The sequence below is a fragment of the Streptomyces sp. NPDC050085 genome, assembly GCF_044460595.1.
Lineage (GTDB): Bacteria > Actinomycetota > Actinomycetes > Streptomycetales > Streptomycetaceae > Streptomyces.
Window position 1 is genome coordinate 403,701 of sequence record NZ_JBITJZ010000001.1, and the last position, 57,671, is coordinate 461,371.

Annotated in this window: 46 protein-coding genes (2 of these 46 cut by a window edge); 17 read left to right on the top strand and 29 right to left on the bottom strand. The window is 71.5% G+C overall.

The window, feature by feature from the left end; all coding sequences use genetic code 11:
* Both ACIBUY_RS01650 and ACIBUY_RS01655 read left to right on the top strand, forming a co-directional pair.
* Positions 1–195 carry the end of a serine hydrolase domain-containing protein gene (locus ACIBUY_RS01650; protein WP_399151382.1) on the top strand. It extends 951 nt beyond the left edge of the window, so the window shows 195 of its 1,146 coding nt (coding positions 952–1,146); the start codon falls outside the window, past its left edge; its stop codon occupies positions 193–195.
* 186 nt (positions 196–381) lie between these two features.
* Complete coding sequence (locus tag ACIBUY_RS01655; RefSeq protein WP_399151383.1) at positions 382–2,985, top strand: TIM-barrel domain-containing protein; 2,604 nt, start codon at positions 382–384, stop codon at positions 2,983–2,985.
* 46 nt (positions 2,986–3,031) lie between these two features.
* Here the strand turns inward: ACIBUY_RS01655 and ACIBUY_RS01660 are convergent, their stop codons facing one another.
* The 8 genes from ACIBUY_RS01660 to ACIBUY_RS01695 all read right to left on the bottom strand — a co-directional run bounded on the left by ACIBUY_RS01660 (position 3,032) and on the right by ACIBUY_RS01695 (position 10,481).
* Positions 3,032–3,772 carry a glucose 1-dehydrogenase gene (locus ACIBUY_RS01660; RefSeq protein ID WP_365574015.1) on the bottom strand — a complete coding sequence of 247 codons (741 nt, stop codon included), beginning with the start codon at positions 3,770–3,772 and terminating at the stop codon, positions 3,032–3,034.
* Positions 3,773–3,887: 115 nt separating this feature from the next.
* On the bottom strand, positions 3,888–4,961 hold the full coding sequence (locus ACIBUY_RS01665) for a nitronate monooxygenase (RefSeq protein WP_365574018.1): 1,074 nt from the start codon (positions 4,959–4,961) through the stop codon (positions 3,888–3,890).
* Positions 4,958–5,731: a CoA-transferase subunit beta gene (locus tag ACIBUY_RS01670; protein ID WP_399151384.1), complete on the bottom strand. Its 774-nt coding sequence runs from the start codon at positions 5,729–5,731 to the stop codon at positions 4,958–4,960. Before ACIBUY_RS01670 ends, ACIBUY_RS01665 begins: the two co-directional genes overlap by 4 nt.
* A complete protein-coding gene (locus ACIBUY_RS01675) occupies positions 5,728–6,591 on the bottom strand; it encodes a CoA-transferase (protein WP_365574023.1) in 864 nt (287 codons plus the stop codon). The genes ACIBUY_RS01670 and ACIBUY_RS01675 overlap by 4 nt, the downstream gene beginning before the upstream one ends.
* Positions 6,588–7,352 (bottom strand): enoyl-CoA hydratase family protein, encoded by a 765-nt coding sequence (locus tag ACIBUY_RS01680; protein WP_399151385.1) that lies wholly within the window; start codon positions 7,350–7,352, stop codon positions 6,588–6,590. The genes ACIBUY_RS01675 and ACIBUY_RS01680 overlap by 4 nt, the downstream gene beginning before the upstream one ends.
* A 141-nt stretch (positions 7,353–7,493) precedes the next feature.
* The gene (locus ACIBUY_RS01685) at positions 7,494–9,161 is read right to left on the bottom strand and encodes a cytochrome bc complex cytochrome b subunit (protein ID WP_399151386.1); all 1,668 of its coding nucleotides are present in this window, start codon (positions 9,159–9,161) and stop codon (positions 7,494–7,496) included.
* Between the two features lie 64 nt (positions 9,162–9,225).
* The gene (locus ACIBUY_RS01690; protein ID WP_399151387.1) at positions 9,226–9,759 is read right to left on the bottom strand and encodes a DUF6886 family protein; all 534 of its coding nucleotides are present in this window, start codon (positions 9,757–9,759) and stop codon (positions 9,226–9,228) included.
* Entirely contained in the window at positions 9,756–10,481 is a 726-nt protein-coding gene (locus ACIBUY_RS01695) for a FadR/GntR family transcriptional regulator (protein ID WP_399151388.1), read from the bottom strand. The genes ACIBUY_RS01690 and ACIBUY_RS01695 overlap by 4 nt, the downstream gene beginning before the upstream one ends.
* 148 nt (positions 10,482–10,629) lie before the next feature.
* On the opposite strand from ACIBUY_RS01695, the gene ACIBUY_RS01700 reads away from it, so the two are divergent.
* From ACIBUY_RS01700 to ACIBUY_RS01715, 4 genes are all read left to right on the top strand, one after another.
* The gene (locus ACIBUY_RS01700) at positions 10,630–11,916 is read left to right on the top strand and encodes a CynX/NimT family MFS transporter (RefSeq protein WP_399151389.1); all 1,287 of its coding nucleotides are present in this window, start codon (positions 10,630–10,632) and stop codon (positions 11,914–11,916) included.
* A 1,510-nt stretch (positions 11,917–13,426) separates the two neighbouring features.
* Positions 13,427–14,434, top strand: a complete 1,008-nt coding sequence (locus tag ACIBUY_RS01705) for a type VII secretion protein (protein WP_399151390.1) — start codon at positions 13,427–13,429, stop codon at positions 14,432–14,434.
* 197 nt (positions 14,435–14,631) lie between these two features.
* The gene (locus ACIBUY_RS01710) at positions 14,632–16,098 is read left to right on the top strand and encodes an MFS transporter (protein ID WP_399151391.1); all 1,467 of its coding nucleotides are present in this window, start codon (positions 14,632–14,634) and stop codon (positions 16,096–16,098) included.
* A 110-nt stretch (positions 16,099–16,208) separates the two neighbouring features.
* The gene (locus ACIBUY_RS01715) at positions 16,209–17,030 is read left to right on the top strand and encodes an alpha/beta fold hydrolase (RefSeq protein WP_399151392.1); all 822 of its coding nucleotides are present in this window, start codon (positions 16,209–16,211) and stop codon (positions 17,028–17,030) included.
* Positions 17,031–17,044: 14 nt separating this feature from the next.
* On the opposite strand, the gene ACIBUY_RS01720 is transcribed toward ACIBUY_RS01715, so the two are convergent.
* Positions 17,045–17,767 (bottom strand): Mut7-C RNAse domain-containing protein, encoded by a 723-nt coding sequence (locus ACIBUY_RS01720; RefSeq protein WP_365574050.1) that lies wholly within the window; start codon positions 17,765–17,767, stop codon positions 17,045–17,047.
* A gap of 82 nt (positions 17,768–17,849) precedes the next feature.
* On the opposite strand from ACIBUY_RS01720, the gene prcB reads away from it, so the two are divergent.
* Positions 17,850–18,677, top strand: a complete 828-nt coding sequence (gene prcB / locus ACIBUY_RS01725; RefSeq protein ID WP_365574053.1) for a proteasome subunit beta — start codon at positions 17,850–17,852, stop codon at positions 18,675–18,677.
* Between the two features lie 200 nt (positions 18,678–18,877).
* Here the strand turns inward: prcB and ACIBUY_RS01730 are convergent, their stop codons facing one another.
* Both ACIBUY_RS01730 and ACIBUY_RS01735 read right to left on the bottom strand, forming a co-directional pair.
* Complete coding sequence (locus ACIBUY_RS01730; protein ID WP_399151393.1) at positions 18,878–20,932, bottom strand: pectinesterase family protein; 2,055 nt, start codon at positions 20,930–20,932, stop codon at positions 18,878–18,880.
* A 104-nt stretch (positions 20,933–21,036) separates the two neighbouring features.
* A complete protein-coding gene (locus ACIBUY_RS01735) occupies positions 21,037–21,570 on the bottom strand; it encodes a hypothetical protein (protein ID WP_399151394.1) in 534 nt (177 codons plus the stop codon).
* A 198-nt stretch (positions 21,571–21,768) separates the two neighbouring features.
* Between ACIBUY_RS01735 and ACIBUY_RS01740 the strand changes: the two genes are divergently transcribed.
* The 3 genes from ACIBUY_RS01740 to ACIBUY_RS01750 all read left to right on the top strand — a co-directional run bounded on the left by ACIBUY_RS01740 (position 21,769) and on the right by ACIBUY_RS01750 (position 24,996).
* A complete protein-coding gene (locus ACIBUY_RS01740) occupies positions 21,769–22,188 on the top strand; it encodes a hypothetical protein (RefSeq protein ID WP_365574062.1) in 420 nt (139 codons plus the stop codon).
* Positions 22,185–23,996 carry a caspase domain-containing protein gene (locus tag ACIBUY_RS01745; RefSeq protein WP_399151395.1) on the top strand — a complete coding sequence of 604 codons (1,812 nt, stop codon included), beginning with the start codon at positions 22,185–22,187 and terminating at the stop codon, positions 23,994–23,996. Before ACIBUY_RS01740 ends, ACIBUY_RS01745 begins: the two co-directional genes overlap by 4 nt.
* 226 nt (positions 23,997–24,222) lie before the next feature.
* Complete coding sequence (locus ACIBUY_RS01750; RefSeq protein WP_365574068.1) at positions 24,223–24,996, top strand: hypothetical protein; 774 nt, start codon at positions 24,223–24,225, stop codon at positions 24,994–24,996.
* Here the strand turns inward: ACIBUY_RS01750 and ACIBUY_RS01755 are convergent, their stop codons facing one another.
* The 7 genes from ACIBUY_RS01755 to ACIBUY_RS01785 all read right to left on the bottom strand — a co-directional run bounded on the left by ACIBUY_RS01755 (position 24,997) and on the right by ACIBUY_RS01785 (position 33,897).
* On the bottom strand, positions 24,997–26,070 hold the full coding sequence (locus tag ACIBUY_RS01755; RefSeq protein ID WP_365574071.1) for an endo-1,4-beta-xylanase: 1,074 nt from the start codon (positions 26,068–26,070) through the stop codon (positions 24,997–24,999).
* Between the two features lie 62 nt (positions 26,071–26,132).
* Positions 26,133–28,370, bottom strand: a complete 2,238-nt coding sequence (locus ACIBUY_RS01760) for a glycoside hydrolase family 3 N-terminal domain-containing protein (RefSeq protein ID WP_399151396.1) — start codon at positions 28,368–28,370, stop codon at positions 26,133–26,135.
* A gap of 55 nt (positions 28,371–28,425) precedes the next feature.
* Positions 28,426–29,262: a carbohydrate ABC transporter permease gene (locus tag ACIBUY_RS01765; RefSeq protein WP_365574077.1), complete on the bottom strand. Its 837-nt coding sequence runs from the start codon at positions 29,260–29,262 to the stop codon at positions 28,426–28,428.
* Entirely contained in the window at positions 29,259–30,251 is a 993-nt protein-coding gene (locus ACIBUY_RS01770) for a sugar ABC transporter permease (RefSeq protein ID WP_365574080.1), read from the bottom strand. Before ACIBUY_RS01770 ends, ACIBUY_RS01765 begins: the two co-directional genes overlap by 4 nt.
* Positions 30,252–30,262: 11 nt before the next feature.
* Positions 30,263–31,558, bottom strand: a complete 1,296-nt coding sequence (locus ACIBUY_RS01775; RefSeq protein ID WP_365574190.1) for an extracellular solute-binding protein — start codon at positions 31,556–31,558, stop codon at positions 30,263–30,265.
* A gap of 135 nt (positions 31,559–31,693) precedes the next feature.
* Entirely contained in the window at positions 31,694–32,752 is a 1,059-nt protein-coding gene (locus ACIBUY_RS01780; protein ID WP_365574086.1) for a LacI family DNA-binding transcriptional regulator, read from the bottom strand.
* Positions 32,753–32,898: 146 nt separating this feature from the next.
* Positions 32,899–33,897 carry an acetylxylan esterase gene (locus ACIBUY_RS01785; protein WP_365574193.1) on the bottom strand — a complete coding sequence of 333 codons (999 nt, stop codon included), beginning with the start codon at positions 33,895–33,897 and terminating at the stop codon, positions 32,899–32,901.
* A 183-nt stretch (positions 33,898–34,080) separates the two neighbouring features.
* Between ACIBUY_RS01785 and ACIBUY_RS01790 the strand changes: the two genes are divergently transcribed.
* The 6 genes from ACIBUY_RS01790 to ACIBUY_RS01815 are packed head-to-tail and all read left to right on the top strand — an operon-like array spanning position 34,081 to position 40,199.
* Positions 34,081–35,067, top strand: coding sequence for an ABC transporter permease (locus ACIBUY_RS01790; RefSeq protein WP_399151397.1), 987 nt, complete (start codon positions 34,081–34,083; stop codon positions 35,065–35,067).
* On the top strand, positions 35,064–35,972 hold the full coding sequence (locus ACIBUY_RS01795) for a carbohydrate ABC transporter permease (RefSeq protein ID WP_399151398.1): 909 nt from the start codon (positions 35,064–35,066) through the stop codon (positions 35,970–35,972). Before ACIBUY_RS01790 ends, ACIBUY_RS01795 begins: the two co-directional genes overlap by 4 nt.
* 47 nt (positions 35,973–36,019) lie before the next feature.
* On the top strand, positions 36,020–37,675 hold the full coding sequence (locus tag ACIBUY_RS01800) for an extracellular solute-binding protein (RefSeq protein WP_399151399.1): 1,656 nt from the start codon (positions 36,020–36,022) through the stop codon (positions 37,673–37,675).
* Positions 37,676–37,689: 14 nt separating this feature from the next.
* Positions 37,690–39,183, top strand: a complete 1,494-nt coding sequence (locus tag ACIBUY_RS01805; protein WP_399152146.1) for a xylan 1,4-beta-xylosidase — start codon at positions 37,690–37,692, stop codon at positions 39,181–39,183.
* Positions 39,180–39,887, top strand: a complete 708-nt coding sequence (locus ACIBUY_RS01810) for a hypothetical protein (RefSeq protein WP_399151400.1) — start codon at positions 39,180–39,182, stop codon at positions 39,885–39,887. Before ACIBUY_RS01805 ends, ACIBUY_RS01810 begins: the two co-directional genes overlap by 4 nt.
* 57 nt (positions 39,888–39,944) lie before the next feature.
* Positions 39,945–40,199, top strand: coding sequence for a beta-galactosidase trimerization domain-containing protein (locus tag ACIBUY_RS01815; RefSeq protein WP_399151401.1), 255 nt, complete (start codon positions 39,945–39,947; stop codon positions 40,197–40,199).
* On the opposite strand, the gene ACIBUY_RS01820 is transcribed toward ACIBUY_RS01815, so the two are convergent.
* From ACIBUY_RS01820 to ACIBUY_RS01840, 5 genes are all read right to left on the bottom strand, one after another.
* Entirely contained in the window at positions 40,193–42,169 is a 1,977-nt protein-coding gene (locus ACIBUY_RS01820; RefSeq protein ID WP_399151402.1) for an alpha-glucuronidase, read from the bottom strand. The two genes, ACIBUY_RS01815 and ACIBUY_RS01820, sit on opposite strands and share 7 nt — an antisense overlap.
* Complete coding sequence (locus ACIBUY_RS01825) at positions 42,166–45,294, bottom strand: sugar-binding domain-containing protein (RefSeq protein ID WP_399151403.1); 3,129 nt, start codon at positions 45,292–45,294, stop codon at positions 42,166–42,168. Before ACIBUY_RS01825 ends, ACIBUY_RS01820 begins: the two co-directional genes overlap by 4 nt.
* Positions 45,295–45,399: 105 nt before the next feature.
* On the bottom strand, positions 45,400–46,386 hold the full coding sequence (locus ACIBUY_RS01830; RefSeq protein ID WP_399151404.1) for an SGNH/GDSL hydrolase family protein: 987 nt from the start codon (positions 46,384–46,386) through the stop codon (positions 45,400–45,402).
* The gene (locus ACIBUY_RS01835; protein ID WP_365574113.1) at positions 46,383–47,192 is read right to left on the bottom strand and encodes an SDR family oxidoreductase; all 810 of its coding nucleotides are present in this window, start codon (positions 47,190–47,192) and stop codon (positions 46,383–46,385) included. The genes ACIBUY_RS01830 and ACIBUY_RS01835 overlap by 4 nt, the downstream gene beginning before the upstream one ends.
* Positions 47,189–48,304: an LLM class flavin-dependent oxidoreductase gene (locus tag ACIBUY_RS01840; protein WP_399151405.1), complete on the bottom strand. Its 1,116-nt coding sequence runs from the start codon at positions 48,302–48,304 to the stop codon at positions 47,189–47,191. The genes ACIBUY_RS01835 and ACIBUY_RS01840 overlap by 4 nt, the downstream gene beginning before the upstream one ends.
* 181 nt (positions 48,305–48,485) lie before the next feature.
* Between ACIBUY_RS01840 and ACIBUY_RS01845 the strand changes: the two genes are divergently transcribed.
* Positions 48,486–49,541 (top strand): biotin/lipoate A/B protein ligase family protein, encoded by a 1,056-nt coding sequence (locus ACIBUY_RS01845; protein ID WP_365574119.1) that lies wholly within the window; start codon positions 48,486–48,488, stop codon positions 49,539–49,541.
* A 190-nt stretch (positions 49,542–49,731) separates the two neighbouring features.
* Here the strand turns inward: ACIBUY_RS01845 and ACIBUY_RS01850 are convergent, their stop codons facing one another.
* The 6 genes from ACIBUY_RS01850 to ACIBUY_RS01875 form a co-directional block, all read right to left on the bottom strand.
* Positions 49,732–50,433 (bottom strand): uridine kinase, encoded by a 702-nt coding sequence (locus tag ACIBUY_RS01850; RefSeq protein ID WP_399151406.1) that lies wholly within the window; start codon positions 50,431–50,433, stop codon positions 49,732–49,734.
* Between the two features lie 23 nt (positions 50,434–50,456).
* Positions 50,457–51,473 (bottom strand): WxL protein peptidoglycan domain-containing protein, encoded by a 1,017-nt coding sequence (locus tag ACIBUY_RS01855; RefSeq protein ID WP_399151407.1) that lies wholly within the window; start codon positions 51,471–51,473, stop codon positions 50,457–50,459.
* Positions 51,474–51,664: 191 nt separating this feature from the next.
* On the bottom strand, positions 51,665–53,020 hold the full coding sequence (locus ACIBUY_RS01860; RefSeq protein ID WP_399151408.1) for a beta-xylosidase: 1,356 nt from the start codon (positions 53,018–53,020) through the stop codon (positions 51,665–51,667).
* A gap of 246 nt (positions 53,021–53,266) precedes the next feature.
* Positions 53,267–53,743: a hypothetical protein gene (locus ACIBUY_RS01865; protein ID WP_399151409.1), complete on the bottom strand. Its 477-nt coding sequence runs from the start codon at positions 53,741–53,743 to the stop codon at positions 53,267–53,269.
* Positions 53,744–53,986: 243 nt separating this feature from the next.
* Positions 53,987–55,057: a hypothetical protein gene (locus tag ACIBUY_RS01870; protein WP_399151410.1), complete on the bottom strand. Its 1,071-nt coding sequence runs from the start codon at positions 55,055–55,057 to the stop codon at positions 53,987–53,989.
* Positions 55,054–57,671 carry the 3' portion of a DEAD/DEAH box helicase gene (locus ACIBUY_RS01875; RefSeq protein WP_399151411.1) on the bottom strand. The gene runs 187 nt beyond the window's last position, so only the last 2,618 of its 2,805 coding nucleotides appear in the window; its start codon lies off the right edge, out of view; the stop codon is at positions 55,054–55,056. Before ACIBUY_RS01875 ends, ACIBUY_RS01870 begins: the two co-directional genes overlap by 4 nt.

Consider the following 57,671-nt stretch of genomic DNA (forward strand, 5'->3'; position numbering starts at 1 on the left):
GGCTCGGTCGACGTGGAGCGGCGCGACCCGTGGAACGTGCCGGGCCGCTACGGCTGGGTGGGCGGCACGGGCACCGCCGGACATCTGACGCCGTCGACCGGGACGGTGACGGTGCTGCTGACCCAGTACGCCCTCTCCGGTCCTTCGCCGCTGCCGTCGATCATGCGGGAGTTCTGGGCGTACGCGGCCCGGTGACCCTGCGTCTCCCAATGTCTCCGAAGCCGAACAACCGTTGACATGAACCTGCGCGAGGCGGGATCTTCATGCGTGAACATGCACGCTGCATCCACGTTTCAAGCAGAAGTAAACAAGAGACGGTCGTTCTGAGCGGAGACGCACCACATGCGACAACTGCACCAACGACAGCTGCACCGAAGAGCGTTGACCACGGCCACGGCCGCCCTGGCGCTCGCCGCCGCCCTGCTCGGGGTCCCCGCCCAGAGCGCGGGCGCGGCGACGCCCGGCAGCGGCACGCTCGACGCCACGAACAAGAGCGTGACGTGGCAGAGCCCCACGTACGCCGCGGGCACGGTCGACGACCCGAAGAAGTGTCCGTCCGCGGCCGACGACCCGGACGGGAAGACCTGCGACCGCTTCGACCTCGAGGTGTCGGTGCCGGACGGGTACTGGGCCGACAACCCCGAGGGCGGAGTGCCGATCTCGATCGAGTGGGCGAAGCAGCCCTCCGACGACTTCGACATGTACATCTACGACGACGCGGGCAAGCAGGTGGCGTCCAGCGCGGGCACGGCCGACCCCGAGGCGACCGTCATCCCGAAGGCGAACGGCACGTACCACGTGGTCGTCGTGCCGTACGACGTGCACGACAACTCCTTTGTGGGCAAGGCCTATCTGCCCGAGACGACGGACGCGGGGAGCCTCACCTCGTTCAAGGGCGGGCACGGCAGCTACACGATCGGCGCGGGTGACCTCGCGGCGAAGGCGGACTTCCTGAAGGGCGGCGGACTGCGGCTGCAGGCCGATCCGTCGGGCACCTTCAGCGACCCGGCGGGCTCGCAGATCGTCCGGGAGCAGCCGAAGGCCGACACCCGTACGTCGTCCTTCGACGCGGGCGCGTACTACGGCATCCGCTCCTCGTCGGCCGTCCTGCGCGTCTACAAGAGTCCGCTGCGCTTCGGCCTCTACAAGGCCGACAACAAGACGCGCGTGTGGCAGGAGGACAAGCCGCTGCGCTGGTCCACGGGCGGGATGCGGCAGAGCCTCGAGCGCGGCGCCGACGAGCAGTTCTTCGGCGGCGGCGAGCAGAACGGCTCGTTCTCCCACCGGGACAAGACCGTCTACGTCGCCAACAACACGAACTGGAACGAGGGCGGCTACAACAACTCCCAGCCGTTCTACCTCTCTTCGGCCGGCTACGGCGTCTACCGCAACACGTTCGCCCCCGGCGTCTACGACTTCGGCGCCTCCGTCCACACGGGCCAGCAGGAGCGGCGCCTGGACGCGTACTACTTCCTCGGTGACGCCAAGCAGGTCATCGGCGACTACACCGCGCTGGTCGGCAAGCCCTTCATGCCGCCGGTCTACGGTCTCGAACCGGGCGACGCCGACTGCTACTTGCACAACGCGAACCAGGGCGAGCGCCACACCCTGGACTCGCTGAAGGTCGCCGACGGGTACACGCAGAACCAGATGCCGCTCGGCTGGATGCTCGTCAACGACGGCTACGGCTGCGGGTACGAGAACCTCGCCGAGACCGCCAAGGGCCTTCAGGACCACAACGCCCAGCTGGGTCTGTGGACCCAGGACGGCATCGACAAGCTCGCCGACCAGGTCAAGGCGGGCCAGCGCGTCGCGAAGCTGGACGTCGCCTGGGTCGGCAACGGCTACGGCATGGCCCTGGACGCCTGCGACAAGGCGAAGGCGGGCATCGAGGACAACAGCGACGCTCGCGGCTTCGTCTGGATGCCGGTGTCGTGGGCGGGCGCGCAGCGCTGCTCGGTCCTGTGGTCCGGCGACCAGAAGCTGTCGTGGGACTACGTGCGCTGGCAGATCCCGACGTACGCGGGCGCCACGATGTCCGGCATCGCGTACAACACGGGTGACGTGGGCTCGATCTACACGCACGACGCGAAGATGTACGCGCGCGATCTGCAGGCCAAGACGTTCCTGCCCGCCATCATGACAATGGACGGCTGGGCCAAGGACATGACGACCGGCAAGAAGATCAACCAGCAGCCGTGGGTGGACGGCGAGCCGTACACGTCGATCAACCGCAAGTACCTCCAGCTGCGCGAGCGCCTGATGCCGTACCTGTACACCCTCGCCAAGCAGGCGGCGGACACCGGTGTCGGCGGGGTGCGGCCGCTGTGGCTCGAGTACCCGGACGACGCCAACACCCTTGGCGCCAACGCCACGTACGAGTACCTGGCGGGCGACGACTTCCTCGTGGCGCCGGTGTACGAGGACTCCGACACGCGCAACGGCATCTACCTGCCGAAGGGCACGTGGACGGACTACTGGACCGGCAAGCAGTACAAGGGTCCGATGACGCTCGACGGCTACCACGCCCCGATCGACACGCTGCCGCTGTTCGTGAAGTCGGGTGCGATCGTCCCGATGTGGCCGCAGGGCACCACGTCCTGGAAGAACCGCGACCAGGGCCGGCTGGGCTGGGACGTGTACGCCGCCGAGCGCGGGCGCAGCGCGTACACGCTCTACGAGGACGACGGGGTGACCCGCGACTTCAAGAAGGGCGCGTCGGCGACGCAGCGCGTGACCGTGGACACCGGCCGGCACGGATCGGTGATCAAGGTCGGTGCCAGTGAGGGGAGTTACGCGGGGAAGGCGAGCGAGCGAGCGTACACCTTCACGGTGCACGGCGGCACGGCGCCCGACCGCGTGACGGTCAACGGCCGCTCCCTGCCCGCGACTTCTTGGTCGTACGACGAGAAGACGCAGGTGACGACGGTGCGGACGGCGGACCTGCCGACGGATCGCTCCTTCACCGTGCGGCTGCTGGGCTGATCCCGAGGGGTGAGCCGGTGCGGGCCACCGCGCCGGCTCCCCCTTCTCAGCGGCTCACGTACCCGCCGTCGACGACGAGTTCGGTGCCCGTCGCATAGCTCGACTCGGGCGACAGCAGGTAGAGCACCGCACTCGTGATCTCCTCGGGGCGTGCGGCGCGCGGCAGCGGCTGGTGGCGCACCGCCTCCATCGACCCGATGGCCGCTGCCGTCATGGGTGTCTCAACGACCCCCGGATGTACGGAGTTCACGCGGATGCCGTGGGGCGCGAACTCCTGGGCCGCCGCCTTCGTCATGCCGCGCACCGCCCACTTCGCCGCGACGTAGCCGAGGATGCCGGGGAAGGCGACGATCCCGGCGATCGACGAGATGTTGACGATCGCCCCGCCGCCGGCCCGCTCGAGGGACGGCAGGGCAGCCTTCATGCCGAGGAACACACCGACCTGGTCGACGTCGATCACCCGGCGGTAGTCGGCCTCGTCGAGCGTCTCGATCGGCTCCGTGTGCACGATGCCCGCGTTGTTGACGAGTCCGGTCAGCGGCCCGAACGCCTCCTCGGCACGGGCCACCGCCGTCCGCCACTGCTGCTCGCTCGTCACGTCGAGGGGGACGAACAGGCAGCGCTTGTCGCCGAGTTCGGCGGCGAGCGCCTCGCCCTCCGCGTGCAGTACGTCCCCGATCACGACCCGCGCGCCCTCGGCGACGAGCCCGCGGACGTGGGCCTCACCCATGCCGCGCGCGCCGCCGCTGACCAGGACGACCGCGCCGTCGAACCTGTCGCTCACCATGACGCCTCACGCCTCCCGCCTCCCGCCGACACGGGCTCTCGATTCCGGCCCGGCGCTCGTCGAGCCTCCAGGGGCACGATGGCGCAGGCGTCCTGCGGGCGGAAGGCCTGCGGTGCTAAAGGCCGCGCAGCCGCGCCAGCGTCTCCCCCGCCTCCGCCATGATCCGGTCGACCAGCTCCTGGCACGACGGCAGGTCGTCGATCAGGCCCGCCACCTGGCCGGAGGCCATCACGCCGCCGCTCGGATTCCCGTCCACCATCGCGGACTTGAGCATCATCGGCGTGTTGGCGGCGAGCAGCACCTGGCTCCAGGTGAGGTCCTTGCCGTGCTTCATCGCGAGGCCGTCGCGGACCATCTGGCCCCAGCCGAGGCCCGACACCTTGCGGAACGCCGCCGCGTGCCGCACCGCGCGCAGCAGCGCCGCGGGACGTCCGGCACGCTCCAGGCCCGCGACGAGTTCGCTGCGCAGCATCCGGTGCGGAAGCCCGTCGACGGCCGTGGTGACGGTGACGTCCTTGACGGACGCCGCGAGGTAGCGGGCCTTCACCGGGTCGGGCACCGTCGAGTCGGAGGTGAGCAGGAAGCGGGTGCCCATGGCGACCCCGGCGGCTCCGTAGGCGAGCGCGGCGACCAGGCCGCGGCCGTCGTGGAAGCCGCCCGCGGCGATCACCGGGATGTCGACGGCGTCGACAACCTGCGGCAGCAGCACGGTCGTTGCCACGTCCCCCGTGTGTCCGCCGCCCTCACCTCCCTGTACGACGACGGCGTCGGCGCCCCACGCCGCGACCTTCTCGGCGTGCCGGCGCGCCCCGATCGAGGGGATGACGACGACTCCCGCGTCCTTCAGCTCGGCGATCAGCTCCTTGGAGGGCGCGAGCGCGAACGAGGCCACCTTCACGCCCTCGTCGACGATGATCCGGACCCGGTCGCGGGCGTCCCCGGCGTCGGCCCGCAGATTGACCCCGAAGGGCCGGTCGGTGCGCGACTTCACTTCCCGTACGGCGGAGCGGAGTTGGTCGAGGGTCATCGTGGCGGAGGCGAGGATGCCGAGCGCGCCCGCGTTGGCCGACGCGGACACGAGGCGGGGTCCGGCGACCCAGCCCATGCCCGTCTGCACGATCGGGTGGCGTACGCCGACGAGCTTGGTGAGGGCGGTCTCGAAGGCGGGCGGGGCACCGTTGCCGGTCACGCGGGGACCTCGCGCAGACGCAGGCCCTTGGGGTCCAACTCCTCGCGGATCAGCCGCAGTTCCTCGGCCGTCGGCTCTCGGGTGCAGGGCACGTCGTCGGGCACGACCAGCTCGAAGCCCGTCGCCTCGCGCACCTCGTCCACGGTGACGCCGGGGTGCACGGAGACCAGGCGCATCGCGTGGTCGGGGGTGGCGAAGTCGAGCACGGCGAGGTTCGTGACGACGCGCGGCAGGCGGTGGAAGCGGGTCGCGGACGGTCCGGCCGCGGCGGCACTGTCGTAACCGACGCCGCTGATCATGTCGACCTTGTCGACGAAGACCCGGCGGGAGTGCTTGGGCACCCAGTAACTCGTCGGATTGTTCAGGGTGTTGACGGGTGCGCCGCGCACTCCGAGCAGCTGGCGGGTGGGCCGGGCCCAGTCGCCGATGCAGGAGATGTTCTGGTTGCCGAACCGGTCGAGCTGGCTCGCGCCCATCATCACGTGCCGGTGGCCGCCCGTCACGAACTCCAGGTGCTGGCGGTAGGGCAGCCACCCCTCGGGCTCCCCGTCGGCCCCGATCAGGGTGGCCTCGCCGTCGGTGAGCAGGAGGCCGGGCTCGAAGGTGCGCCGGGCCAGGCGCGCCCCGATGCCGGGGATCAGGCCCATGGCGCTGGCGAGGGTCTCGCCGTCGCCGCGCCAGGCCTCGGCGCAGGCGATGACGCAGTGGTCGGCGCGGGTCGCCGCAGCGGTGGCACTCGGTGTCGTCGGTGTCGTCGGTGTCGTGCTCATCGGGCTGCCCCGCCTTCCTGCTCCTGCCGCCACGCGGAGACGGCGGCCTGGTACGCCTCCTCGTCCCCGTCGAGGAACCGCGCGCGGAACTCCTCGTAGGGCGTGGTCGCGTACAGCTTCTGGAACGCCTCGTCGCGCCCGTAGTCGGGCACGCAGGACGTGAAGTGCGCGCCGCCGGGGGTCTCCACGACCCCGGCGACCCGGTGCCGCTTGATCAGCAGCGACTGCACGGGCCCGCCCTTGGCGAGCTCGGCGCTGTCCACGATCCGCTCGCAGGAGACGTACGCCTCGTCCGCCGCGGCGCAGAACAGGTCGTCGAAGTACGGGTCGGGGCCCAGGTACTGGCCGTTGCCCGTGCGGTCCGCGCGGTTGACGTGGACGAGGGCCGCGTCCAGGCGCAGCGCGGGCATCGCGACGAACGTCTCGCCGTCCTCGTACGGTGAAGTGACCGTCCGCAGTTCGGGGTTGACCCGCATCACGTCCGAGCCGATGCCGGCCCGCACGGGCAGGAACGGCAGCCGGTTCGCGGCGGCGCGCAGCCCCCACATGAACATGGCCTCGTCGACCTCGGTCAGGTCGATGCGGCCCTGCTCCCGTGCGGCACGGTAGTGCGGCTCCAGCGGAATCGAGTCGAGCGTGGCGAACGCCGTCACCAGCTTGCGGATCCGGCCCGCGGCGGCGAGCAGCCCGACGTCGGGTCCGCCGTACGCGACGACGGTCAGGTCGGTGACGTCAGTGCGCAGCAGCGCCCTGATGAGCGCCATGGGCTTGCGGCGCGAGCCCCAGCCGCCGATGCCGATCGTCATGCCGCTGCGCAGCCGTGCGACGGCCTGGTCGGGCGTCATGGTCTTGTCGCTCATGACCGGTTGGCCTCCTTGTCCTGTCCGAAGGTGTCGCGGACGCGGTCGGCGACCCCGCTGAGGTTCGCCTCGAAGGTGAAGCCCTGCTCGAAGCGGTAGCTGCGGCGTACGTCGATCGGGTCGATACCGTTGATCGCGGCCTTGGCGAGGCGCAGCAGGTAGGCGTCCTTGCGTGCGATCTCCGCGGCCAACTCGAGGGCGGTGTCGTGCAGTTGGTCGCGCGGGACCACCTTCCACACCGAGCCGTGGGCGTGCAGTTCGGCGGCGGTCGCGGTGCGCGACGTGTAGTAGAGGGCGCGCATCATGTGCTGCGGCACGAGCCGGGCCAGGTGCGTGGCGGCGCCGAGCGCGCCGCGGTCCAGCTCGGGCAGGCCGAAGGTGGCGTCCTCGCTCGCCACGATCGCGTCCGCGTTCCCCACGAGACCGATGCCGCCGCCCAGGCAGAAGCCCTGCACCGCGGCGACGACGGGCACCTCGCACTCGTAGACGGCGGCGAACGCCTCGGCACAGCCCCGGTTCGCCCCGATGAGCGCGGCGTGGCCGCTGTCGCGCTGCATCTCCTTGATGTCGACGCCCGCGTTGAACCCGCGGCCCGACGCCGTGAGTACGACGCAGCGCACCTGGGCGTCACGTCCTGCGGCCCGCAGGGTGTCGGCGAGGTCGTACCAGCCCTGCACCGGCAGGGCGTTGACCGGTGCGTAGTCGACGTCGACGACGGCGATCGTCCTGCCCGGATCGGCGTACGAGAGGGAGACAGGCATGAGCGAGTCCGCCACCTTCCTACCAAACATTTGTTAGTCAGCGAGAAGGTAGCAGTGATACGGCGGGAGGAACAGACGCTCACGCCCAGCACGCGAGGAGGGGAGCGGCCGCGGCCGCTCCCCTCCTCGTACGGTCGGAACTCAGTGTGCGGACGGATCCCGCTCGGACTCGTGCCAGCCGGCGTGCAGCGCCTGGTACTCCTCGACGGTCGCCTTGGGCACGTAGGACCCCGGCCCGTACATGGCCTTGGCCAGGCGCGCCCGTACCCGCTGGCGCACGGTGAACTTCCGCGCCACGCCGTTCTCGTCGACGGCGGGCCCCAACTCGTAGGCGGGCGGCTGCTCGTGCGCGTTCAGGGTGTACAACTCGGCGCGGGTGAGCGGCTCGTGGACCTCGATGAACTCGCCGTGCGGCAGCCGCTTGATCGTGCCGGACTCGCGGCCGTGCAGGGCCTTGTGGCGGTCGCGGCGCTGCAGCCCGTTGCAGATCCTCTTCGTGACGACGTACGCGAGGACCGGCACCACGAAGAAGCCGATGCGCACGAACCAGGTGATGGCGTTGATGGACAGGTGCAGGTGCATGGCCACGATGTCGTTGCCACCCCCGATCAGCAGGACCGAGTACAGCGCCAGCCAGGCCACACCGAGTCCGGTGCGCACCGGGTGGTTGCGCGGGCGCTGCGCCACGTGGTGCTCGCGGCGGTCGCCCGTGATCCAGGACTCGATGAACGGATACACCGCCATCAGGGTCATGACCAGCGGGAACAGGGAGAACGGGAGGAACACGCCCAGCTGTAACGTGTGCCCCCAGGCGTTGATCTCCCATCCCGGCATCACCCGGATCAAGCCCTCGGAGAAGCCGAGGTACCAGTCGGGCTGGGCGCCGGTCGTGACGAGGTCCGTCCGGTACGGCCCGAAGGCCCACACCGGGTTGATCGTGGCGACCGCCGCCATGATCGTCAGCACGCCGAAGACGAGGAAGAAGAAGCCGCCCGCCTTGGCCACGTAGATGGGCATGAACGGGGCGCCGATCACGTTCTTCTCGCTGCGTCCGGGCCCCGCGAACTGGGTGTGCTTGTGGTAGAAGACCAGGATCAGATGGGCGGCGACCAGGCCCAGCATGATGCCCGGCAGCAGCAGGATGTGGACGGGGTACAGGCGGGCGATGAAGTCGTCGCCGGGGAACTCGCCGCCGAAGAGGAAGAACGACAGGTACGTCCCGATGACCGGCACCGACAGGATGGCGCCCTGCGCGAACCTGAGGCCCGTGCCGGAGAGCAGGTCGTCGGGGAGCGAGTAGCCGGTCAGGCCGGTGACGATGCCGAGCATCAACAGGGTCCAGCCGAACAGCCAGTTGACCTCGCGGGGCCTGCGGAACGCGCCGGTGAAGAACACCCGCATCATGTGGCAGAGCATGCCGGCGACGAAGACGAGGGCGGCCCAGTGGTGGAGCTGCCGGATCAGCAGGCCGCCGCGCACCTCCATGCTGATGTCGACCGTCGACTCGTACGCCTTGGTCACGAGGACGCCCTTGAGCGGCTCGTACGGGCCGTTGTAGACGACCTCGGCGGTGCTCGGCTCGAAGAACAGCGTCAGATAGGTGCCGGTGAGGATCAGGATGATGAAGCTGTAGAGGCAGATCTCGCCGAACATGAAGGACCAGTGGTCGGGAAAGACCTTGCGCATCTGGGACTTGGCGAGCTGGTAGATCCCGAGCCGCCCGTCCGCCCAGTCGGCGAGGCGCTCTCCGCTCCCTGGAGGATTCGCCCGCCGCCCGCCGTTTCGTCCCCGCTCGTTGGACCCGCTCATCCGGCTCCCCCTGTCGTGTGAGACACCGCCAGCGTAGAGCGCGGACGGGTGTCGCCGACAGGGGTCAGCGCGGCGTCGCGTTGTGCAACCGGATACCGCTGAAACCCAGGGTGCTGCTGGTGACCGCGTCCCAGAACGTCCACAGGTCGTTGACGAACCTCAGCTGGATGTCGGCCTGTTGATGAAGCGTCAGGAGATCCCCGACCGGCTCGGGCGGCCCGAGCGGCGCGACCGTCTCGGTGGCCACCCAGGCGTACGGCACGCGGCCGCCGATGGGCGCGAACGGCCCCGCGGGCAGCCGGTACGCGTAGAGCCGGGCGGTGCGGAAGCGCTCGGCCCAGCCGTACTCGATGACGTGCACGCGCGTCTCGGGCCCGGCGCCCAGGACGGCGCGCCGGTCCGCCTCGGTCGTGCCGTCCCCGACCCAGGCCATCGCGCGCGGGCACTGCCTGGGGAACCAGTAGGCCGGTGCCTGCTCGGCATCAACTGCCCATACGTACGGGACCGGCTGACGGGCCGTCATGGCCACGTGCGGCCGGAACTCGGTGATCCCCGGATCCTCGGAGAAGTGCAGCACCTCCCCCGGCGCGGGCCTCACGCCTCGCCCGCTTCCCCCGACTCCAGCCGCTCCATGGCCGCCTCCACGGTCCGCGTGTGGTCCCACGCGGCCCTGGTCGCCGCCTCCGGGTCGCGGCGGGCGATCGCGTCGGCGAGGTCGTCATGGGCGCAGGCGCCGGGGAGCTCCGGGGACCAGGTGGGACGCAGCGAGGCGATGCTGTCGCGCACGGATGCGGCGATGCTCTCGTACAGCTCGGTCATCAGCGGATTGCCGCCGGCCGCGACCACCGCCCGGTGGAACTCCAGGTCCCGGTCCACGTACGCCACCGGGTCCCCGCTCTCGTCGGCGCGGCGCCTGGCCAGCAGCGCGGAGAGGATGCGGGCCAGATCGTCCTCGCCCCGGTGCACGGCCGCGGCGGGCGCGGCCTCCCGCTCCAGGGCGAGACGGACCTGGAGGACGTGCCTCAACTCGGCTCGGCGCAGCCGCCGTTGGAGCGCGGCGTTCAGGTCGCTCGCGGCCCGCACATAGGTCCCGTCACCGCGCCGCGCCTCCAACAGGCCCGTGTGGCACAGCGCGCGCACCGCCTCGCGCACCGTGTTGCGCCCCACCCCGAACGCCTCGACGAGCTGTCCCTCCGCCGGGATCCTGACCCCGACGGCCCACTCCCCGCTCTCGATGCTCCGCTCGATGCGCCCGATGGTCCGCTGGACCAGGGTGGCGCCGGTGGCACCGGTGACGCCGGACTGTGCTGATGCGGGCACGGCGGTGGCCTTTCTCGTACGGGGAGGGACTATCAGGAGGCTCTGCCAAATATCCCATATCTCGAACGGGTCTGCCGACGTCACCCCACCCTCTACCGCACTAGGGCGCTGTTCCTTGAGCAAAACATGGGATGTTACGTTGGTTCGCATGCCGCAAAGAGCCGACCGTTCCACGGAAGTCCCCCACCCCTCGGCCCCTCGCACGGCCCGAGCCCCGGCTCCGGCCCCGGCCCCGGCCCCGACTCCGGGCCTCGCCGCCGTACCGGCCGCGGGCGGTCTCCTGGCCGCGGGTGTCCTGCTCATCGCCATGAACCTGCGGCCCGGCGTCGTGGCCGTCTCCCCCGAACTCGACGCGATCCGCGACGCGACCGGGCTCAGCGGATCCCTGGCCGGGCTGCTCACCACGCTGCCCATCCTCTGCTTCGGGCTGCTCGCACCGTTCGCGGCGAAGCTCTCCCGGCGGATCGGGACGACACGGGCGCTCGGCGCCATGATGGCGCTGCTCACCGCCGGCATCGGGGTGCGACTGATACCGGGGCTGCCCGCGCTGTTCGCCGGCACGGTGCTGCTCGGCGCCGCGATCTCCCTGTCGAACGTCCTCGTGCCCAGCGTCATCAAGCGCCACTTCCACGACCGGACCGGCCTGATGATGGGCCTGTACTCGGTGGCCCTGTTCTGCGGCGCGGCGCTCGCGGCCGGAGTGACCGTGCCGCTCGGCGACGCGCTCGGGCTCGGCTGGCGCGGGGCGCTCGGCATCTGGGCGGTGCTGTCCGCGCTGGCCTTCCTGCTGTGGCTGCCGCAGTTGCGCCGCAAGGAGACGCCCGTCGCCGCGCCCACCGGGGAGGCGGCCAACTCCCGTACGCCGCTGCGCCGTTCACCCCTGGCCTGGCAGATCACGCTCCTGATGGGGCTGCAGTCCCTGGAGTACTACGCGTGCGCGGCCTGGATCCCGGCGATGCTCACCGGCGAGGGCATGTCCAGTACACAGGCCGGCTGGATGCTGTCACTGATGAGCCTCGTCGGCATCACGGGGTCGCTGGCGTTCACGGCGTTCGTGGGCCGGGTCCGCACCCAGGCCCCCTTCGCGCTGACCGGCACCGTGTGCGTCCTCCTCTCGCTGCTCGGCCTGATCGTGGCACCGGTCGGCGGGGCGTACGCCTGGATGCTGCTCCAGGGCTTCGGCTGCGGCCTGCTCATCAGCACGGCCCTCGCGGTGATCGTGCTCCGCTCCCCCGACGCGGCGCGCGCCGCCGAGATGTCCGGGATGGCCCAGGGCGTCGGCTATCTGCTCGCCGCCGCGGGCCCGTTCCTCCTGGGTGCGCTGCACGATGCGACGGGCGGCTGGACGGTGCCGCTGGCGCTGCTCGCGGTGCTGTGCGTGCCGATGGGGATCGCGGGGGTGGGGGCCGGTCGGGCGCGACAGTTGGAGGCGTGACCCGCAAAGGACTGCGGAGGCCCTTCGGGTTCTACGGGCTCTACGGGTTCTACGGGCTCTACGGGCTCTACGGGCTCTACGGGCTCCAGGGGCTTTGCCAGTGTGACCAGTAGGGGAGGATAGGCTTTCGCGGCCGGTGGTTCGCTGGGGACCACATGGGCGCAAGTGAAGTCGTAGTGGGGCGATCCGGGGGTCTGCCGATGATGTTCGACATGGGGGCGACCAGCCCGCGGGTGCCGATGCGGGCTGCCGCCCGAGTGCAGCGGTGAACCCGGTGGAGAGCGCCGCCGGGAACCCGCACCCGGAGCCCGCCAAGTCCCCGCTGCCGGTGCGCCGCCCCGACGAGGACCGCCCGCACCCGGGGACCGGCCGCGCCGCGCCGCCGCCGGAGCCCGCCGCCGCGGACACACCGTCGCATCCTTGGCCGGACACCCCCTCCTCGCCCACCACACCCCCGAGGCCCCTCCCTGTGCAGCCGCAACCGGCTCCGACCACCAACACGCCTGCCGGGAACGGGACTTCGGCTGCTGAGCGACCTCCGGCACCCGAGACCACGCTCCCGTCTGCCGCGCCTTCTTCAGCAGACCCGGGCACCACCATGCCCTCCGGGCAGGGGGCTTCGGTAGCGGAGCGAACTCCGGCACCCGAGACCACACTCCCGCCCGCCCCGCCTTCTTCAGCAGACCCGGGCACCACGCCCTCCGGGCAGGGGGCTTCGGTAGCGGAGCGAACTCCGGCACCCGAGACCACACTCCCACTCGCCGCACCTTCTTCAGCAGACCCGGGAACGAACACGCCCTCCGGAGACGGGCCTTCGGTAGCGGAGCGAACTCCGGCACCCGAGGCCACACTCCCGCCCGCCGCACCTTCTACAGCAGACCCGGGCACGAACACGCCCTCCGGGCAAAAGACTTCTGCAGCTCTTCGTAGTCCGGCACCCGAGACCACGCTCCCGCTCCCCACGCCCTCCTCTGCGGACCCGGGCACCCACATTCCCTCCGGGGACGGAATTTCGACAGCTGAGCGCCCCCCGGCTCCTGACGCCACACTCCCGCTCCCCGCACCTTCCTCACTGACCCCGGGCACCAGCACGCCCAGCGCGGACCTCACTTCGGCAGGGCAATCGAGCCCGGAACCGGAAGACGCCCGCCCGCAGTCGAGCGCGGCGACACTGCCCCCTTACGTGGACACGACCCCGCGACCGATCCCGGGCACCAACCCGCCGGTCCCAGAACCGACTTCGCCGGGGCGGCCGACCCCAGAGCCCGAAGACGCCCGCCCGCAGCCCGGCACGGCGACCCCGCTTCCCACCTACCTGGACACGACCCCCCGCCCCATCCCGGGCACCAACCCGCCGGCCCCAGAACCGACTTCGCCGGGGCGGCCGACCCCAGAGCCTGAAGACGCCCGCCCACAACCCGGCGCGGCAACACCGACCCCCTCCCCTCTGGACACGACCCCGCGACCGATCCCGGGTCAATACCCCGCCGCCACCATGGCACCCCCGCCCATGCCCCCCGCCCCACCCGCACCCGCACCCGCACCCGCACCCACCGCCTCCACCCCAGTGGTCCGCCCCCGCCCAGGGATCGCCTTCCCCGCACCGGAGCCCGTGCTCACCGTCGATCCGCGGCTGTCGCAGGCCGTGGGGAAGCCGCAGCACGGGGATTCCGTCGCCCGGCGGTCCGGGCAGTCGCTCAGGCGGATCGCCCTGCCGTCGGGGCACACCGGCGGTGAAGAGGCGCGCTGGGAACGGGAGTTGCAGCATCCGGTGACCACGGGCCGGGTCGTCGCCGTGACCTCCATCCGGGGCGGGGTCGGCAAGACCACCGCCGCCGCGCTGGTGGCCCGCACCCTGCAACGCGTCCGGCAGGACCCCGTACTCGCGCTCGAGGCGGACGCCGCACTCGGCACGCTCGCCGTGCGCCTCGGCGCCCAGTCGGTGCGCTGGTCGTGCACCGAACTCGCCCGGATACTGAAGCCGTCGATGCAACTCCTCGACATCACCGGCTACTTGGTGCCGCTGCCCGACGGCGGCTGGCTGCTGCCCGCGAGCCAGGGCCGGGTGGGGCCCCCGCTGGACGTCCCGACGTACCGCACCGTGACGCTCGCCCTGCGCCGCCACTTCGCCATGACGGTCGTGGACTGCGAGACGCTGCCGGGGGACGTGGCCCGTACCGCCATGGACACCGCGCACGCCCGGATCGTCGTCGCCCCCATGACCGCCGAGGGCGTGGGCGGCACCCGCGTCGTCCTGGACTGGCTGGCCAGACTGCCGCACTCCACGCTGCCGTCGACCGTGGTGGCGCTCACCTCGGGTTCACCGGACCAGAACCTCGACCTGACGACCGCCATCGCCCATCTGCGCGAGACCGGCGTCGGCGTCGTGCACCTCCCCTACGACCGGCACCTCGCCGCGGGCGGCCCGATCCGGACCGATCTGCTCGCGGCCGCGACCCGCCGCGCCGCCGCCCACCTGTCGGCCGAGGCCGTACAGCGCGCGGTCCGCACCCCCTGACCGACGCCCACCCCGACCCGAACTGCCCCGAACTACCCCGAACTGCCCCCACCGGTCCCGACCGGTCCCGACCGGCCCGGCCCGCCCAAAGTCCCTGTACGCAGCAGTAGATCAGAAGTCAACCATTGACCTGCCCGCCCCTCGCTGCGATGTTGGCAAGCGCTTTCTAGCTGCTCGCCTGGCGTCAAGGGGGACGCATGTCGGATTCCGCCGCAACGGCCCGTACCACCGCACCACCCGCCTCGAAGAGCGGCGCGCTCTTCTCCGGCCACCACACCCACCTGTGGGGCTTCCTGCTCACGGGCTGGCTCATCAGCTACGCGGACCGGACGGTCACCGGGCCCGTGGTCTCCTGGATGATCGAGAACAAGACCGGATTCATCGGCGACGCGTCGAACCCGGCGACGCTCGGCGGCCTCATCGGCTCGATGTTCTTCACCGGCTACATGCTCACGCAGTACGCGGGCGGCCGGCTCGGCGACCGGTACGGGCACCGCGAGATGCTCGTCGTGTCCCTGCTGTGGGCGGGTCTGCTGACCCTGGTGTCGGGCCTGACGGGCGGGCTCGTCGGGTTCGTCGTCGCCCGCGTGCTCACCGGCCTCGGCGAGGGCGTCTTCTACTCCAACGACCGCGTCCTGGTCATCAACCACACGCCGCCCGCCCGCCGCACCATCGGCCTCGGCGTCGTCCTGTCCGGCCTGTCCATCGGCCTGACCGTCGGCATCGTCGCGACCCCGCACCTGATCGACTGGGGCGGCGCGTGGGGCATGGGCGACCGGGCGTGGAGCATGCCGCTGTTCGTGTTCGGCGTCGTCTCCCTGCTGGTGGCGGCGGCCACGTGGCGCTTCTTCCGGGCGCGCGGCGACCGGCCGCTGCGCCTCGGCCCGCCCGCCCTGCGCCTCATCGGCTACTCGATCCCGGCGGCGGTCGCGATCGTCGCGCTGTTCCTCCTGGCCGACGAGTTCGGCTGGCCGGACTGGCTCACGGCGGTCGGGTCCGGTGTGCTGTTCCTGGTCATGGTGACGATCGTGATCCGTGGCATCGTACGGACGGGACGCTCGTCCCAACTCCTCAACCGCAACGTCTGGTTGGTCTACATCGGGTTCATCGCCGTGATGTGGAACCTGTGGTTCTTCTCGTTCTGGTCGGTGCAGATCGTCGCGGAGAGCGCGCACAGCAGCCTCGGGGCGGCCGCCCTGACCGCCGCGTTCAACGCGGGCGCGGGCATCATCGGCTTCCCCGTGGGCGGCTGGATCGCGGACCGCCGGGTCCGCGCCGGCAAGGGCCGCAAGCCGCTGGCCGTGACCTGCGCGGTGGTGCACACGCTGCTCGCGGTGGCGTTCGGCCTGAGCCTGCTCGCCGGCGAGCCCTCGCTGCTGCTGCTCGGCCTGATCCTGTTCTGCTCGGGCCTGTTCTTCAACGCCCTGCAGCCGATCGTGCACAGCCTCCTCGGCGACCTCGCCGAGGACAAGGACCGCGGTTCCCTGTTCGGCCTGTTCAACCTGGTCGCCGAGATCGGGGCCGTGGCCAGCCCGGTCGTCAGCGGCGTGCTGCGCGACGCGACGGGCAGTTGGGCTCCCGGCGTGTTCACGGCCGCGGGCGTGATGGCCGTGTCGGTCGTCCTGTACTCGATGGTGAAGGAGCGGATACCCGGGGTGGCCTGATCCTCGTACGACGGACGGCGCCTTACCTTCGGCGTAATCGACGGCCGTGTCCCGCCCGGCGAGAGTGGTCGTACCGCACAGCGACCACCCGGACCGGAAGGGACTCGCCCATGCCGCACTTCGAAGGATCCGACGGAACCCGCCTCTTCTACACCGACTGGGGCCGGGGCAAGCCGGTCGTGTTCGTCACCGGGGCCTGGCTCAACAGTGCTTCGTGGGAGCTGCAGATGCTGCCGCTGTCCGAACAGGGCCTGCGCTGCGTCGCGTACGACAAGCGGGGCCACGGCCGCTCCGACTGGGTCGGCCACGGCTACGACTACGACACCCTGGCCGACGACCTCGCCGCGCTCCTCGACGAGCTGGACCTGCGCGACGTGACGCTCGTGGCGCACTCCATGGGCGGCGGCGAGGCGATCCGGTACCTGTCCCGGCACGGCGACGACCGGGTCAGCGGGCTCGTGCTGATCGGGACGACCGCGCCACTGCTCAGGCAGGCACCGGACCACCCGGAGGGCGTCCCGCAGGCCGCCTTCGACGCCGTGCTCGCCGAACGGACCCGGGACAGGCCGCGCTGGATGGCCCAGAACACGCAGGCGTTCCTCGCGACGCACCTGGGCAACGCGATCTCCAGCGAGCTCATGGAGTGGACCGCACGGCAGTGTCTGGACTGCTCGGCGAAGGCGGCCGCCGAGGTGATCAGGACCGCGTTCGCCACCGACCTGCGCGCGGAGGCGGCCGCGCTCAGCGTCCCGACGCTGATCATCCACGGCGACGCCGACGCGTCCGCGCCGATCGACCTGTGCGGCCGCGTCCTCGCCAAGTCCGTGCCGGACAACGTCTACAAGGAGTACCCGCGCGCCGGGCACGGCCTGTTCCTCACCCACGCCGAGCAGCTCAACGAGGACCTGCGCGAGTTCATCGGCGCCCCCTAGCAGGCCCGAGGGCGTCAGCGCGGTCCGAACTCGGCCATCGCCGCGCTCACCATCGCCTCGATACGGTCGTGGTGGGCGCCGCGCCAGTACACGCGGTCGCAGGCGGTGCAGCGGGCGAACACGTCGTACGTGGACCGGGTGCCGCCCTCCAGACGGTCGGCGACGTCCTCCTTGCGGGCCTCGGCGAGCAGCCCGTTGCACGCGGTGCAGCGGGTCCAGGGCCGCAGCTCGGGGGCGAACCGGCCGAGTACGTCGGGGAGTTGTTCGTCGGGCTTGTCGCTGTAGACGTAGGCGCCCGCGAACAGTTCACGGCGGCGCAGCAGGCCCCGGTCCCGGCTGAGCAGCACGCGGCGCTCGGCCGCGGAGCGGGTCGCGAGCGCCGGGTCGCCGATGTCGACGGACTCGTACGCGGTGTCGACGCCGAGCAGCCTCAACCGGCGGGCGAGGGTGCCCAGATGGACGTCGAGGAGGAAGCCGTGCGGGGCGGCCTGGGGTCGTACGACCGGGCGCACCGCCACGTGTTCGCCCGCGGCGGGGATGTGCCCGGTGGGCACCTCGGCGCCGTCCACGATCAGCGCGCCGACCTCGGTGAGGGGCACGCCGAGCGACTCGACGACGTGGCCGAGGGTGGACGTGCCGTCGGTGACGAGCGGCACCGCGGCGCCCGAGCGGCGGGCGGCGGGCACGAACAGCCCCAGTTCGGGGGCGACTTCGAGGATGATCTCCGGACCGTTCACCGGGACAGAATGCCATGATGGGGTGATCGCGGGCCGCCGCCGGGTAGGGCTGGAGGCGAAGCCGACCGGAAGGCGAGAGCAGATGACCGAGCACCTGCGCGGACTCCCGTCCGTGTTCCTGGACAGCAGCACCTCTTCCTTCACCCGCCTCGTCGAGCGGGTGGCGCCGCACGCCCTGCCCTGGAACCGGGACGCGGGCCCGGTGCACGACGTGCCGCACGGCACCACGGTGCTCGCCCTGACCTTCGAGGACGGGGTCCTGATGGCCGGCGACCGGCGCGCCACGATGGGCAACGTGATCGCGCAGCGCGACCTGGAGAAGGTCGCGTACGCCGACGACCACACGGCGGTGGCGTTCGCGGGCACGGTCGGTCTGGCCAAGGAGCTGGTGCGCCTGTACCAGTTGGAGCTTGAGCACTACGAGAAGCTGGAGCGCCGCCCGCTGACCCTGAACGGCAAGGCGCAGCGGCTGGCCGCGATGATCCGCGACCACCTCGCACAGGCCATGCAGGGTCTGGTCGTGGTGCCGCTGCTCGCCGGGTTCGACACGGCGCGCGGCGTCGGCCGGATCTTCAGCTTCGACGTCACCGGCGGCCCGTACGAGGCGGTGGGTTTCCACTCCGACGGGTCCGGATCGCCGTACGCGCGTGGGGCGTTGAAGAAGCTGTACCGGCCGGGCATGTCGGCGGCGGACGCGACGACGGCGGCGGTGCAGGCGCTGTACGACGCGGCCGACGACGACTCGGCGACCGGCGGCCCCGACCTGGGCCGCCGCATTTACCCGTCGGTCGCGCTGGTCACCGCGGACGGTTTCCGCGCGCTGCCGGAGGACGAGGTGCGGGCGGTGGCCGAGGCGGTGGTGGGGGCACGGCAGACGTCACCGGAGGGGCCGAACGCTCCCCTGTTGTGAACCCTCGGAGCGTTGTGAGCCCTCGGAGCGTTCCGGGCCGTGAGCGCTGGGCGACGGTTGCCGGGCCTGCGGGCGCGGCGCGCGTGAGGTACTGCGGCACCGGGGCCCGGTGGGTCCAGGTGCCGCGGACGAGGCCGTAGCGAACGGATCCCTCCGTGCGTGCGCACGTCGGCGGATCCGCCCAGGCACCTCTCACGTCGTCATCCCGCTGTCGGAGTCCAGTCGCCGAGCCAGTCCGCGACCTCCTGACCGGCGGCCTGGGAGTCGGTCAGCTGGGGCCGGTCGGTGCTCGCGGACCCGGCGCCTGCCCCGGAGTTCCGGTACTCGGCGAAGCGGTCGTCCTTCCACGAGAAGCCGCCCATGTCCGTCCACGGCGTCGACTTGATCGCGGCGCTCAGGGTCGAGTCGCGGACGGTGGTCTGCGGGTCGAGGGCCGCGTTGCCGCCCGCGTGCCAGTTGCGGCCGAGGAAGAAGCTGCCGTTCGTGACGTCGCCGCCGACGGTGGTGCGGCTGATGAGGATGCCCTTGTTCGCGGCGGCCGTGCTCGGCGCCGTGACATAGCCGGCCGACGTGCCGTCCCAGCGCTTCTTCAGCGTGATGACGGACTTGTCGATGACGGCGGTGGCGCCGCCGAAGATGAAGTCGACGTTGCCGACGACGTACGAGTTCGTCATGTAGACCCGCTTGCCCGCGCCGTCGACCAGCAGGGTGTCCTGGTCGCCGCTGACGATGATGCTGTCGAGGAGGACCTTGTCGGCGCCGGTGCGCAGCGCGACGGCCTGCGCGGAGATCGAGGTGTCCGCGCCCTCGTCGAAGTCGTTGGAGACGCTGAGGTTGCGCAGCTGCGTGTCGTCGGCGAGCAGGGCGACGGTGTAGCTGCCCGCGGTGCCGTACGTCGTGCCGTCCGGCTTCTTCGAACCGGCGGCGTGCCCCTCGACGAGGACGGTGGACCTGCGGCTGGAGCCGGTGCCGACGATGGTCACGTGCGGCTTGTTCGCGGGCACGGTCACGGTCCCGCGGTACGTGCCGGGCGCGACCTTGATGTCGACGCGCGCGGTGTTGTTCGCGGGGACGGCGTCGACGGCGGCCTGCACGGTCCTGTACTGGGCGCTGCCGTCGGCGGCGACGGTGAGCGTGGTCGCGGCTGCCGCCTCGGTGGTCGGGTCCGCGGCGGCGACCGTGGTGCCGATCGAACTCCTGGGCCCCGCACCGGACTTGAGGAGCGCGGGCACGTCCGCCGCCTTGTCCAGGGTGTACGGGTAGAAGTCCCCGGGGTCGAAGGCCGTGCCGCCGCTCTCGTTGCGGCCGCTGGTGCCGGAGAAGATGCTGCCGCTCTGCGCGAGGGTGGCGGTCGCGTCCTTGATGACGGGGTTGTTCACGCCCTGGAAGTAGCTGTTCTGCAGCACCATCTTCGTCCTGCCGCGGGAGTAGTTCCCGTACGAGGACGTGATGGCGGTGCCCGGGTCGTCCTGCAGGTAGTTGTTGTAGAGGTGGGCGTGGGCGGCGTTGTCGGTGGAAGGGTTGCGCTGCTCGGTCTCGTGGATCCAGTTGTGGTGGATGGTGATGTCGGTGACGACGTTGTCGGTCCAGCCGATGCCGAACGCCTTGTTGTCCTGGCCCAGCTTGTTCCAGGAGACGGTGATGTCGGTGCTGTCCTTGCGGACGTCGATGAGGCCGTCGGCCATGTGCCGCAGGTCGTTGTGGTCGATCCACACGTGGTGCGCGCCGTCCATCTGGATGGCGTCGAAGTCGTGGTCCTTGTCGTTCCAGGTGCCTTGATAGGTGTCGCGGATCGTCAGGTTGCGGATGATCACGTTGTGCACGCCGGTGCCGAGGAAGAAGCCGCCGCCGACGATCTGCCCGGACGTCCCGGAGCCCACGATCGTCTTGTCGGAGGCGACCTTGATCTCCTTGCCGACGGGGTTCATGGAGATCGCCGCGGCCACGACGATGACGTACGGCTCGCTCGCGGTCGCGTACTTCTCAAGGTCGGCCTGCGTCTTCACGGTGACGGTCTTGCCGTCGCGCCCGCCGTACGTGCCGTTCTGGCCCTGGGAGTTGACCGACGCGAAGCCGTCGGCGACGTCGTCGGCCCAGGCGGGGGCGGTGGCGGCCGCGGCCCGGTCGCCGCCGTCCGCGCCGAACAGGCCGCCGCCGTAGGCGAGGGCGACGGCCGCGGCGACCGCGAGCGGTGCCCCCGTGACGAGGACGGTGTTGCGCCTGCGGTGCCGGGCCTTGCTGCGGGTGTCGCTCATCTGCGCTCGCACTCCGTGGTGTGGGGTCCCCGTGCCGGGTGGCACGGACGGTGTGCAGTCGCCGTACGAGCGCGAAAGGTTGCCGCCCTGTCGGCCGAGTCGCGTCAGCGGGCGGGCGACGCCGCGAAGCGGTGGTGGTCGTAGCCCTTGCCGTGGCCGCGCCAGTCGAGGGCGAGAACGGCGTCGGCGCTCGCGCGGGCGCGGCCGGCGCGGGCGGTCACGACGGGGGTGCGCCAGGAGCCGTTGTGGTTGCCCCAGAAGTTGTCGCCGTCCTCGAGGCGCTTCTTGATGCCGTGGAAGGAGGCCGACTTGAGGGTGTGGTGCCCGCGCCCGACCCGGACCGTCAGATACGCGTCGTAGAAGAAGTCCTCCTTGAACCCGGCGGCGGGTCCGTCCCAGGACGCCTTGGCGTAGGCGAGCAGCTTCGACCCCGAGCGGGCCGCGCACACCGAGACGGTCAGGTCCCAGTTGTCGGCCCACGGGCCCGAGTAGGACGGGGTGTCGATCGACTTCTTGCTGGTGGTGCAGCGGTACTTGGGCGCGGCGTCCGGCGTGTGCGGTGCGGCGGCCGCGGCGCACGGGGCGGCCAGCAGGGTCAGGGCGAGGGAGGGGACGAGCGTGTGGCGCAGCAGGGACATCGGGGGCCTTTCGCGGTCGGCGGCGGGCGCGCGGGCCGCGCCCGTACTCGCGTCGATGTGGTGATGTGTGGACGGACCGCGGGCTCCCCGACACCTTCCGCACCGGCAACCACTCGTTCAGTCGCCGCCACTGACACGGCAGGACCCCGGTGCAAGACTGGTCGGTCCAGGCGGACAGCGCGCATCGGGGGAGGCGCCGTGGCTGAGTGGCTGCGCATTGTTGCGGTGGACGACACGACGGACGGCAAGGACCCTGACGCCGGCGCCGGGGACGAGGCGTTGCGGCTGTCCGTGGGGGCGCTGCGCGAGGATCTGCTGGCGCTCGAAGTCGACCGGGTCGAGTACGCCGTGGACGGGACCGCGCCCGAGGGCAGCAGGTCGGGGCTGGCCCAGTCCGTCGGGTCCCTCGTCGTCTCGTTCGTGCCGGCGCTTCCGCTCCTCGAGGCGCTGGTCGGGGTCGTGGCCGCGTGGCGCGAGCGCAGCGGCCGGCGCGGCGTGGTCCTCGAGATCGGCGGCAACCGCCTGGAGCTGACCGGGGTGGGCCGCGCGGAGCAGCGCCGTCTCGCCGACGAGTGGATCACCGCCGTGGCACGGGCGCACCCGGCGGTGGAGCCATGAGCGCCGGGGGCGGCCGGTACGCGCTGATCGTGGCGACCGACCGGTACGACGACTCGGGGCTCAGCCTGCTGCGCGCGCCGACGCAGGACGCGGGGGAACTCGCCGAGGTGCTCGCCGACCCGGCGATCGGCGGCTTCGAGGTGGAGGTGCTCGACAACCCGCACTCCTACGATCTGCGGCTGCGGGTCGAGGACTTCTTCGCCGACCGCACCTTCCGCGACACGCTCCTGCTGCACTTCGCGTGCCACGGGCTCAAGGACAGCGGCAACCATCTCTTCCTCGCCGCGACGGACACCCGCCATCACCGGCTCGCGTCCACCGCCGTGCCCGCCGAGTACGTCAGCGGCCTGATGATGAGCAGCCGGGCCCAGCGCGTCGCGCTCTTCCTGGACTGCTGCTACGCGGGCGCGTTCGAGCGCGGCATGTTCAGCCGCGGCGACGGCGAGGCCCACGTCCAGGACAGCTTCACGGGGCTGCGGGGCACGGGCCACGAGCGCGGCCGGGCGGTGCTGACCGCGTCGAGTTCCGTCGAGTACGCCTTCGAGGGCGACGAGGTCGTGGCGGGCCGGGACGCGCGGGTGCCGCCGGGCGGCCGCCCGGGGCCTTCGCTGTTCACCGGAGCCCTGGTCGAGGGCCTGCGTACGGGCGGAGCCGATCTGGACGGCGACGGCGAGATCGGGCTGCGGGAGCTCGCCGAGTACATCGGTGACCGGATCCGCCGGGTCACGGACAAGCAGAACCCGCAGCTGTGGATGTTCGGCGCCCAGGGGGACCTGCCGATCGCGCGTGCCCCGCGCCGCGCGGTGCGTACGGGGGTGCTGCCCGAGGCGCTGTCCGCCGCGGCGGCCTCGGCCGAGCGGGCGCACCGGCTGTGGTCGGTGACCGATCTCGCGTCGATCCTGCACGGCCCCGACGTGCCGCTGGCCCAAGCGGCGTGCGCGACGCTGGTGACGCTCGCGGGTGACGACAGCCGCCGGGTCGCGGAGGCGGCACGCACCGCGCTCGCCTCCGCGGGGCCCCAAGTCGGCGGCGCCGCCCTGCACTTGGGGACCACGACGGCGGGCGTGCGCGGGCCCGCGGTGCTGCTCCCGGTCGGCGGTCCGCCGGTCGTGCGCGGCACCCTGGAGGCGGTCACGGAGCCGTGGCTGCGGGTGCGGTACGTACCCGAGGGCGTGAGCCTGTCGGTGGACTCCCCTGCGGTGGGTCCGCACTCGGGGACGGTGTGGCTGCGCTGCGTGACGGGGAGTCTCGCGGTGCGGGTGACGGCCCAGGTCACGGCGGCGCGGCGCGCGCCGGACGGTCCGCCACCCCGACGGCCGGCACGCAAGCGGCCGGGGCGCGAACGACCGGTGCACGAAAGGGAATTGACGCCGCGTCCGCTCGGCCGCCTCGCCGCACCGCTCACGATCTGCGCGGCCCTGATGGCGCTCACGCTGATCCTGCCGAGCTTCGGCTACCAGGAGGACTGGGACTCCCCCAAAGTCACCACCCAGCATCCCTTCAGCGGGTACGCCGTGATCATCGGGGTGCAGGGCATGCTCGGCCTCGTCTCCTCAGGGCTCCTGGCCCTGGCCGCCCGGGCCGGGCACCGCCTCGTCCGGCATCGCGGCGCACGCCTGCCGTACGAACTGGTCGCGGCGATGGGCCTCCTCTACTGCGGCGGCCTGGGCGCGATCATCGCGGACGAGTCGGACTACGAGCTGCGCCCCGGCTATCCCGTCTGGGCCGCGGCCGTCCTCGTCCAGTTGTGGTGCGTGGTCGCCCTGTGGCGCGTCCGCAACCGGCGCAGGAAACGCTCCGCTACCTGAGCGCTCAGGCGGACACGTTGTGCGACCGGTGTCCGCCCCGGCGCCCGAACGGCCGCCCCCAACACAGCAGTTCACGCCCCCTGACCCGAACTGAAGGCCGATAGGCGCCACGTACGGGTGATAACCGCCCGTGATCGTGAACCTCACTCTCCGCTCCCGCATCATCACCCATGTCCGCATCTGCACCACGTGCCCGCCCGGGCACCGCTGACAAGGGGGACCACCCATGGCATCCGACATGGGTCACGACGACCACCGCGGCCGCGCGCTGCGGGATCTGCTGACCGCCCGTAGACGGACGCTCGGACTGACCGCCGAGCAGACCGCGCGGGCCACGGGGCTCACTGCGCTCGACTACGCCCGCCTCGAGGACGGCGCGGCGCACGGCATCGGCCTCGACCGGCTCAAGAGCGTGGCCGACGGGCTGCTCCTGACCGGCCTCGGGCGCGAGACGTTCCTGCTGCTCGCCGCGGGGCCCGACCTGACGCCGTACGACCTCGTGGAGCGGCGCCGGCCGTCCGCCGAGGAGGTCGCGCACATCGATCTGATGGATCCGAACTCGGCGCTGATCACGGACCACGCGTGGAACGTACTGGCGGCGAACGTGGCGGTGGCCCGGCTGTTCGCCGACCCGGCGAAGGTCGCGCGCGGCGACCGGAACCTGGTCCTCTGGCTGCTGTGTCCGGACGCCGGGCTGCGCTTCGCCGACATCGACGAGGTGCGGGCCGACGCCGTCGCGCGGGTCCGCGCGGCCGTCGGCCAGATTCCCGGCGACCCCGCGCTGCGCGCCCTCGCCGCGCGGATCGCCGCCGACCCCGTCGGTGCGCCGCTGTGGCGGCGCGGCGCGCCCCGGCTGCCGTCCGAGGCGTGCACGCGCCGCCTGCTGCATCCGCTGTACGGCGAGGCGTCGATCCTGGTGACGATGTCCCGGCTGCCCGGCGGGCTGCAACTGGTGGTGCATCACGCGGCGCACCTGATCGGCGGCAGCGTGACCACGTAGCTACCTGGTCGACAGGGCGGCGCGGATCGCGTCGTAGGCGGGCTTGTGCCGGAGGTCCTCGTCCCAGGGCAGGGCGGCGCCTTCACCGGGGAAGACCGACGGGATCCACGAGTGCCGGTCGGAGTAGCCCCACACCGTGATGCCGACGCAGCGCTTCACGGCGAGGCAGGCGTCGGTCACCTGCCCGTACCAGTCGGCCTGTTGGGCCAGCTTGGTCGCGTCGGACGGGAGGGTCATGCGGATGTCGAGCTCGGTGAGCGCGACGTCGACGCCGAGGTCGGCGAAGCGCTGGATGTTCTGCTGCAGCCGGTCGGGGAAGCCGTACTGGAGCGCCAAGTGGGCCTGCATGCCGAAGCCGTCGACGCGCACGCCCTGGGCCTTGAGCTGCTTGATGAGCGTGTAGTAGGCGTCCGACTTGGGGCCGATCGCCTCGACGTTGTAGTCGTTGAGGTAGAGCTTGACCTTCGGGTCGGCGGCGCGGGCCCAGCGCAGGGCGTCGGCGACGTAGGACGGGCCGATGGTCTTGTAGAAGATGTTCTCTCGGTAGGTGCCGTCCTCGTTCATGATCTCGTTGGCGACGTCCCAGGCGAAGACCTTGCCCTTGTAGTGCTTGACGACGTTCGTGATGTGGTTCTTGAGGATCGAGCGCAGTTCGTCCTTCGTCCAGGTCCCGGAGGTGAGCCAGTCCGGCAGTTGCTGGTGCCACAGCAGCGTGTGCCCGCGCACCGCGAGGCCCTTGCTGCGGGCGTAGTTCACGATCTCGTCGCCCGCGGTGTAGTCGAAGACGCCGCGCTGGGGTTCGGTGGCGTACCACTTCATGGCGTTGCCGGGGGTGGTGGCGCCGAACTCGCGGCCGAGCAGGTTCGCGTACGCGGTGTCGGCGAGTTCGGGGTTGTCGACGGCGGACCCGAAGTAGCGCCCGGTGCGCTGGGCCAGGTCGTCGAGCGTGGTCGCCCGGTGGTGGTGGGCGGTGGCCGCCTGGGCGCCGGGGGCTCCGGCGAGGCCGAGCAGCAGGGTCGTGGCGACGGCGAATCCGGCTGCTCTGCCACGGCTGCGGCGGGCGGACGTGCGCATGATGGATCTCCTCAACTCGGGTGCGGGGATGAGCGGTTGGCCTCGCGCGGAGCGCTCCTCGGTTACTTGACGCGCAGCTCGCACCGCATCCGGCGCTCGTGCCCGACCTCACGCGCCGGGCCCGTCAGGGTGAGCGGCACGGTGTGGTGGACGTGCTCGCTGGATGCGGCGATGCGCAGTTCGAGAGCGCCGGGTTCGACGAGGCGGCGGCCGTCGGCTCCGGTGTACGCGGCGAGGTCCGCCGGGAAGGTGGCGTGGACCTCCGCGGACTGGCCCGCGTCGAGGGGGACACGGGCGTAGCCGACGAGCCGGACCTCGGGGCGGGCGACGGTGCCGACGGGGTCGTGGAGGTACAGCTGGACGACCTCGGTTCCGGGCCGGTCGCCGGTGTTGCGGACGGTGAGCCTGAGGGCGGTCCCGCCGTCGGTGGCCAGTTCGGGCGCCTCGCACTGCGGGGTCTCCCAGGTGAACGTGGTGTACGACAGGCCGTGCCCGAACGGATAGAGGGCGCTGGGGTCCACGTTGCTGGGGTCGCCGTGGCGGCCGAGCGGCGGTGCGAGATACGGGGCGGGCTGGCCGCCGGGGATGCGGGGCACGCCGATCGGCAGCCGCCCGGACGGTTCGACACGCCCGGACAGAACTCCGGCGACGGCGGGGCCGCCCTCCTGCCCGGGGAAGAACGCCTGGACGACGGCGGCGGCCCGGTCGGCCCAGCGGCCGAGCGCGTAGGGGCGCCCGCTGAGCACGACGAGGACGGTCGGCACCCCGCGGGCGAACACCTTGTCGAGGAACTCTCCTTGCCCATAAGGGAGTTCGAGGTCCGTGGCGTCGCAGCCCTCCCCCGAGGAACCGCGTCCGAACAGGCCCGAGCGGTCCCCGACCACCGCCAGGCACACATCGGCCGTCGCCGGGTCCGCGACGAACTCGGCGCCCGGCAGCTCCGCGCGCAGCGCCTCGGCGAAGGTGGGCACGTCGACCCCGGTGGGCAGCTCGGGGTGGTTGACGCCGACGTGCCGCGGGAACGTGTAGCAGCCGAGCATGGCGGCCTGGTCGTCGGCGAGTTCGCCCACGACGGCGATGCGCAGGCCGTCGCTCAGCGGGAGCACCCCGGAGTCGTTGGCGAGCAGGACGACGGATTCCTGTGCCACCGCCCGTGCCAGGTCCCGCATGGTGCGGGGGTTCAGGTCGATGGGCCCCTCGCCGGCGGCCGGCTCGCGGTCGGGCTCCCCGCCGGGGTCCAGGAGGCCGAGTTCGCACTTCTGCGTGAGCAGGCGCAGCGCGGCCCGGTCGAGCAGGTCGTCGGGGAGCTGCCCGGCCGTGAAGCAGTGCGCGGCCGGGAGTTCCACGTCGACGCCCGCGGCGAGCGCGATCCGGGCGGCTTCCTCGGCGGATGCGGCGATCTTGTGGGCGGACTCCAGGAAGGCGATGCCGAAGTAGTCGGAGACGACCGTGCCGGTGAACCCCCATTGTTCGCGCAGGAGTTGGGTCAGCAGTCCGGGATGGGCGTGGCCCGGCAGGCCGTCGATGTCGTTGTACGAGGCCATGACGGACCGTGCGCCGCCCTCGCGCAGCGCCATCTCGAACGGGGGCAGGATCACGTCGGCGAGTTCCCTGGGGCCGATCGGGGCGGGCGCGTGGTTGCGGGCGCCGCGCGAGGCCGCGTATCCGGCGAAGTGCTTGAGCGTGGCGACGATCCCGGCGGCCTCGAGGCCGCGTACGTACGCGGTGCCAATGGTGCCCACCAAGTACGGGTCCTCGCCGATCGACTCCTCGGTGCGGCCCCAGCGGGGGTCGCGGACGACGTCGAGGACGGGGGCGAGTCCCTGGTGGATGCCGACCGCGCGCATCGACGCCCCGATCGCCTGCGCCATCTCGGTGACCAGGGCCGGGTCGAAGGTGGCGCCCCAGGCGAGCGGGGTCGGGAAGACGGTGGCCTGCCAGGCGGCGAAGCCGGTCAGACACTCCTCGTGGGCGATGGCGGGCAGGGCGAAGCGGTTGCCGTCCTTGATCCTGCGCTGAAGTTCGGCGAGCCGGGACGCGCCGTCGGCGGGTTCGACGGGGACGGTGCCGAAGGGCCGGGTCAGATGGCCGAGGCCGTGCGGGAGCAGGGCTTCGAGGGCGGCGCTGTGGGCGACGAACGCGTGCTGTCCGGGCGCGACCGCGGCCTGGTCGGTGTCGACGTCGGCGCCCAGCCACACGCTGGACAGCTGGGCGGTCTTCTCCTCGGTGGTCATCCGGGCGAGCAGGTCCGCGGCCCGTACGGGGGCGGGCAGGGTGGTGTCCTGCCAGGGCTGGAGCATGGAACTCCTCAAATGTGGTGCAGAAACGGGGTGTTGGCGTGGCGGACGTGCGGGGTCAGCCCTTGGTGGCGCCCATGGTGATGCCGCCGATCAGCTGCCGTTCGGCCACCGCGTAGAAGGCGAGCGCGGGCACCATGGCGAGGACCAGGTAGGCGAAGACACGGGCGATGTCGGTGGCGTACTGCCCCTGGAACTGCTGGACGCCGACGGGGATCGTCCACCAGGTGGGGTCGCTGAAGACGAGCAGCGGCAGCAGGAAGTTGTTCCAGCTGCTCACGATCGCCAGGACGGAGACCGTGCCGAGCGCGGGCCTCGCCAGCGGCAGCAGGATGCGCCAGAAGAAGCCGAACGGGGAGCAGCCGTCGAGGGTCGCGGCCTCCTCCAGCTCGCCGGGGATCTCCCGGAAGAAGCCGCGCAGGATGACGATGGTGATGGGGAGGCCGAACGCGGCCTGCGGCAGGATCACGCCCCACGGGTTGTCGAGCAGCCCGAAGGTGCGCAGGAGCACGAACAGCGGCAGGATCGCCACGGCGAACGGGAACATCAGGCCCATCGTGAAGAGCGTGAAGACCACCTCACGCCCCCGGTAGGCGAACCGGGCGAGCGAGAACGCGGCGAGGGCCGCGGCGCCGACGGTGAGGACGGTCGTGCCGACCGCGATGAGCGTGGAGGAACCGAGCATCCGCCAGAACGATCCGGAGGCCAGGATGTCCGTGTAGTTGGACGTCACCCAGGGCGAGGGCAGGCCGAGGACGTTGCTGGAGAGCTGGTCGGTGGACTTGAAGCCGGAGATGAACGCGTACAGCAGCGGCGTGACCATGAAGATCCCGACCAGCCACACGACGGCGTACAGCGGAACGGATCGCAGCCTGCGCTGCTTCGTGGTGCTCATGAGGAGGCTCGCATGTTCGTGAGGGCTCCTTCGGTGTCGCGGCGCATCACCAGACGCTGGTAGGCGAGGGCGAAGACCAGGCTGATGAGGAACAGGGCGATGCTCAGCGCGCTGGCGTAGCCGATCTGGTAGCGCTTGAAGCCGAACTGGAAGAGCGTGATGGCCATGGTCTCGGAGTGGTGGTCGGGGCCGCCCTGGGTCACCACCCAGACCAGGTCGAAGAGTTGGATGGCACCGATGACGGAGAGGAACACGCTGATCCGGATCGTGGGCCCGAGCAGGGGCAGGGTGATGTGCCGGAAGCGCTGCCAGGCGTTCGCGCCGTCGATGCGTGCGGCCTCGTGCAGTTCGGCGGGGATGCCCTGGAGCCCGGCCAGGTAGAGCATCATGTGGAAGCCGAAGTACTTCCAGGTCATGACGAGGAAGAGGGTCGGCAGGACCGTGTTCTGGCCGGCGAACCACAGCCCGCCGAGCCCGTCGAGCCCGATCGAGCCGAGCACCTTGTCGGCGAGGCCGTCGTCCGGCGCGAAGATCATGGAGAACAGGACGCCGGTGATCACCTCGGACAGCACGTACGGGGCGAAGAACAGCATGCGGTACACGGCCCGGCCGCGCAGCTTCTGGTTGAGCGCGACGGCCATCGCGAGCGCGAACGGCAGCTCGACGCAGACCGAGAACAGCACGAGCAGCAGGCCGCGCCACAGGTCGCCGAGGAAGACCGGGTCGTCGAGGAGTTTCGTGTAGTTGTCGAGGCCGACGGAGTCCGAAGGCGACCCGAATCCGCCCCAGTTGAAGAAGCTGACGTAGAGGGCGTACATGATCGGCGCGAGGACGAGGGCGCCGAACAGGACGAGCGCGGGCACGGTGAAGGAGACGGCGGTCAGCCAGGCGGTGAAGCGGCGCGTGAGCGGCCTTCGCCGTCCGGAGCCCGCCGGGGGCTCCTCGCTCACGGCGGGCTGCGCGTCCTTGAGGTAGGTCGAGGTCGTCATCTCTCTTCGGCCTACTGGCTCTTGGCGACCTGGGTGATGGAACGCGCCACGGCCTCGGGCGACTTGGAGCCCGCCATGAGGGCGGCGACCGAGTCGTTGACCTCCTGGCCGACCGCGGGCGGGAAGGCCTGGTCCAGGTAGAGCTGGAAGCCGGTGGCCTTGCCGACCATGTCGGAGACGGCGGTGAGGTTCGGGTCGGTGAGCGCGCTCGCGGCGTCCTTGCGGACGGGGATCATCGAGGCCGTCTTCACGAGGAGGCGGTCGTTCTCGGCGGACATGAACCACTTGAGGAAGTCCACGGCTTCCTTCGGTGCTCCCTTGCGCACCGCGTAGCCGTTGCCTCCGCCGAACACGTCGGTGCCCGCGCCCTTGCCGCCGGCCACCGCCGGGAAGGGGAAGAAGCCGACGTCCTTGCCGAGGCCCTTGCCCGCGTCGGCCTGGGTGATGGGTGCCCACGCGCCCATCAGCTCCATCGCGGCCTTGCCGTTGCCCATGGTGGCGGCCTCGCCGTTGGGGGTGGAGTACCCGGCGCCGAGGAAGCCCTTCTGGAACGGCTGCAGGTCGACCAGGTCCTTCAGGTGCTGGCCCGCCTTGACGAAGTCGTCGCCGCTGAAGTCCTTGGCGTCGGCGGCCTTCTGCATGCCGTCGACGCCGGCGATCCGGATCGCGAGGTAGGCCCAGTAGTACATGCCGGGCCACTTCTCCTTGCCCGCGAGGGCAATGGGGGTGATCCCGGCGGACTTGAGCTTCTTGACCGCGTCGAGGTAGGCGTCCCAGGTGGCGGGCGGGGTGCTGATGCCCGCCTTCTTGAAGAGCGCCTTGTTGTACCAGAATCCGACGGCACCGATGTCCATCGGCAGCGCGTACATCTTGTCGTCGAAGCGGTACGCCGCCAACGCCGCGGGCACCATGGCGTCGGTCTCCGGCTTGACGGCGTCGGTGAGGTCCTCGACGAGGCCCGCGTCGATCTGCTGCTTGAGCACCCCGCCGCCCCAGGTGTGGTAGATGTCCGGCAGCTTCCCCGAGCTGGTCAGCGCGGTCATCTTCGACTTGAAGGCCTCGTTCTCCAGAGGCACGAGCTTGATGCGCACCTTGGGGTTCGCCGCCTCGTACGCCTTCGCGCGCTCCGGCCAGATGGTCTTGGTGGGCGCCGTGGTCTGGATGTGCCACCACTCGATGACGGTCCGGCCCGAACTGTCCTTTCCGCCGCCGGAATCGGACCCGCCACAGGCGGTGAGCACGGCCGCACCCAGGCCTGCCGCGGAGGCACCCAGGAGACGACGGCGGGAGAGTGGAGCAGGACCAATGGCTGACATGGCGCACCTTCCGGAAGCAATCCGAAAATTCTCGGTAGACGGCCACGGAAGTTACGGACATAAGACGGGGGTGTCAACGGGCTTAACAAAAAAGCCCGTTGACACCCCCGGGGGTGCGGCCGCCGACTAGGCGGTGCGCGGCTCCGCCGTACTGGCCCTGACCACGAGTTCTGTCGCCAGCTCGACCCGCGGTGAGGCCGGTGCGACCGACCGGGCCAGATCGAGGACGGAACGTGCCGCCAACTTCCCCATGTCCGCGAGAGGCTGGCGCACCGTGGTGAGCGGAGGTGCCGACCAGCGCACCTCCGGAAGGTCGTCGAAGCCGACCACGCTCATGTCCTCCGGCACCCGCAGACCCCGCCGCCGCAGCGCCTCGATCGCGCCCAGGGCCATCTGGTCACTGGAGGCGAAGACGGCGGTGGGCGGCTCGGCGAGGTCGAGCAGCCGGCCCGCGCCGAGGAATCCGGACTCGTGGTAGAAGTCACCGGGCACGATCAGCGCGTCGTCGACCGGCACCCCGGCCGCGTCGAGCGCCGCCCGGTACCCGTCCAGGCGGGCCCGCGAGCACAGCAGCCGGGGCGGGCCCTCGATGAACCCGATCCGGCGGTGGCCGAGCCCCAACAGGTGCTCGGTCGCGGCCATCCCGCCCGCCCAGTTCGTCGCGCCGACGGTCGGCTCCTCCGAGGCGGGCGCCCCGGCCGGGTCGATGACCACCAACGGCACGCCCAGGCGCCGCAGTTCGTCGTGGAGGCCCGGTTCGAGGGCGGAGGTCACGAGGATCACGCCGTCCGACGCCCGGGCCCGCAGATTGGTCATCCACTGGCGGGCCGCCCCCGCCCGGTCGTGGATCGCGGAGACGACGGTGCCCACGCCCGCCTCGTGCGCGACCTCCTCGACCCCGCGGATGATCTCCACGGCCCAGGGGCTGTCCAGGTCGTTGAAGACCAGGTCGAGCAGGGCGGCACGATCCCCGGGCGCGGCGGTCCTGCGCCGGTAGCCGTGCCGGCGCAGCAGGTCCTCGACCCGGGCGCGGGTGGCCGGTGAGACGTCGGAGCGCCCGTTGACGACCCGGGACACGGTCGGTACGGAGACCCCGGCCTCCCGCGCGATCTCGGTGATCGTCACCTTGGCCGGCCCGTCCGGGCTCTGCGTGGCTGCCCTGCCCTTGCCGCCGTCACGGGCCACGTTCCCCACCTCCGTCACACTCTCCGCCCCGGAAGACCTCCGAGGGCTTTCCGGAAAACCGTAGGTCATGCTGTCACTCGCTCGCCGGTCAGGCCGCCCGTTTGTCCGGCCCGTCGAACATCGGACGGTCCGGACAGTGGCGCCCGCTATCCGTTTCCCCGGTCCAACACCCCACGCAGCCAGTCCAGTTGACGTCGTACGTGCAAGGCGTCCCCGCCCTCGTGCCCGTTGAACGGATAGGCGTGGATCTCGCGTACGGGATCCCCTCCGACCAGTTCGCCATAGCGGTGATATGCCGCATACGTCCCACTGGGTGGGCAGACCGTGTCGCGCAGGCCGACACCGAAGTGGGCCGGGGCCGGCGCACGGCGGGCGAAGGAGGCGCCCTCCACGTAGGACAGCGTGCGGTACGCGGCCGCCACGGCGTCCCGGTGGACGGCGAGATAGGCGGCGACCTCCCCGTAGGGCCCGACATCGGTGAGGTCGATGGCGCGCCGGATTCCGCACAGCAGCGGGGCCGTGATCAGCGCCGCGGCGAGATCGGGCACGAGCCCGGCGACGGCCAGGGCCACTCCCCCGCCCTGGCTGTTGCCGACGGCCGCGATGCGGTTCGGGTCGACGCCGGGCAGGGCGCGCAGCGCGGCGACCGCGCACACCGCGTCGGTGATCAGCCGCCGGTAGTGGTGGTCGTACGGGTCGAGGAGCCCGCGCACGATCGCCCCGGGGCCGCCGGGTGCGGTGGCGTGCGGGTCGGGTGTCGCGCCGCCGTTGCCGTACTGGTCGCCCTGGCCGCGGTTGTCCATGAGCAAGGTCGCGTATCCCGCGTTCGCCCACGTGAGGCGCTCGTGCGGCAGGCCGCGGCCGCGGCCGTATCCGGCGAACTCCACTATGCCCGGAAGGAGTTCACTCACTCCCGCCGGGCGGGTGAACCAGGCACGGACGGGGTCCGCGCCGAAGCCCCGGAACACGACGTCCCAACTCTCCACCAGGCTCAGGCCGTTGTCGACGGGCCGGGCGCTGATCAGCGGTTCGTCATGCGCGGCGGATTTCAGCGTGGCCGCCCAGAAGGCGTCGAAGTCGTCGGGTTCGTCGAGCTCGGGCCGGTGGCGTCGAAGGTCGTCGAAGGGCAGGTCGAAGGCGGGCACAGGCACCTCACAGCTGGTCCGGTGGTCAACTGCCGCTGCCGCAGCCCCCATTGACAGGGGTCGGGAGCGGCTTTAGGTTGCGGCGACGTTACCGGAAGGTTCTTGAAAGTTATCGGTCGCGATTCCGCTGCACCTGCTCCCCGAACCGTGCCTGCAGCTTGCCCGTGTGACGAAAGGCCCTGCATGACCACCTCCGCCGTGGCGGGCAGCACGCCCCGTACCGAACCCCCACAGGATCCACCGCCACCCCGTACGACCCGGCAGGGCACACGCCCGTGGCGCCGAGCGCTGCGCCGTGACTGGCAGTTGTACTCGCTGGCCGTCCTGCCCTTGCTGTTCTTCCTGGTGTTCCGCTATCTGCCGATGATCGGCAACGTGATCGCCTTCCGCCGCTTCGAGCCGGGCGGCTCGATCCTCGGCGAGCAGTGGGTGGGCCTGCGCTATGTGGACATGTTCCTCAGCGACCCCGCGTTCTGGCAGGTCTTCCGGAACACCCTCTGGATGGGACTGCTGACGCTGCTCTTCTGCTTTCCCGTGCCGATCGTCCTGGCGCTGCTCCTCAACGAGGTCAGGCGCACCGCACTGAAGCGATTCGTGCAGTCGGTCTCGTACCTGCCGCACTTCCTGTCGATCGTGATCGTCGCCGGCATCACGATGCAGATGCTGGCGACCGACGGCCCGGTCAACCACGCCCTGTCGGTGTTCGGCCACGACCCCATCCGGTTCATCCAGGAACCCGGCTGGTTCCGGACGATCTACGTCGGCTCCGAGGTCTGGCAGACGGCCGGCTGGGGCACGATTCTCTATCTCGCGGCGCTCAGCACGATCGACGACGACCTGTACGAGGCGGCCCGGATCGACGGCGCGAACCGCTGGCAGCAGACCTGGCACGTCACCCTCCCGGGCATCCGGCCCACCATGATGACGCTGCTCATCCTGAACATCGGCACGTTCATGGCGGTCGGCTTCGAGAAGATCATGCTGCTCTACAACCCGCTGACGTATCCGACCGCCGACGTCGTCTCGACGTATCTGTACCGCACCGGCATCGAGTCGAACTCCTTCAGCTACGCCGCCGCGATCGGCCTGTTCGAGGCGGTCATCGGCCTCGTACTGATCACGACGGCGAACCAGATGTCGCGTCGGACCGTGGGGACGAGTCTGTGGTGAACACCCTCGAGAATGTGAAGCCCCGGGTCTCGGCGAACCGGCCCAGCCGCGGCTACCGCGTCTTCCAGGGCGTCAACGGCTTCGTCCTGACCCTGGTCGTGGTCGTCACCCTCTACCCGTTCGTCACCATCATCGCCCGCTCGTTCAGCGGCGAACGGCAGATCAGGGCGGGCGAGGTGACGCTGTGGCCCAAGGGGTTCAACCTCACCACGTACAGGATCGTCTTCGGTGACGGCACGTTCTGGAGGTCGTACGGGAACACCGTCCTGTACACGGTGGTCTCCACGGTCGTGGCCATGACTCTGACGACGATGTTCGCGTACGTCCTGTCGAAGAAGGAGCTGCGCGGGCGCGGGGCACTCATCGGGATCGCCGTGTTCACGATGTTCTTCTCCGGCGGCCTCATCCCCAACTACGTCCTGGTCACCAGCCTCGGCCTGAAGAACTCGGTCTGGGCGATCGCCCTGCCGAACGCGATCAGTGTCTTCAACCTCCTCGTGATGAAGGCGTTCTTCGAGAACCTGCCGGGCGAGCTCGAGGAGGCCGCGCAGATCGACGGCCTGAGCACGTACGGGATCCTGTGGCGGATCGTGCTGCCGCTGTCGAAGGCCGTCATCGCGACGATGGTGCTCTTCTACACGGTGTCGTTCTGGAACTCCTGGTTCTCGGCGTTCCTCTACATGGACCGGACCGAGCTGATGCCGGCCACGGTCTATCTGCGCAATCTCATCGCGGGCGCCACCACCGGCAGCAACGCGGGCGCCGGGACCGATCAGCTGTCGCAGGCCGCCGCGAACATCCAGTCGGTGACCATCGTGCTCACCGCGCTGCCGATCCTCGCCGTGTACCCGTTCGTGCAGCGGTACTTCGTCTCGGGCGTGATGCTCGGCGCGGTCAAGGGCTGACCCGCACCACCCGTACAGAACCACCCGTACAGAACAAGGGAGTTCATGTGACGAACCACGGTCGGCTGTCGAGAAGGTCGCTGCTCGCCGCGGCGGGCTTCGCGGGCCTTGCCGCGCTCACCGGCTGCGGCAGCGGTGACGACGACGGTGACGCGAAGGACCTGTCGAAGAAGCAGGACGGCGCGATGAAGAACTATCGCGCCGGCGAGCAGTTCAAGGCCGCGAAGCCGCTGTCGCTCTCCGTGCTGCACAACAACAACCCCGTGTACCCGACGAAGAAGGACTGGCTGTTCTGGAAGGAGGTCACCCGGCGCACGGGGGTCACGCTCGAACCGGTCGACGTGCCGCTGAGCGACTACGAGAAGAAGCGCAGCCTGCTGATCGGCTCGGGCGACGCTCCGTTCCTGATCCCGAAGACGTACCACCCCTCCGAGGTGGCGTTCGTGTCGTCGCACGCGATCCTGCCGGTGAGCGACTACGTGCATCTGATGCCCAACTTCCGCGACAAGGTCAAGAAGTGGAAGCTGGAGCCGGAGCTGGACTCCATCAGGCAGTCCGACGGCAAGTACTACCTGCTGCCGGGGCTGCACGAGAAGCCCAAGTCCACCTGCTCGCTGGCGTTCCGCACCGACGTCCTGGAGAAGATCGGCGTCTCCCTGCCGACCACCTGGGACGAGGTGTACGACACCCTGAAGGCGATCAAGGGCGAGTACCCCGACAGCTATCCGCTCTCGGACCGCTGGAGCACGAACACGGTCTACCCCGCGGGCGCGCTGGTCGGCTGTCTCGGCCAGGCCTACGGCATCCACGCCGGGTGGTCGTACGACAACGTCACCTTCGACCAGAAGTCGAAGAAGTTCGTCTACACCGGCACGACGGACCAGTTCCGCCAGGTCATCGCGTACTTGCGGAAGCTGGTCGCCGAGAAGCTCATCGACCCGGAGAGCTTCACGCAGACCGACGACGACGCGATCAAGAAGCTGCTGAGCGAGAAGTCGTTCGCGATCAGCTCGAATTCCCAGGAGCTCGTGCAGAACTACCGCTACAACCTGGAGAAGCAGGTCAAGGGCGCGAAGATCGAGATGGTCCCGGTGCCGCTCGGACCCGCCGGTGAGGTGGTCCTCGACGGCATCCGTCTCGAGAACGGCGTGATGATCTCCAGCAAGGCCCTCAAGAGCGACACCTTCGTCGCGATGATGCAGTTCCTGGACTGGCTCTGGTATTCGGACGAGGGGCAGGCCTTCTGCAAGTGGGGCGTCGAGGGCGTCACGTACACCAAGTCCGGTGGCACGTACGAGCTCAAGTCCGGTATCTCGCTGATGGGTTCGGACCCGAAGGCGCCGAAGGACCTGCAGAAGGACTACGGCTTCTTCAACGGGGTGTTCACGTACGGCGGCAGCTGGGAGCTGGTGTCGTCCTCGTTCGGCCCGGACGAGAAGAAGTTCCAGGACGCGATGTCCACCCGGCGGCAACTGCCCATCGCACCGCCGCATCCGCTGGGGTCCGCGGACCAGGAGCAGGTGACGCTCTGGGAGACGCCGCTGAAGGACCACATGAACCAGAACATGCTGAAGTTCGTGCTCGGCAAACGCCCCCTGTCCGAATGGGACGCGTACGTCACCGAGGCGAAGGCGAAGAACAGCGAACGCCTCGCCGATCTGCACACCAAGGCCTACGAGCGCTACCAGAAGGAGAACGGATGACCTCCGACGCGACAGTGGTCCACGTCCCCGCGCAGCCGGTGGGGCGGCTCGGCGACGCGTGGCGTGCGTGCGTCGGCACCGGCCGCATCGAGTTGGCTCTGCGCCGCGACTACCAGGACTCCCTCGCCCTGATCCAGCAGGACATCGGCTTCCGGCACATCCGCGGTCACGGGCTGCTCAGCGACGGCATGGGCGTGTACCGGCCGTACGAGTGGCAGGGCGAACGGCGGGTTCTCCACTCGTTCACCTACATCGACCAGGTCGTCGACGCGTATCTGGAACTCGGCATCCGGCCCTTCATCGAACTCGGCTTCATGCCCCGCGAGTTGGCGTCCGGCGAACAGACCGTCTTCTGGTGGGGCGGACACGTCACCCCGCCCTCTTCGCACCGGGAGTGGGCGGACCTGGTCCGTGCGACCATGGCGCACCTGGTGGACCGCTACGGCCTCGAGGAGGTGCGGACCTGGCCGGTCGAGGTGTGGAACGAGCCGGATCTGCCGATGTTCTGGAAGGACGCGGACCAGGCGGCCTACCACCGTCTGTACGAGTCGACTGCCTTGGCGGTGAAGGAAGTCGACGCGTCACTGCAGGTCGGCGGCCCTTCCCTGTCGCCGGCCGCGGACGACGAGTGGCTCGTGCGGTTCGCGGAGTTCGTCGAGGGGCGGGGCCTGCCGGTCGACTTCGTGTCACGGCACGCGTACACGTCCGGCCCCGCCGACCACGTGCCGTTCGGTTCCGTTCAGACGCTGGCTCCGGCCGGGCGGCTCTTCGAGCAGTTCGCGGCGCCGCGCCAGGAGCTGAAGGGCACGAGCCTGGCTGAACTGCCCGTCCACATCACGGAGTTCAACTCCTCGTACTGCCCGGACAACCTCATCCACGACACCGCGTTCCACGCGGCGTACCTCGCTCCTGTCCTCGCCGGGGGCGGCGAACTCGTCGACTCCTTCTCGTACTGGACGTTCAGCGACATGTTCGAGGAGGCGGGGGTCCCGACGGCCCTGTTCCACGGCGGATTCGGGCTCCTGACGCACCGCCAGGTGAGGAAGCCGACGTACCACCTGTACGCGTTCATGGCCCGCATGGGTGACGAGGTCCTCGCGCGCGGCGACGACCATCTCGTCACCCGGCACCCGGACGGCCGCGTGACGGTCCTGGCGTGGGCGGCTCCCGGCGCGGACGGGCACACGGTGCGCCTTTCGGTACCGGCCGGCGGGGACGAGGTGTTCGGGCTCCGCTCGCACGTGGACGAGGAGCGGGGGAACGCGTACACGGCGTGGCGGCGGATGGGCAGCCCGCGCTCGCCACGCTCCCGGCAGCTGGACGTCCTGCACGAGGCGGCCGAGCCCGCCCGGTCCCATCTCCGGCTTCCCGTACGGGAGTCGAGGGCTCGGCTCGACCTCCCGCTGGAGCGCAACGAGGTGACGCTGGTGGAGATCGAGCCGGTGGTGGAGGAGGCTCCGCCCTGGTGGGACGAGTCGCGGCTGCTCGGGGGCGGCGACCCGCGATGAACACGGCCGACGCCGCCCGGGTCACCGTCTCCGCCACCGCCTTCGGGCAGGGCCCGCTCTCCCGGGTCTGCGCCCTGGTGCACACGCTCCTGACGGTCGAGGTGCTGCTGCTCCTGACGGTGGCCCCGGGCGGCTGCGTCCTGTTCCTCCTCGGCGGCGCCCCTGACACACTGCCGCTCGCGGCGCTGTGCCTGGTGCCGCTCGGGCCCGCCCTGACCGCCGCGCTCTACGCCCTGCACCACCGCAGCAGCGACCTGACCCAGCTGCGTCCCGCGCGGGCCTTCCTGCGCGGCCTGCGCCTCAACTCCTGGGCCACGCTGCGCCTGTGGGTGCCGCTGCTGGCATGGCTGACGGTCATCGCGTACAGCCTCACGCACTTCGCGGCGACCGGGCTGCCCGGCTGGTGGGCGGGCCTGCTGGCGCTGATCGGCGTGGGCGCCGCGCTGTGGGGCGCCAACTCCCTCGTCCTGACCGCCCTGTTCAGCTTCCGCACGGCGGACACGGCGCGTCTCGCCGCGTACTTCCTGCTGCGCAGGGGCGGCGCGACGGCGGGGGCGCTCAGCGCGCTGGTCGTGGCGGGGGCGGCGACGCTGTGGGGCACGGAGCTGGCGGCTCTGCTCCTCACCCCGCTCCTCCTGCTCTCCCTGCTCCGCACCAGCCGCCCCATGATCACCGAGACCCGGGAGGACTTCACGGCGCACTGACCGTCGGCGCGGACGCGGCGCGTGCGAGCAGTACGTCGGCGCGGTCAGCCCGCGCGCATGGCCCTGCTTGACGACTGGGACAGCTGGTGGGCCCTGGAGATCTCCGACGGACCGTCCCGGCTGGTGAAGTATCCGGACGTGGTCCTCGCACCCGTACCGCACCTGGTGAAGGGCGACCTGGCCGAGCGCCTGGAAGCGGTGGCCGGGCGCGGCGGGACGGTGCTGACCACGTTCCGGTCCGGGCGCTGCGACGAGCCCGGCGAGCCGTTCACGCTCGACCCGCCGGGCGTGGCGCTCATGCGGCTTCAGTAGATCCGGCGCCCGTGCGCGTCCGGGATCCCGGACTTGCGCAGGAAGTAGCTGTTGACCTGGTCGCGCCACTCGCGGGCGCCCCGCAGCTGCTCCTCGTACCGTTCGGCGACCCGGGCGTGCCGGGCGGGCGTCACCAGGTCGGCGAGCGCGGCCCAGGTCGCACGGGCGGCTTCGACCTCCTCGACGCCTTCGAAGTGGGTGTCGTAGATGTGCTGCACGACGGTTCTGCCGCTTTTCAGCACGTGCGTGTACGGCACGTGGTGGAAGAAGAGCAGCAGCTCGTCGGGGCAGCTCTCCACCCGCTCGTAGAGGTCGGCCCACGGCTTGGCGTACTGGCCCGCGTATCCGGTGCCGGAGGCCTGGCTGCGGTCGACGCCGACGCCGTCGCGGTCGGCGAAGTGGTACGTGCCCCAGGGGCTGTACTCATAGCCGTCGACGCTCGGCCCGTAGTGGTGTCCCGGCTGGACCATGAAGCCGACTCCGAGGGGCGCGGTGTACTTCTCGTACGTGGCCCAGGAACCGTGCAGCACCGCGCGCAGTCCGGACCGCAGCCGCTCGGGGTCCGGCGTCAGGTCGGGGGTGAACGTCACCTCCGCCCATTCGTCCAGGAGTTGGTACGGGTCGGCGGCGGGGTCCCAGGCGAGGCGGCCGTACGTGTAGAGGTTGGCCTGAGCGAGGGGATGGCCGGTCCAGAAGGGGTCGTCGCCGACGTTCGAGACCGCCACGAGTCCTTCGGCGATCTCCGAGACCCGCGCGTTCCCCTCCGGCCGGAAGCCGAGCACCTGGGACCACATCGGTGCGAGCGCGCACACGTGCCGCTGCTGGCCGGTGTACTCCTGGGTGGCCTGCAGTTCGACGGCGACGCGGGTGCGGGGCAGGGCCCCGACGACGGGTGAGACCGGCTCGCGGACCTGGAAGTCCATCGGGCCGTGTTTGACCTGGAGGACGACATTGTCCGCGAACTGCCCGTCCAGCGGGGCGAAATGGTCGTACGCGGCACGCGCCCGGTCGGTCGTGCGGTCCCGCCAGTCCTGCCGGTGGTCGTAGACGAAGGCCCGCCAGTGGACGGTGCCGCCGTGCGGGGCGAGCGCGGCGGCGAGGAGGTTCGCGCCGTCGGCGTGGCTGCGGCCGTGGGCGAACGGGCCCGGCTGCCCCTCCGAGTCGGCCTTGACGACGAATCCGCCGAAGTCGGGGACCATCGCGTAGACCCGGTCGGCCGCCTCGCGCCACCAGGCGCGTACGCCGTCGTCGAGCGGGTCGGTGGTGTCGAGGCCACCGGCCCACAGGGGCGCGGCGAAGTTCACGGAGAGGTGGGTGCGGATGCCGTAGTGCCTCAACTCATCCGCGATGGCGGCCACTTCACCGAACCGGTCGGTGAGCAGGCGGGTCTCGCTCGCGTGGACGTTGACGTTGTTGACGGCGAGCGCGTTGATGCCGCAGGAGGCGAGCAGTCGGGCGTACGCGCGGATCCGGGTGAGGTCGCCGCGCGCCCGCCCGTCCTTCCAGAACAGCGAGCCGCCCGCGTAGCCGCGCTCGACCTGGCCCATCACGGGGTGCACGTCGACGTTGTCCCAGTGGTCGAGCATGCGCAGGGCGAGGGCGGGGCGGTGCGTCTCGTCGGGGGCTGCGGTGAACGCGGCCTCGCCGAGCCGGACGACGTGGAAGTAGCCGTACAGGAGTCCGGCCGGGGCGGCGGCGGTGACGGTGGTGCAGCGCGCCGTCCGGGTCAGGGTGCATCCCTCGGGTCCTTGGTCGCCGTCGGCATCGGCATCGGCATCGAGCGTCAGCAGCAGGTCGCAGCCGGAGTCGTCCGGCTCCAGCGATCCGCCGAACCCGGCGACGGCGTGGGCGACTTCGGACCGCACCGTGTCGACGAGCAGCCCCTCACCCCGGACGCACACGCGTCGCGCCCCGACCGCGCGCAGGGCCCCGTCGGGCAGCCAGGCGGGGTCGATTCCTTCTGGGGTCATGACGCCGCCACGTCCAGGGCGACGATGCCGAGCGCGCCTTCGGCCGTGCCGGGGCTGCCGCTGGTCATGGTGAGGCGGACCTTCCGGGTGCGCACGGCGTCGAAGGTGAGGACGGTCGGTGTGCCGGAGCCCGATGCCCAGGCGATGTCGAGGGCGTCGGCGGGCACGGCGACGTACCGCTCGCCGTCCCAGGTGGCCACCTCGACCGTCTTGGGCAGGGAGTGCTTGGCGTCGACGGTGAAGGAGACCTCGATGCGGCCGACGGCCCGGTCCTGCTCCCACGCGACGCTCACCCAGTCCTCGGCCCGCGCCCCGCTGAAGGCAGGCAGGAGGGCGGTCGCGGACTTCTGGAAGGCGTTGGACCACTGCGTGGCCGGGTCGCCGTCGAGCAGGGCGGCGGGCAGGGTGGTCGTGGCGCCGGAGTAACTGGCGTCCGTGAGTGGGTACTTGGGGGCGCCGGGCCCGGGGTCGGGGGTGAAGGGGTCGACGGGCGTCACGGGTGCTCCGGCGGGCCCGCTGACCCGTACCGTCGCCCTGCCCGTGCGCAGGCCGTCCGCGCGGGCGGTCACCGTCAGCGCTCCGGGTTCCGTGCCCGCCCGCACCATCGCCAGGGCCAGGCCGTGGAAGGCGGTGCGGGTGCTGGCCTGGTAGCGCTCGGCGCTCTCCTGCCGCCCGTTGTCGAGTCCTGCCAACGCGCCGCCCTGGACGGTGAATTCGAGCAGGTGCTCCGCGTCGGGCACGACCACGCCGCGGGCGTCGACGACCTCGGCCGTGACGAAGACCAGTGAACGCCCGTCCGCGGCAAGGGATGTGCGGTCGGCCGTCAGTCGCACGGAGTGCGCCGCACCCGCCGTGCGCAGCACGTCCGTCGCCACGGCCTTGCCGCCGCGCCGGGCCACGGCCTTCAGCTCGCCGGGGGCGAACGGCACCTTCCAGATCAGGTGCAGCTTGCCGGCGCTGCCGTTCGGACTGGTGTAGCTGCCCGGGTACGGGCCGGACGTGACGGTCTTGTCGTCACCGGTGGCCTCCGTGGTCTCCAGGTACGGGCGCCCGTCGACGGTCTTCTTCGCGTCGAAGGAACGCACGCCCAGGGAACGGCCGTTGAGGAACAGCTCGACCTCGGCGACGTTCGCGTACGCCCACACCTCCACCTCCTCCCCCGCCGTGTGCGTCGTCCAGTCCATCGGCAGCAGGTGCACCATCGGCTCGTCGGACCACTGGCTGCGGAAGAGGTGGTACATGTCCTTGGGGAACCCGGCGGTGTCGACCGCGCCGAAGAACGAGGCCTTGACCGGGAAGACGTCGTACGGGGTCGGCTCGCCGATGTAGTCGATGCCGGACCAGAGGAACTCGCCCGCGAAGAAGCGCCGGTCGCGGTCCTTCTTCAGGCCGTACTCGCCGCTCATCGTCCACGAGGCGAGGTTGTTGTCGTAACTGGAGGTGGCACGCCTGCCGGGGGTGTGGTTCTCGCCGGTGTTGAGGTGCTCGGGCTCCTGGTACGTGCCCCGGCTCGAGGTCTCGGACGACGACTCGGACTCGAAGAGGAACAAGTGCGGGTAGCGGGCGTGCAGTTGGTCGACGGACGCGGCCGTGTTGTAGTTCAGGCCGAGCCCGTCGAGCCCGGCCAGGATCTGGTCGGCGGGCGATCCCGCAGCGGGCAGCGAGCGGTACTTGTCGGAGCCGATGACGATCGGCCGCGTCGTGTCCAGGGCCTTGATGCCGGCGATGAGGCGCTGGGCGATGGGCACGCCCTCGGTGCGGGTGGAGTCGGGGATCTCGTTGCCGATCGACCACATCAGGACGGCGGGCGAGTTGCGGGCGGCGCGCACCATCTCGGCGATGTCGGCGTCGCTGTGGGCGTCGAAGAACCGGCCGTAGTCGTAGCGGTTCTTGCCGGTGCGCCAGCAGTCGAAGGCCTCGACGAGCATGAGGATGCCGAGGTCCTCGCAGGCCTCGACGACCTCGGGCGCGGGCGGGTTGTGCGAGGTGCGCAGGGCGTTGACGCCCATGGACTTCATGATGTTCAACTGGCGTCGCACGGCGTCGGGGTGGATCGCGGCGCCGAGCGCGCCGAGGTCGTGGTGGAGGTCGACGCCCTTGATCTTGGTGTGGGTTCCGTTGAGGGAGAGCCCGCGCTCGGGGTCGAACACGGCGTGGCGGATGCCGAAGCGGGTGCGGTACGTGTCGACGGTGCGGCCGCCGACGCGGAGGTCGGTGACGAGGGTGTAGCGGTGCCCCGGCGTCTCGATCGACCACAACTGCGGGTCGTCGACGGTCAGTTGATCGTGCGCCGTCGCGTTGGTGGTGACCGCCTTCAGGACGGATTCGGTGCGGGCGACGCGTCTGCCCTTCGGGTCGCGCACGGTGGAGACGACGGTGACGTCCCGCGCCTCGCCGGAGGCGTTGACGACGGCGGTGCGCACGTCGACGATCGCGTGCCCCTGCTCCAGGGTCGCGGCCAGGTCGGGCGTGGTGACGAACGTGCCCCAGCGCTCGACGTGCACCGGCTCGGTGACCACCAGTCGGGCGCGGCGGTAGATGCCGCTGCCCGAGTACCAGCGGCTGCTGGGCAGCCGGTTGCGGACCTCGACCGCGAGGAGGTTGGCTGTGGCGCCGTCGAGGTGCAGCAGGTCGGTGATGTCGTACGCGAAACCGGTGTAGCCGTAGGGGTGGTTGCCGACGAGTTCGCCGTTGACGTAGATGTTCGCGTCCATGTAGACGCCGTCGAACTCGACGCTGATCCGCTTGCCCGCGTAGGCGCTCGGCACCGTGAACCGCTTGCGGTACCAGCCGAGTCCGCCCGGCAGGAAGCCGGTGCCGCTGGTCGTGTTGTGCGCGGTGGTGGGGGTCTGCTCGATGCTCCAGTCGTGCGGGACGGCGACCGCGCGCCAGTCCGTGTCGTCGAACCCGGGCTGTTCGGCGTCGGCGTACGCGCCGGTCGGGTCGGTGATGCTGCCGGCGTCGACGAGCGCGAACCGCCAGCCGTCGCTGAGTTCGACGGTGCGGCGCCCCACGGTCCCGGCGCGCTCGGCGGCGTACGCGCTCTGTGCGGCGGGCACGGCGAGCGCTCCGGCGACGGAGCCGGCCGCGCCCGCGGCCAGCACGGTTCTACGGGTGACGGACATGAGCGGGTCCCCTCCGAAGCCAACAGATCTCACCAGAAGCCGACGTGTGCCAACGGATTCTTTCGGCTCCGAACAGGGATTCGTCAAGGGCCTTGCAGAATGCGGTTACAGGGGCGTCTCCCACGCACCTCCACTCTTGTTCCACTCCGTGAGATTTTCGGCCACCGCCCGGGCGATGAGCAGATGCCCGCGGTCGCCCGGATGCACCCCGTCCACCAGGTGCTCGGGCCCGAGCAGGGGCCGCCCGGGCAGCAGCCTCAGCCGCCGGTCACCGGCCTGTGCGGCGTCGCGGGCGGCCCGCTCGACCGCGTCCCTCAACTGGCCGAGCGTGGCGCCGAGTTCATTGGGCGTCTCCTCGGCGTCCGGCCGGATCACCGGGGACACGACGAGCAGCGGCAGGTCGGGGTGGCCCGCGCGGACCGTGGCGAGGAAGACGCGGGTCGTCTCGTACAGCTGCTGTGCCGAATGCGGCGTGCGCGCCCAGCAGTTGGTGCCGAACGCGACCGTGAGCAGCTCGGCGTCGAGTGCGGCCAGGTGCCGGGCCGAGACGCGTTCGCCGCGCGCCGCGCCCGCGTAGCCGAGGTTCACGTCCTCGACGCCGAGCGTGCGCCGGACGACCGCGGGCCAGGCGAACTGCGGCCGGGACGCGACCCACCCCTCGACGATCGAGTCGCCGTACACCAGCCAGCGGGGCGACGGCTCGACCGGTTCCAGCGTGCCGCCGCCGACGGGCCGCACGTCATGGATCAACGGCCGCAGTCCTTCCGGCAGTTGGACGGTGAAGACGCCGTCCCTGTGCGGCAGTGGAACGCGTGCCGTGTGCGCGCCGGCGAGCGCGGCCACGTCCACGCCGCCGACCACCGCGAACACGGACGGCACGGTGCGCAGCGCGTCCGCCTCGGTCGGCTCGAGGCCCTCGTACACGATCTCGACGGCCGCCGCGCCGTGCGCCCGGAACTCCAGGCGCACCCCGGCCGGCAGCTGCGCCCGCTCCCAGGTGTCCGCGGGCATCAGGTCCCGGTCCACCGGGTCGGCGCGCACCGGCCGCCCGTCCGCCGCCCACCACGTCGCGCCCCGCACGAACTCCCTCATCGCGCACCCCCGATGGTCGGATAGGGGAACCGCACCCCGGCCCCGCCGTCCACGACGAGGGTCTGCCCGGTCACGTACGAGGACAGGGGCGAGGCGAGGAAGAGCAGCGCGGCGGCGATGTCGGCGGGCTCGGCGACGCGGCCGAGCGGTGCGTTCGCGGCGTTGAGCGCGCGGCCCTCCTCGCCCAGCAGGCCCGCGACGCGCGGGGTCCACACCACGCCGGGCGCGACCGCATTGACGCGGACGCCGCGCGGCCCGTACTCGACGGCGGCGGTCCGCACGAGCGACATCAGGCCCGCCTTGGCCGCGCCGTACGCGCCGTGCAGCGGGGCGGCGGTGAGCCCCGACACCGACGCGACGAAGACCAGCGGCCCGCCGCCCGCCCGCGCGACGGCCTCTCCCCCGTACTGCACGGCGAGCCAGGCGTGCCGCAGCACCATCGAGAAGTGCCACTGCCACGCGTCGTCGTCGAGTGCGTCGAGCGCGGCGTAGTGCGCCATCCCGACGATGTCGACGACACCTCCGAGCGGCCCCAACTCCCGTTCCCCGTAGGCGAAGAGCGCCTCCATGTCCGGCCTGCTCGTCACGTCGGCGACGTACGGAATGCCGTCGGTCTGCGCGGCGACGGCGTCGGCGCGCTCCTTGTCAATGTCGACGCACAGGACGCGCGCGCCCGCGGCGGTGAGCGCGTGCGCGGTCTGCCGGCCGATGCCGTTGCCCGCGCCGAGCAGGACGAAGCCGCGGCCGTCGAGGCGGTGCAGGGCGGGGTAGTCCGGGACGGGTGTCGTGTCGAGCGGCTCGGTCATGACGCCCGGCCCCGCGGGACGTAGGAGGCGAGCTCGGGGACGACTTCCTTGCCCAGCACCTCGATGGTGCGCAGGATCTCCCGGTGTTCCAGATAGCCCCATTGGACGTAGCAGATGAGCTGGTCGACGCCGAGGTCGGCGTACCGCTTGGCCTTGCGGACGATGGTCTCGGCGTCTCCGATGAGGATCATGTCGCCCGCGTCGAACTCCTCGACGGGGACGGTTCCTTCGATGATCGGGGTGAGGAGGGGGAAGGTGCGCTCGCGCTCTTCGGGGGTCAGGTGCGGCAGTTCCCAGTCGAGGGTGAACTGGGCGAGGTTCCGGTACCACCAGGCGACCGAGTCCCAGACGCGGGGCGAGGGGCGATCGGCGGCGTGGACGAGGGTGTAGGCGGCGACGCGGTCGGTGGTGACGTCCGTGATCGGGCGCGGAGTGCGGGCGGCCCCGCGGTACGCGGCGATCTGCGCGGCCATCGCCTCCAGCGGCTGCATGATCGAGAAGGAGAGCAGGCCGAGCCCGGCGGCGCCCGCGACCTCGGCCGATCCGGGTGAGGTCGCCGCCATCCAGCACGGCGGGTGCGGGTCCTGCACGGGCTTCGGGGTGACCATGCGGCGCGGGAAGCGGAACCGCTCGGACTCGTACTGGAAGTACTCCTCGCGCCACATCCCGGTGACGATCTCGACGGCCTCGCGCCAGTCGGCCCGCGACTGCTCCCGGTCGACGCCGAACGCGGCCTGCTCCATGGGCGTGGACCGACCGGTCCCCCACTCCACGCGCCCGTCCGACAGGACGTCCACGGCGGCGACCTTCTCGGCGATCCGCTGCGGCGGCGTGAACCCGAACGGCGTCAGCGTCACCCCGAACCCGAGCCGGATCCGTTCCGTCAGTGCGGCGAGGTGCCCGAGGAGCACCTCGGGGGCGGGGCAGTGCGAGCGGCCTTCCCTGAAGTGGTGCTCGACCGCCCACACCGTGCGGAAGCCGACCCGGTCGGCGAGCCTGATCTGCTCGACGGCCTCCTTGTAGGCCCGCTGCTCGGCGGCGCGCTGGCCGTGCGGATGGGCGCCGTTCCAGGGCTTCGGTACGTCGATCTCGTACAGCACGTCGAGGTCCATTGCGTCGCTCCTCCGAAGGGTGGCCTGCCGGGGTGCCGTGCGCGGTGCGGACGCCGGTGCACGATGGGGGAGATCTGACGAAGTGTCAAGCGTTGCGGCGAGGAGCCGTCACCATCCGGAATGTCCGGCTTGCGGTTAGCGTTGACCGGTATCAGGACTCCTCATCGGAAGGCGGCACACGGTGCACGGCGAGTACAAGATCCCCGGCGGCAAGCTCGTCGTGGTGGACGTGGACGTGACGGACGGGGTGCTGCGCGACGTCCGCGTGGCGGGCGACTTCTTCCTGGAGCCGGACGACGCGCTCCTCGCGATCAACGGAGCCCTTGAGGGCGCCCCCGCCGACGCGGACCACGCGACGCTGGCCGCCCGCGTCGAGGCGGCCCTGCCGCCCGGCACCACGATGCTCGGCCTGACCACCGACGGGGTCGCCACGGCCGTGCGCCGCGCGCTCGCCCAGGCCACGGACTGGCGCGACTACGACTGGCAGCTCGTCCACGACGCCCCGCAGTCCCCCGTCCTGCACATGGCGCTCGACGAGGTGATCACGCAGGAGGTCGCGCTCGGGCACCGGCCGCCGACCCTGCGCGTGTGGGAGTGGGACCGCCCGGCGGTGATCATCGGCAGCTTCCAGTCCCTGCGCAACGAGGTGGACCCCGAGGGCGTCGAGCGGCACGGGGTGACCGTGGTGCGCCGCATCTCGGGCGGCGGCGCGATGTTCGCGGAGCCGAAGTCCACCATCACGTACTCCCTGGCGGTCCCCGAGTCCCTGGTCTCCGGGCTGTCGTTCCAGGACTCGTACGCGTATCTGGACGACTGGGTCCTCGGCGCGCTGGCCGACATGGGCATCAAGGCGTGGTACCAGCCGCTGAACGACATCGCCACGGACGTCGGCAAGGTCGCGGGCGCCGCGCAGAAGCGGATCGCCGCCGGGCAGGGCGCGGTGCTCCACCACGTGACCATGTCCTACGACATCGATGCCGACAAGATGGTCGAGGTGCTGCGCATCGGCCGGGAGAAGCTCTCCGACAAGGGCACGAAGAGCGCGAAGAAGCGCGTCGACCCGTTGCGCCGGCAGACGGGCCTGCCGCGCGAGGAGGTCATCTCCCGCATGATCGACTCGTTCCGCGGGCGGTACGGGCTCACCGAGGGGCGGGTGACCGAGGCGGAGACGGCCCGGGCCGAGGAGCTCGTCCGCACCAAGTTCGGTACGCAGGAGTGGACGGCCCGCGTGCCGTAGGGTCCGGCGGCTCGAATCGTTTTCCTGCGGCTGCCGCCGCTCAACATGAAGGTGTGGCACGGGTGTTGACCGGGGCCATTGGAACGTCTTAAGTTCCGTGGCTCCGCCGGAGAGCTACCACTCGACGTTCAACAACCTTCCGGCGCAGGTGACTTGGCCGTCGGAGCAGTGATTCCCGAGCGGTCGTGGCTCAATGCCCCGGGACCACCAGGTCCGCCCGGTCCTTCGGGTGGGCGGTGGCGAGGTAGTGTTCCTCGGCCGCGCGCCAGCGGGCCTCCCAGTCGAGCGGGCCGTGGTCGTCGCCGCGGGCCCGCAGGCGGCGCATGGACTCGTCGCGCGGCGTGTCGACGTACACCACCAGGTCGTAGAACGCGGCGAGTTCGGGGCGTGCCGCGTACACGCCCTCCACGACGACGACTCCGGCGCGGGCCACGGCGTGCTTCTCGTCCGGGGCGAGGTCGCCGGTCCCCCAGTCGTAGCGACGGTAGGCGGCGTCGTGACCTGCCGCGAGAGGTCCGAGCACCTCCGCCCGCAGCCGCTGCCAGTCGAAGTACCGCTCGTAGCCCTGCTCGGGGGTGAGCGCGGCGCGTTCGTCGGCGTCCATGGGGCGGTAGAAGTCGTCGCCGTGGACGATCGTGGCGCCGAACTGTTCCGCGAGCCGCTGCGCGAGGGTCGACTTGCCCGAGCCGCCCATGCCGTCGAGCGCGATCAGGGTGAAGCCGCCCCGGCCCTTCAGCGCCGCCGCGACGCTCTCCGCCCACGGCACGAGCAGCGCGGTCGTCGAGCCGCCCGCGCAGCCGCACGACCGGCTGCGCCCCGCGTCGCAGCCGGTCACGACGGTCGCGCTCCCGCCGCGCGGGGGCGCGGCCCTGGCCGGCGCGACAGACCTCACGGGCCTGAACAGCCTTACGGACCTTACGAGTTGACGCGCACGCGGGGTGCCGCCGGTGCCGCCGCCGCGCGTCCCCGGCGCCGACGCCGACGGACCAGCACCCACGCCACGGCAGCCACGACGACGGCGCCGAGCACCGAGGCGACGAGCCACGGCAGGGCGAAGTAGGAGGCGGATCCCGACTCCTCGGTGTCGCGAGCGGTCGCGGTGAGGGTGACGTCGCCCCAGTCGGCCTGCGGCGCCTTGGCCCAGCGCTCGCTGAGCCGCACCTTCTGGTGCGGCAGCAGTTCGGTCGGCAGGGCGCGCAGGTCACGGCTGAGCAGCGTCCGCCCGAACAGGCCGGTGGCCTTGAGGTTGACCCGCGGGTTGAGCGTGACGTTGCCGCGGTTGCGCAGGGTGTAGGAGATCACCGCCAAGCTGCTGCCGGTGCCCGGCACCAGGGGCTGGCTGTGGGTGATGCGGACGTCCTCGACGGACAGGCCGGTGACGGTCGGACCGTTGACCCGCAGGTAGATCCGCGCCCCGACGGCCTGCCGCACGCCGACGGAGAGCGAATCGGCGGCCCGCTGGGTCCGCTCGTCGAGCGCGACGAGCGCGCCCGGGTGGTCGCCCGGTTCGGCCCCGGCGGGCACGGTCAGGGTGAACGGGACGGTGCGCGCGGAGTGCGCGGGCACGGTGATGCGCGGCTGCTTCGTGGTGGTCCAGGCGCCGATGCCCGTCTGCTTCTCGGCCGGGCCGCGGACGGCGAACCCGCCGTCGCGCACGGTGTTGTACGCGTCGGCCGCGTACAGCCGGAACGTCAGGGCCGAGGCGGACTTGTTGGCGACGACGACCTTGTCGGTGACGGTGCTGCCGGGGTCGGCCATCAGGAAGAAGTAGGGGCGCTGTCCGAGCTTGCTCGCGACGGGGCTGACGGCCCACCGGCCGTTGTCGGCCGCGGCGGCGGGCGGCGCCCCGAGCAGAGCGGCGAGTACGGCGAAGAGCGCGGCGCCCAGCACGGTGTGGGCACAGCGAAGAAGAGGACGCGGGTGACGAGGCATGTGCGGAAACACCCCAACAGAGAGCCGGAGGACGACGACGGGGAGGCGTAGGACGACGGCGGGGAGGCGGAGGCGAGGCGGAGAGGCAGAGGGCGACGGCGGAGAAGCGGAGGGCGACGGCGGAGGGCCGGACGACGGACACGCTGCGTCCGTCGTCCGGCCTGTGCACACCTGACGTCGGGGGGAAGTCGTCAGGTGAGGGTGAGCGTGAGCACCGCGGAGTACGCACCGGGCTTGGTGTACGCGGGCACGTTCAGGGAGAGCCGTGCGTCCACCGTGAACTGGCCGCCCGTGAACGCCTGGTTCGGAGCCGAGGCGAGCGTCGCCCCGTCCTTGCCGACCGCTCCGGGAGAGCCGGCGGCGCAGTGGCTCGGGCTGTCCGCGCCGTCCACGCACACCGGGGTCCAGCTCAGCTTGCCGGCGTCGATGCTCGCGCCGCCGGGTCCGGTGAAGTTGGTGACCTTCCCGGTCAGCGACCAGCCCGCCGCCCCGCCGCGGAAGTCCTGGACGGTGACGGTGTTGAGCGAGCCGCGCGAACGGCCGCCCTTGCCGAAGCCGACCGCATCCATGGCGACCGCGTCACCGGCCTGGGCCATCGTCAACTCCCCGGCGTTCACCTGGGTGTTGAGCTTCTGGTCCAGCGATCCCGGCGGGTGCGGACCGCCCCCGTCGGTCACGGCGTACGCGGCGGGTCCCGCACCCTTGTCGGCGTTCCAGCTCGCACCCTCGTACGCGACCACGCCCGTCGTCGCCTTGTCGTTGACGGGGAGCGCGACGCTGAAAGCGCCCTGGGCGTCGGCGGTGGCGGTGGCCTTGTCACCGGTCACCGCGCCGTTCGCGAACCCGGCGACGGTGACCGAGGCACCCGCGGTGAACTTGGTGCCGGTGGCGGTGACACTGTCACCGACCTTGCCGGAGGCCGAACTCAGTTGCAGGGAACGCTCGTTGGTGGTCGGCGCGCCCGTTGCCGTGACCGTCTCGGAGACGGGCGCGGGCGGGTTCGTGACCGTGCACGGGGTGTCCAGCTCCATGATGTAGCTGGTGTGGATGTTGTAGTCCCCCGGCGAGAGCGTGATCGCGCCCGCCTCCGTCACCTTGAAGGTGCCGGTCATGCTGAACGAGGGGAAGGGCGCCTTGCCCGGGACCGGGTCGTTCTTCTTGGGCCCGGCGACGGTGACGCTCCCGCTCTGCGCACCACCGAGCTGCACCTTGCCCGTCGGGGTCATGATGTCGGCCGGCAGGGCCAGGTCGACGGGGTTGCCCGCGGCGGGCTTGACCACCTTGTACGTCACGGTGACGGTGTCGCCGACCTTCGGCGTCGCGTTGTCGACGCTGATCTGGGCGGTCGTCGTGCCGTCGATGTCGGGGATCCCGGCGATCGGCGGGGGCACGCAGTGGGTGGCGAAATCGACGGCGGCGGACGCACTGGCGCCCGCCGGGGCCGCCAGCGCAGAACCCGGCAGGACGAGCGATCCCCCGGCGGTGGCCGCGAGGGCGGCCACCCCGAAGGTGGCCGCCCACCGGCGTCTTCGACTGGATGAGGCCATGACGGTCGTGCCTCCTTCACACTTCATCTTCCACGGAACTTCATGACGTCTTCACGAAGGTGGAGGTCATTGACGGCGTGGGCGCCGCAGAAGTCAATGCAAGGCGAAAGCTTCAACTGATGACCCATCAGATGCTGTCAATATCACCACAGAGTGGACCAGTTGAGCATTTTTGCGACATCAGGGCAGCACGAGGACCGGTGCCGCGCACACCGCTCGGCGACACCGGTCCGTATCACTCAGTGCTCAGTCGAAGACGAACGGTCCCGGCACCTGCGGCCCGTCGGCCGTACAGGTCACCGTGACCCCGAAGATGGTCATCTTCATGTTCCCGTTGTAGGCGTCGAGGCTGTCGCCCGAGGCCACGGTGCCGCTGAGCGGCCCGACGGTGACACCCCCGCCGGCCGTCATCGCCGGGTTCTTCTGTCCGGTGAACGCGATGGTGCCGCCACCCGCCCTGGCCATGGTCAGCGTCGCGTTCACGGTGTCCTGGGCCACGTTCACGGGCGTGGTGATCTCGGCGGAGGTGAGGGTGATGGTCGCGCTGGTGCCGTCCTGGGCGGCGGTGAGAGTGGCCTCGCCGCCGCCGTACAGACCACAGCTGTACGAGGCCGTGGCCGTCTGGGGGGTGACGGCGAGTGCCGCGGGGGCGAAGGCGAGTCCGGTCAGGGCGAGGGCTCCGGCGCCGAGCGCCACGCCCGTCAAGTGTCGGACAGATCTCATGAGTTCACTTCCCTTTCCCGATGAGGGGGACCATGTGAGGGAGGTGCGGAGTGGCTCCACGCACGGAGTCCTCGCCTTCGCGCGGGTGCGGCACGCTGCGCGGCGAGTGCGGATCTGACGGTCCGTCGGAAGAGCCGTGTCCATTGATGCGCGACCCGCTGACAGTTGCAAGAGGCAGCGGGTTGATTGTTTGCGGTGGGTGGGGCGACGGGGGCGCGTGCGGCGCACTGGTTCGTCGGACCGTCAGACGCGGCGCCGTTGTTGATGTGCTGTTCTGGCGGCCTCGTAGGCGGCACGTGCCCCAGCGGCGGCGCCCGGTGCCGGGGCCCAGTCGCCCGACGGACCCCGGGTGAAGGGGTGCCAGCGGCCGTCGGGGCCGCGGCGCAGTTCGATGCCGGCCTGTTCGTCGGTGATCCGTCCCTCCACCGTCGCGTCGATGCGGCCCGCTGTTCTGCGGGCACTCTCCACCTCGGCGACCGCTTCGCGCAGGGCCTTGCGGCTCAGGGTCGCGGGCGGGTGCACCACGGTGTGCGCCGCCGCCGGGCCCGCATAACGGTGCGCGAGCAGGGCCTGCAGCAGCTGGGCGGTCGGCCGGCGGGTGTGCTCGGCGAGGTGGCCGAGCCGGGGCAGACCCGCGGGCGTGGCGAGGACGCGTACGGCATCGGTCAGCGGGTCGGTGGACGGCGCCTCCGCGGCGCCGCCGAGCAGCAGCCCCGCACGGCGCGCGGCATCCCCCACCAACAAGTCGACGTCCTCGCCCGGGACGCTCCCCGAGGGCGGCGCCGGCCCGGGGCTCACGGCCTGCGCGGGGGCGAGCCGCCGCAGGATCCGCGACAGGGACAGTCCGCGCACGGTCAGGAGCAGGGCGGGCGTCGCGGTGAGCCGGGCGCTGAGGTGCTGCAGGAGCGCGGCGACATGGGCGCAGGGCAGGCGTCGCGGGCGGCAGGTGCAGGCGAGGACGAGGTCGCGGGCGTCCGGCGCGATGCGGTGGCCTGCCGTGCGGGCGGGGTCGGCGAGTTCGTGGGGCACCGCCCCGTCGCGCAGGACGGCGTGCCAGGGTTCGAGGGCGGGGACGACGGCGGACCACTGCTCCTCGTCCAAGGCGGGGATGCGGACCTCGGCCCGGTGCGCCCGGCCCGTGCCCTTGTCGGCAACCGTGGCGAGGAAACGGCCGGCCTCGGCGTTCAGCTGTCCGAGCGCCCCGCGGCCGAGCAGGTTTCCGCCGCGCGCCATGGCGGCCTGGTCCTGCGGGCCGAGCAGGGCCTTCAGGGCGGCGGCCCACGCCCCGGCCCACGGGTGGGTGCGGCCGCTCATCGCAGACCTCCGAGCCGTACCAGAGCGGCGAGTTCGTCGTCGCCCAGGTCGCCGAACGTCGGGGTCCCCGCTTGCGCCGCACCCGGTGCGATGACGCCCGCGAGATCGCGTTTGGCGTCGAGGAGGGCGGCGACGTGGTCCTCGACGGTGTTCTCGCACACGGGCAGGTGCACGTGGACGACCTCGCGCTGCCCGATGCGGTGGGCGCGGTCGGTGGCCTGGTCCTCGGCGGCCGGGTTCCAGGGCCTGTCGTAGTGGATGACGTGGGCGGCCCGGGTGAGGTTCAGGCCGGTGCCGCCCGCTTTCAGGGTGATGACGAAGGCCCGGTGAGCGCCGCTCTGGAAGGCGGCGACGAGTTGTTCGCGCCGGTCGGGCGGGGTCTGTCCGTCGAGGTGGAGGGGGTCGTGTCCGCGCGCGGTGAGGTGGCGGACGAGGAGGCGGCCCATGACGGCGTACGACGTGAAGACGAGGGCGTGTTCGCCGCGGTCGCTGATGGTGGTCATCAGGTCGTCGAGGGCGGCGAGTTTGCCGGAGCGCAGGGCGCCGGCGTCGGGGTCGTAGCCCTCGGCGTCCTCGGCGCCCTCGTCCCCGTCCAGGCCGCCCAGGTAGTGGGCCGGGTGGTTGCAGATCTGGCGCAGTGCGGTGATCAGGTTGAGGACGAGTGCCGAGCGCTCGGATCCGCGGGCCCGCGCGACGCGTTCCAGGGTGTCGCGGGTCTTCGCCTCGTACAGCGCGGCCTGTTCGCGCGAGAGCGGGACCGGGCGTACGTCGACGAGCTTGTCGGGCAGTTCCGGCGCGATGGCCGGGTCGGATTTCGTGCGTCGCAGCACGAAGGGTGCGGTCAGCCGGCGCAGGGCACCGGCCGCCGGATGGTCGGGGCGCTGTCTGATGGGCGCGGCGAAGGTGCGCTCGAAGGCGCGCTGGGTGCCGAAGAGGCCGGGGTTGACCAGGTCGAGCAGGGCCCACAGATCGGTCAGGGAGTTCTCCACGGGGGTGCCGGTGAGAGCGACCGTCACGTCCGGGGTGAGGCGGCGCAGGGCACGGGCGGTGCCGGTCGCCGGGTTCTTCGCGGTCTGTGCCTCGTCGACCAGGAGCAGACCCCAGCGGCGGCCGGCCAGGAGGTCGAGGTCCTGGCGGAGCACGCCGTACGTGGTGATGACCAGGGCGTCGGACGCGAACTCCCCGTCGGGCAGGGCCCGTTCGGGGCCGTGGTGGCGGACCACGGGCACGTCGGGGGCGTGGGCGGCGGCCTCGCGGGCCCAGTTGCCGACGAGCGAGGTGGGGCAGACGACGAGGGTCGGTCCGGCGTCCGGGTACTGGTCGCGGCGGGCGAGGTGGAGGGCGAGCGCGGTGATGGTCTTGCCGAGTCCCATGTCGTCGGCGAGCAGCGCGCCGAGGCCGAGTCCCGTGGTCGCGGTCAGCCACCGCAGGGCGCGCTCCTGGTAGTCGCGGAGGGTGGCGGTCAGTCCGGCGGGGGACGGTGCGGGGGCGCCGCCCGCACGGAGCCGGGCCAGCAGGGCGGCGAGTCCGTCGGCGGGGACGCAGGGCACGGGGTCCCCGTCGACGGTGAGCGTGCCGGACAGGGCGGCCACCAGGGCCTGCCCGGTGGGCAGTTCGGGCAGGGGGCGCTGCCTGGCCCGGCGTCGTAAGGCGTCGTCGACGAGCACCCAGTACCCGCGCAGCCGCGCGAGGGGACGGGCCGCCGCAGCGAGCCGGTCCATCTCCTCCTCGGTCAACTCGTCGCCGTCCAGGGTGAGTTGCCAGCGGAAGTCGCACAGCGCCTCGAGGTTCAGGCCGCCGCCGTGCGCCGGGGCGGCGCTGCCGTGCCCGGCCACCACCCGTGCGCCCAGGGCGTGTTCGAGCGCGGGATGCCACTCGACGCTCATCCCCAGCTCTCCGAGCGCGGCGACGACGGACTCCTCGCGCAGTCGCAGCGCGGTGTCCGGGTCGATCTCCCAGCCCGGGTGGCTCTTCGCGCGGCTGGTCGCCACCTCAGGCCGGTGGGCGAAGTCGTACAGCGCCGGACACACGGCACCTGCGGCCCGCAGCGTCTGCCGCAGGCTCCGCTCCTCCTCGATCTCCAGGTACGCCGTCCGCCCGCCCCCGGCCCCGGGCTCGACACGGACGACGAGCCGCAGCGCGCCCTCCTCCCCCGTCTCCCCCGGCGGCCCGATGACGAGGCGTGGCGCGAGGGTCTCGGCCCGGTCCCGGCCGAGCCCGTCGGCCCAGGACGCGGAGGCGGGGTCGAGGTAGCGCGGTGTCCCGGTGAACGGGCCCGGCACGGTCAGCAGCGGCGCGCCCGGAGTGCGCACCAGATGGTCGGCCAGCTCGTCCCACCAGGCGTACGCGACGCGCAGCGCCTGCTCGTACGGGAGCGGCGACGGCCCGTGCGCGGCAAGGACCAGCGCCGCCTGCCGGGCGACCTCGCGCTCACTGTCGACGAGGGGCCCCGGCCGCCACGCTCCGTATCCGGTGTCCGACACGACGGGCCCGACCCGGCCGTCGGCCACCACTTCGAGTCCGGTCCTGGTCAGGGCGGCGAACGCCGTGACCGAGGGGTGCACGGGTCCGCCCGACCGTGCGGCACCGCCGGCCAGCGTCGACAGCAGCTCCG

Bases quoted from the DNA above. Each gene is read 5' to 3' on its own strand.
- ACIBUY_RS01660 (WP_365574015.1), bottom strand. From the start codon at position 3,772: ATGGTGAGCGACAGGTTCGACGGCGCGGTCGTCCTGGTCAGCGGCGGC.
- ACIBUY_RS01670 (WP_399151384.1), bottom strand. From the start codon at position 5,731: ATGAGCACGACACCGACGACACCGACGACACCGAGTGCCACCGCTGCG.
- ACIBUY_RS01675 (WP_365574023.1), bottom strand. From the start codon at position 6,591: ATGAGCGACAAGACCATGACGCCCGACCAGGCCGTCGCACGGCTGCGC.
- ACIBUY_RS01680 (WP_399151385.1), bottom strand. From the start codon at position 7,352: ATGCCTGTCTCCCTCTCGTACGCCGATCCGGGCAGGACGATCGCCGTC.
- ACIBUY_RS01685 (WP_399151386.1), bottom strand. From the start codon at position 9,161: ATGAGCGGGTCCAACGAGCGGGGACGAAACGGCGGGCGGCGGGCGAAT.
- ACIBUY_RS01700 (WP_399151389.1), top strand. From the start codon at position 10,630: ATGCCGCAAAGAGCCGACCGTTCCACGGAAGTCCCCCACCCCTCGGCC.
- ACIBUY_RS01705 (WP_399151390.1), top strand. From the start codon at position 13,427: ATGCCCCCCGCCCCACCCGCACCCGCACCCGCACCCGCACCCACCGCC.
- ACIBUY_RS01710 (WP_399151391.1), top strand. From the start codon at position 14,632: ATGTCGGATTCCGCCGCAACGGCCCGTACCACCGCACCACCCGCCTCG.
- ACIBUY_RS01715 (WP_399151392.1), top strand. From the start codon at position 16,209: ATGCCGCACTTCGAAGGATCCGACGGAACCCGCCTCTTCTACACCGAC.
- prcB (WP_365574053.1), top strand. From the start codon at position 17,850: ATGACCGAGCACCTGCGCGGACTCCCGTCCGTGTTCCTGGACAGCAGC.
- ACIBUY_RS01730 (WP_399151393.1), bottom strand. From the start codon at position 20,932: ATGAGCGACACCCGCAGCAAGGCCCGGCACCGCAGGCGCAACACCGTC.
- ACIBUY_RS01735 (WP_399151394.1), bottom strand. From the start codon at position 21,570: ATGTCCCTGCTGCGCCACACGCTCGTCCCCTCCCTCGCCCTGACCCTG.
- ACIBUY_RS01745 (WP_399151395.1), top strand. From the start codon at position 22,185: ATGAGCGCCGGGGGCGGCCGGTACGCGCTGATCGTGGCGACCGACCGG.
- ACIBUY_RS01750 (WP_365574068.1), top strand. From the start codon at position 24,223: ATGGCATCCGACATGGGTCACGACGACCACCGCGGCCGCGCGCTGCGG.
- ACIBUY_RS01755 (WP_365574071.1), bottom strand. From the start codon at position 26,070: ATGCGCACGTCCGCCCGCCGCAGCCGTGGCAGAGCAGCCGGATTCGCC.
- ACIBUY_RS01760 (WP_399151396.1), bottom strand. From the start codon at position 28,370: ATGCTCCAGCCCTGGCAGGACACCACCCTGCCCGCCCCCGTACGGGCC.
- ACIBUY_RS01765 (WP_365574077.1), bottom strand. From the start codon at position 29,262: ATGAGCACCACGAAGCAGCGCAGGCTGCGATCCGTTCCGCTGTACGCC.
- ACIBUY_RS01770 (WP_365574080.1), bottom strand. From the start codon at position 30,251: ATGACGACCTCGACCTACCTCAAGGACGCGCAGCCCGCCGTGAGCGAG.
- ACIBUY_RS01790 (WP_399151397.1), top strand. From the start codon at position 34,081: ATGACCACCTCCGCCGTGGCGGGCAGCACGCCCCGTACCGAACCCCCA.
- ACIBUY_RS01810 (WP_399151400.1), top strand. From the start codon at position 39,180: ATGAACACGGCCGACGCCGCCCGGGTCACCGTCTCCGCCACCGCCTTC.
- ACIBUY_RS01815 (WP_399151401.1), top strand. From the start codon at position 39,945: ATGGCCCTGCTTGACGACTGGGACAGCTGGTGGGCCCTGGAGATCTCC.
- ACIBUY_RS01820 (WP_399151402.1), bottom strand. From the start codon at position 42,169: ATGACCCCAGAAGGAATCGACCCCGCCTGGCTGCCCGACGGGGCCCTG.
- ACIBUY_RS01825 (WP_399151403.1), bottom strand. From the start codon at position 45,294: ATGTCCGTCACCCGTAGAACCGTGCTGGCCGCGGGCGCGGCCGGCTCC.
- ACIBUY_RS01830 (WP_399151404.1), bottom strand. From the start codon at position 46,386: ATGAGGGAGTTCGTGCGGGGCGCGACGTGGTGGGCGGCGGACGGGCGG.
- ACIBUY_RS01835 (WP_365574113.1), bottom strand. From the start codon at position 47,192: ATGACCGAGCCGCTCGACACGACACCCGTCCCGGACTACCCCGCCCTG.
- ACIBUY_RS01840 (WP_399151405.1), bottom strand. From the start codon at position 48,304: ATGGACCTCGACGTGCTGTACGAGATCGACGTACCGAAGCCCTGGAAC.
- ACIBUY_RS01855 (WP_399151407.1), bottom strand. From the start codon at position 51,473: ATGCCTCGTCACCCGCGTCCTCTTCTTCGCTGTGCCCACACCGTGCTG.
- ACIBUY_RS01860 (WP_399151408.1), bottom strand. From the start codon at position 53,020: ATGGCCTCATCCAGTCGAAGACGCCGGTGGGCGGCCACCTTCGGGGTG.
- ACIBUY_RS01865 (WP_399151409.1), bottom strand. From the start codon at position 53,743: ATGAGATCTGTCCGACACTTGACGGGCGTGGCGCTCGGCGCCGGAGCC.
- ACIBUY_RS01870 (WP_399151410.1), bottom strand. From the start codon at position 55,057: ATGAGCGGCCGCACCCACCCGTGGGCCGGGGCGTGGGCCGCCGCCCTG.